Here is a 56,442-nt window from a genome sequence, read left to right on the forward strand (position 1 = left end):
CGCGCCTATGTCTTCGGCGCAGGTCGTCGCGTTGACCCGTACCGAGCGCTCGCCGCGTTCGTCCTGCACCTGCAGACCTTTCAGGTTCATCGCCTCGACATGCGCACGGCCACGGTTCAACAGCCAGGTTTCATGCCCCGCCTCGCTCAACGCCGCGCCAATGGCGCAACCCAGGGCACCGGCACCCAGAATGCAGATTTTCACGTCGCAGACCTCCTGTGATTTGCGACCACCTTATGCATACGGGCTTATTTAGACTATACAATGAGCTCAATACCGCTATTGAGAATCGCAATAATGAGCGCATTGGAGCCACTGCCTGAACCAAAGCTGCTGCAGTTGTTCGACATGCTGTATCACTGCCGCAGCGTTACCCGCGCGGCCGAGCAGCTCGGGCAGAGTCAGCCGACCATCAGCATCTGGCTGGCGCGGCTGCGCGAACAATTGAACGACCCGCTGTTCGTGCGCACGCCGACCGGCATGGCGCCTACCCCCCGTGCCGACCAGTTGATCGGACCCTGCCGTGAAGTGTTGGAATCCCTGCGCCGTCTGACCGCCTGGGAACCCCAATTCATTCCAGCCACAGCGCAGCGGCGCTTTCGCCTGTGCGTCAGTGATGCCAGCCATATCACCTTGCTGCCGAGCATTCTCAACCACCTGCGTTCCCATGCGCCGGGAATCCACCTGGAGGCAGCGCGCATCGATGGCAATACCGAAAGCGCGCTGGAGTCCGGCGAGGCGGACCTTGCGATCGGATTCGTGCCGTGGCTCGGTGGGGGAATGTATCAACAGGTACTGTTCGACCAGGATTGGGTGTGCCTGAGCAATGCTCAGCATCCACGCCTGGCAAATGGGCTGACCGTGGCGCGCTACCGTGCCGAAGGGCATGTACAGGTCAGTGCCGGGACCGGACAGAAGTTACTGGAGGCCGGCTTGGCGCGCGCTGGCATCGAACGCAGGATCATGCTGGAGCTGCCGGCGTTCCTTGGATTAGGGATGATTGTCGGCTCGACGGATCTTGTGGCAACGTTGCCGCGACACATCGGGCAGACGCTTGCCGATATACACGGGTTAAGGGTGCACGACTGCCCGTTTACCGTCGATGGGTTTACGGTCAAACAACATTGGCATGCGCGATATCATCAGGACCGTGGCAATCAGTGGTTAAGAGAGGCGGTACGCATGTTATTTCGGCCCGACACGTAGCTCTGGTGGTACCGGTGATCACCATCCCGGCCAATCAATCCGGTAACGGATACAGGCTTTGCAGCAGCCGGTCCTGGTCGGAAAGCGGGCCTAGATAACGAACGAACAAGGCCTCGCCCTCAACCGCGGAGAGCGCCTTGCTCAAGGCGCTGTCCACTAGCAGCCGGAATTCATCATCACCCCGACGCATCGGCAGCGCTACCCGGCTTATGACGAACAAACGATCCGGCACCACCAGCTGTTCCCGTTCGGCCTGTCGGGCCTGCAGCGCGAGCAGGATGACCCGGTCTGCGAAGAACGCGTCGACCTTGCGTTCGGCCACACGCCGTACGCCCTCCTCATACGTCGATACTTCCTCCAGCGTGGATTGCAAACCCAGCTGGCGGATCCGCCCTTGCGCCCAACGACTGCTCAATGACCCACGCAATACCGCAAAGCTATGCTTGCTCAGGCCCGCGTTGATTGTCGCACGCCAACGTGGACCGTTATCGCCCGACCGGCCACTGAGCGGCCCCAACAAGGTATCCGGCGCATCGCGCCTTACCAGCACAGCCAGGCCAGAGGTAAACACCGGAATGGAAAAGTCCGCAACTCCGCGGCGGCTGACGGTTTCCACCATGGGTGTGCACAGCAGGTCGATGTCGCCCGCCGCCAAGGCTGTAAGGCTCTGTGGCTCTGACAGAGCGCGCCAGCGCACCTGCAGCCCGGTCATCCCTGGCAACTGGCGAAGGTGTTTGGCGACTGCATCGCAAAGCTCCACGGAATACCCTTGCGGGGCCTGCTCGCTGCCTGACGAGAAAGGCGCGAAGCCCTCCATGTAGCCAAGGGTGAGCACCTGGCTGTCACGCAAGCGGTCCAGCCCTTCAGCGGCGACCGCCTCGCCGTCGATTGCCCCGCCCAAGAGCAAACTCGCAAGGCACAAACCGGCAAGTTTCGACAGCTTGATCATGATGCACCTCCGATCATGTCCAGAGCCTTGACGAAACGCTTGGCGATAAAGCCAAACAGCAGATAGCCCAGCGCCATGATCAACGCCGCGCCGAACACCGCTTCCAGGCCCGAGGCATAAAGCGCATAGAAGCAATAGCACACCGCAAGCACCATGATGGCGGCATTACGGCGAAAAATGGCCATTTCAACCTGTGCCTTGTACATGATCACCAGCAACCCGGTCAGCGAGGTGATGTAGGGAATGATATTGGTCACGGCAGCCAGGTTGACCAGTTTGCTGAACTGGGCACTGGCGTTTGGCGAGAGTGTCGACAGCGCAATCAGACTCTGCAGTACGGCGCAAGTCAGCATGCCGGCCAACGGCACGCCACGGGCCGTGGTGCGGGTGAACAGCCTTGGGAACAGCCCCTGCCCGGCTGTGACCTTGGCGGTTTCAGCCAAGGTGAATTGCCAGCCGAGCAACGAGCCCACACAGGCGATCACCGCCAACCCCATGATGACGTTGCCGACACTGTCATTGAACATCCGCGCGTACACCATGGCGAACGGGGCACTGGCATTGGCCAGGTCCGGGTTGGGCACGATGCCTTGAATGACACTGGTCGAAAGAATGTACACCACGGCTGCGCCCAGGGTGCCGAGTAAACAGGCCAGGGGCACATTGCGCTTCGGGTTTTCCACCGCATCGGAGTTCTGCGCGGCTGACTCCATGCCCAGGAACGCCCACAGCGTCAGAGGGATGCTACTGGTAACGGCCTGGGCGACGGGTATGTGCCCCGGGTTCCAGGCCTCTTGAAAGAGGGTGGGGCTGAACCAGTGCCAACCGATCAGGCTCAGACCGGCAACGGGCACAATCACGCCCCATACACTGATGGCGCCCAGCCGGCCGGTGATCTCGGCCCCCCCTAGGTTGGCCAATGTGGTAAACCAGATCAGCGCGACCGCCCCTGCCAGCAGCGGTATGGCACCACTCCCAAGCCAAGGAAAGAACGGCGTGAGGTAGCCCACGGCGGAGATACCGATGGCTACGTTGCCGATCATCAATGAAAGAAAGTAAAGGTACGAGCACAAGAAGAACGCCGACTTGCCATGGGCCTCCTCACTGTAGGCTGACATGCCACCAGGACGCGTGCAGTAGATGCCGCATTGGGCGAAACAGTAGGCGATAGCCATCGAGCCCACTGCCGTGACAACCCAGGACAGCAGCGAGACCGCGCCGATCTGTGCCATGCTCGCCGGCAGCATGATGATACCCGAACCCATCATGTTCACCGTTACCAGGGTCGTGAGCCCGACCAAGCCCATTTTCTTTGCTGGATCACTCATGATGCTCTCCTGCACGCAAGTGTTTCGATGGAATTGGTCGATCGCCTGTCACGCCATTATTATCGGGCGCTGCGCCCCAGTCGGCGCGCCCCCGGCAATGCACTCACGCCGTGCAATACCACGCTGAGCATGACGCAAGCGATGGCGCACGCGATGATCGTGCCACCCTCTTGCAACGGCGCACCCAGTATCAATATCGCGAAAACGATGGAAGCGAGACCACGGGGGCCGAACCAGCCGATGAACAAGCGGCTCTCGGCGCTGAGTGTGCTGCCCGCCAGGCTGAGCCAGACGGGCAGCATCCGCACCAGCGACAGGCTGGCGAGTGCGTAAAACCAGACGGAGGGCGACAGGATCTGCGAAGCCTTGGGCGCCACGTAGGCACCGAACACCACCCAAGTCAGCAACGACAGCGCTTCACCGCACGACTCACCGGTGACGATCAACGGCTGCGTTTCCCGGTTGAACAGGTAGCCTGTCAGCAACCCTGCGCAAAACGCGGCGATGAAGCCGCTCCCCCCCAATGCCTGGGCGCACGCGAAGCTCAGTAATGCCAACGCGGGCATCACCAACTGCTGCCAGGCCTCGATCTGCAGACAATGGCGTTGCGACAGACGGAACAACCCGCCCACCAACAGAGCAAGCGCCGCCCCCGTCAGCACACCTATGCCCAACTCCTCCACGAAGAAATAACCCGCCAAGGCAAACGGCATCGTCGAGTGAGCCTCCATCAACAATGCCAACAGCAAGAGCAGTACCGGCACGCATATGCCGTCATTCAATCCGCTTTCGACATTCAGGCTCTCGCGCACATTGGCCGGCACCTCGGGGTTGCTCACGACTGCCTTGCCAAGGGCCGCATCGGTCGGCGCCAGTATCGTCGACAACAGCGCCATCTCAAGCCAGGGCATCTGTGGGAACAGCAGCCACGCGGCAAGCCAGCCCGCAATCAATGTCAGCGGCAGACCCAGGGCCAGCAGACGCAGGGGCAGGCTACTGGATTGGCGCAATTGGCCCAGGTCGGCCTTGGCGGCATCGTTGAACAGGACGATTGAGAGGGTAAGCTCGGCCAGCAATCGAAGATCGTTGCGGTCCAACGAGAGGTTCAACAACCCAAGCCCGGACGGCCCCGCCGCCAGGCCCGCCAGCAGAAACACCAGCGGCCCATTGACAGGTTTGGATTCAAGCGCGCCGGCCAGGCTGGCGTACAGCACCAGCAAGGCGGTGAGAACAGCCAGGTTCTGATACATGGGCACGCCTCGGGACGATAAGCGTATGTATGAACGCTATCACTGTGCGCGCAATGCAACGATCTGAAAGGCGGCAGAAGTTATCTTAGGTCAACTATGCGGGAAATAAAGATCCGACGAGGCCGCCAGCAGCCATCCCCCACGCTTCAAGAACAAAATATTTCGGACAGTTCCACGCGCAGTACCTTGCGACTACCTACGCCATGGCCGGACCCACGATTGCGCCTGAATCAACTGCCGGCTGCGGGCCTGATCGTCAGGATGCTGCACGGCGCCCGACTGACAAGCCGTTCGGTGGTATCGCCGATCAGCTTGGCCCACCGTCGGGCCTGCACGGCGCCGACCACCACCACATCGATCCCCTGCGTCGCGATATGGGACTTGATGACGCGCAACGGCGCACCTTCCCTGAAGAACCGATGACTGTGGGCGATGCCATGGGCGTCGGCCAACGCATCGAACGGGAATTGCAGTGATTCACGCATTTCGTCCGCCCAAGGGCCGGCGAGGTGCGGGTTGGCCAGCATGGCGATGGGCAGGTCGTAAGCCGAAAGCAGCTGCAACTGGCTGTGGCATTGCATCGCCAGTTGCTGACCAGCCGCGACCAGCGCGTCATTGAGCGGCGAGGGATGGGAGACATCCACCGCGACAAGCACGTTACCTGGCAGGGGTGGGGCATTCTCCGGCACGAACATCAACGGCACCTCGCTTGCATGCAGTAGCACTTGGTCAAGCGAGGTGCGGGCCAGCTGATCGATCAGCGAACAGCCCGTGCAGCCCTTGATCACCAGGTCGGGCGCGTAGCGGGCGATGCAGGCCGGCACGAGGTCGCGGGGATCGGAGGTTTCCACGGCCTCGAAACTTGGGCGTACCCCCCTTGCCGGCTGTTCGTCGAGCAGTGCCTTGAGCGCTGTGCTGAAGTGCACGAACGAAACGGACGGCAGCGGGGCTGCCTGCAACTCGTGGCGCAAACGTAGTTCGCCGGGCTCATGAATACCGAGCACGTGCAGGGCAGCGCCAGACGCCAAAGCCAAGGCCATGGCACGGGACAGCGCGGCATTGGGCTGGGCCTCGGTCATGATCAGCAGAATCCGGCGATACGGGTTCATCGGGCACCTCCCGGCGCGGCAGTTGGTTGGCGTACGCTTGTCATTATCGAAGCAGTTGCCGGTGCGTTCTTGATAAAAATCAAGGCCCCCAGGCGCCATCGCGCCACCCTAGGTCTGAGCCCGTGTGCCGTCATTGCGGCGGCCCCTCGCTGCGGAGGCCATCATGAACGCTTTAACGCGACTGCTACTGATATGCCACCCGGACCTGCACGCCTCGCCAGCCCTGGCGCGCGCACAAGCGCTGGCCAAGGCCACAGGCGCCACGTTGCACCTGGTGGTGCTGAGCCAACTTCCGTCACGCCTGACCACCCTTGACCAGCTGCTGCGCAGCAGTGCCCGCAAGCAAGACGCCGAGCACCGCAAGGCATGGCTACACGAGCAGGCGAAAGCGCTTGGCGAGCAGGGCATTACCGCCTATGCCGAAACACTGGATGATGATGATCCACTCAAGGACCTGATCCGCCTGGCGCAACTGCACCGCGTGGAAATGCTGATCAAGGACATCCGCCACGAAACCGTCGTCAGCCGTGCCCTGCTCACGCCACTGGACTGGCAGTTGCTGCGCCACTGCCCGATTCCGTTGCACCTGGTAGCTCAGGCTGACGCAGCACTGCCTGTGCGGGTGCTGGCGGCCGTGGATCTGGTCGAAGATGACCCTGCGGTGCACAAGTGCAACGACCGAATCCTGCAGGCTGCACAGGTACTGGCGCAGCGCTGCAGGGCACAACTGCATGTGCTCCAGGCCTACGAACCCAGCCCCAGCTTCGTCGCCTACGCCGCCGCCCCCGTGGCATGGACCAACGAAGTGATCGAAGACTTGGCGGGTAGAGCGCGGGAGCGCCTGACCCGGTTCGCGGGCCACTACGGCATCAAGCCGGACCACTTGCACCTGATACGCGGGGCTGCCCGCAGTGCCATCAGCGAGTACGCCAACCAGCATGGCTTCGATGTGGTTGTCATGGGCACGCTTTACCATGAAGGGTTGGCCAAGGTCATCGGCAGTACCACCGAGCAAACCCTGTACAAGGTGCATTCGAGCATCCTGGCAATCCACGGCTGATTGGCAACGCCGGCCGGCTGGCACCGAGCAAGTAGACCGGGACCGGGCAGCGGCGCAACAGTTGCCAGTCAATGTTGGTCAAGATAACGGTACAAGGCCTCTTCCTGGTCGAAATGCAGGTTCACCAGGGTATCCAGGCGTATGAGCTGGTGCTGGATTTCATCGGCGCTCGGGGTGGCGCCGGCCTGGGCGAAATCCTCGTTCATGCGTGTCAGCAAATGGATCAGCCTGAACATTTCCCGGTGGGTATGGCTGAGCGCCGAGAGCGGGTCCTCGCCCCCCAGGTACCGGCTCAACAGCGGGTACAGCCGCTGCTCGTCGTCCCGCTCATGGCGTTCCAGCAAGCCATGCAGGGCGGCGACCAGGTGCCTGAGGTCGGCCCGCGCCTGCTCTGCAGGGCGGCTGGCAAAGTCCCGCGCCATCTGGCTCAGTTCGGTCAACAACCCGTCCAGTTGCCGATGCTCGTCCTGCATGCGCAGCAGGTTCGCGGCCGGCAACCCGTTGCGGCCATCGCCGTTAACCGGGCCGAGGGCGCGCAGGGCATTGAGGATGATCAACAAGTCGATGCCTTCCTGCAGTACCGCCCCCATCACCGCAGGCAGGTAGCCGGCCGCAGCGCACAGCATGGCCAGCAGCGAGAGGCTCATGCCCACCCACACGCCTTGCCGGGCGATGTGCACGACGTGCCGGGCGATATCGAGCGCTTCGACCAGACGGTCCAGCCTGTCGACCAGCAAGACCACGCCGGCTGACTGCGCCGAGGCAGTCACGCCGGACGCGCCCATGGCAACCCCGACATCGGCGGCAGCCAGTGCCGGCGCATCATTGATGCCGTCCCCGACCATCAGCGTGCGGCCTCCTCGGCAACCTTCCTGCACCAGACGGACCTTGTCCTGCGGTGAAAGGCCAGCGTGAAGCGCATCGATACCCGCCGTCAATGCGATCATTTGCGCCGTCTGGGGGCAGTCGCCAGTCAGCATGACAATCTTGTCGATCCCGCGCGCTCGAAGCCGACGCAGGGTCTGGGGTGTTTCCCGGCGCACATCGTCGGCCAGCCGCAGCATCGCTTTCAATTCACCGTCCACGGCCACGAAACTGCCACTGCTGGCCAGATAGTCGAGCTGCTGCAAGCACGCCTGTGCCCAAGGGCCCGCCGCCCTGCCCTGCTGCACGTAAGCCAGCTGCCCCAAGCGCACGGCTTTGTCTTGTACCTGGCCGGCCACCCCTTGGCCTGGAGCCTCCTGCACCAGTTGCGGCGCCGCCAGGCTCAGGCCCCGCGCAAGGGCCGCGTCGACAATAGCCCGCGCGATCGGATGGGTGGATGCCTGGGCCAACGACGCGACCCACTGCAAGATCTGCAGCGGCGCGCCCTCCCCGTTAAGCTCGATCGATTGCAATCGGGCATGGCCGCTGGTCAAGGTACCGGTCTTGTCGAGAAAGACCTGACGGACCCCGGCGAGCGCCTCCAGTACCGCCCCATCGCGCACCAGAATGCCACGCCGCGCCGCTCGCGAGATGCCCGACAGCACGGCTATCGGCACCGCCAATATCAAGGGGCAAGGCGTGGCGACCACCAGCACCGCCAGCACGCGTTGCGGGTCGCCACTGACCCACCAGGCGAGCGCGGCGACCAGCAACGTGAGCGGGATGAAGGCCAGCGCGTAGCGGTCAGCCAGGCGCACGAAAGGCGCCCGTGACTGACGTGCCGTCTCGGCCAGACGCACGATGCCAGCGTAGGTGCTCTGCGCCGCGGTCTGCGTGGCCACTAGCACCAACGGCGCGCCGACGTTGCACACCCCGCTGGCCACCGACTCGCCGCACTGGCGAGTGACGGGTAACGACTCCCCGGTCAGTGCCGCCTCGTCCAGGGTGGCCTGTGGACTCTGCAGGCGCCCGTCCACTGGCACGATCTCACCCAGGCGCACCAGCACGGCTTGACCTGGCCTGACCTGGTCCACCGCAACCTCGCGCAGCCCGTCTTGTTCCTGGATCCAGGCACGTTGCGGCGCCCGGTCGATCAGCGCGCGCAGTTCGCGCTCGGCATGACGCACGCTGAACGCTTCAAGGGCTCGGCCGGTGGCCAGCATCAGCGCCACCACCGCAGCCACTAGCATGTTCTCCAGCGCCAGCGCGGCGGTGATCGACAACAAGGCAATCAGGTCGATACCGGCCTCCCCCCGGGCCAGGCGCCTGAGCATTTCCACCGCCAGGACTCCGGCCATGACCAGGCCGCCAGTTGCCCAGACCAGCGCGGCCCAGGCAGGTCGCTGCGCAGCATAGGCCACGCCGCCAGTCAGCAAGGCCAGCAGGCAGACCATCAACAGTGTGGGGTCGAGCCATCGACGTAGCATGGCGGGCTACTTGCGTCTGGCTTGCTGGCGCAGCTGCTGCACCTCGTCCTGAGCCTGGATCGCCCGTCGCAGTGCCTCGTTGGCGGTCTGCTCGACCAGATCGATGCGGTAGCACACTTGATCGGCGCGCAACCGTGCGGTGGCGGCATTGTTCTCCGCCGATTCCAGGCGCGCATCGTACTCCTCGGCGCGCCACGCCGTGCAGCCGGACGCGGTCATCAGCAGCAGGCTTGCCCACCCGCAAAGCACATAGCGTCGCATTACCATACCCTCGTGCATGTCCAAGACACGCTGAGTATCGGTTGCGGCATGCGCCGCAGCCTGACATTTGTCAACCGCGAGCGCCCTGTTCACCGGGTTTGACCTTTATCAATCGCGCTGGCCGGCACAAGGGTAAAAACAAGGGCTCAGGGCACTTCAGCCCCTCCCCCAGCCGCTACCGGAGCCGATCATGAACGACCTTGACTTGCGAGACCTTGTGCTCGAAGAGCTGGAAGTCACACCCGATATCAACGCCGCCAGCATCGGTGTGACGGTGCAGGACGGCGTAGTCAAGCTGGAAGGCAAGGTGCACTTGCTGCGCGAGCGAGAAGTGGTCGAGCGTGCGGCCTGGTCGGTGCCGGGCGTCAGCAAGGTCGAAGATTATCTGTTGATCGCCTAGCGTCGCGCGCCGAGGAGAGTTGGTCATGAACAAGGATCAGCCCTGGAAGCTCTACTTCCTGGCAGCCGGCCTGGCGGTGCTCGCTGCCCTGCAGTTCGGCCTGTTCAACCAGCCAGCCGTGCTGGCCATCCCTTACAGCCAGTTCCTGCAATTGCTCGATCAGCAGAAGGTCAGCGACCTCCATATCGAGCACGACCGTATCCTCGGCAGGCTGCAGGAGCCGATCGATGGCCGCTCGGTATTCTCCACCGTGCGCGTCGACCCGGCACTGAGCGCGCAGCTGGGGCGTTCTGGAGTGGCATTCTCTGGCGTCGTCGAGGACAGCAGGGTAGCGACCGTGGTGGCCGCGTTGATGCCGCTGGTGATGATGCTGGTGCTGTGGTACTTCCTGTTTCATGGCCTGGGGCAGAAACAGGGGCTGGGCGGGTTGATGGGGGTGGGCAAGTCGCGCGCGCGGGTCTATGTCGAGCATGACACCCAGGTGACCTTCGCCGACGTGGCCGGTATCGACGACGTCAAGGGCGAGCTGACCGAGATCGTGTCCTTCCTGAAAAACAAGGCGTGGTATGCGCGCCTTGGCGCCCATGTGCCCAAGGGCACGCTGCTGGTAGGCCCACCCGGCACCGGCAAGACCCTGGTCGCCAAGGCCATCGCCGGGGAAGCGGCGGTTCCATTCTTCTCGATCTCCGGCTCGGAGTTCGTGGAGATGTTCGTGGGCGTCGGTGCCGCGCGGGTGCGTGACCTCTTCGACCAGGCCCGCCATGCCGCACCTTGCATCATTTTCATCGATGAGCTGGATGCGCTGGGCAAGATGCGCGGCGTCGGCAGCTTTGGCGGCAATGACGAGAAAGAGCAAACCCTCAATCAGTTGCTCGCCGAGCTCGACGGCTTCGACCCGCGTGAAGGCGTGGTGCTGCTGGCAGCGACCAATCGCCCGGAAGTGCTGGACCCGGCGCTGCTGCGTGCCGGGCGCTTCGACCGGCAGATTCTCATCGACCGACCCGACCGCAAGGGCCGCCTGGCGATCCTCAAAGTCCACCTGCATAAGATCATCTACAAGAACGACCTGGACTGCGAGCGGATTGCCGAGATCACCCCGGGCCTGACCGGCGCCGACCTGGCCAACCTGGTCAACGAGGCGGCCATCGTTGCCACCCGGCGCTCCAGCCAGTGGGTCGAGTTGCAGGATTTCACCGCGGCGGTCGAGCGCCTGGTGGCAGGCGTCGAACGCAAAGGCAGCGTGTTGCGCAGCGACGAGCGCCAGGTGGTGGCATACCATGAAATGGGCCATGCCCTGGCCGCCAGCAGCCTGCCGGCGATGGACCCGGTTCACAAGGTGTCGATCATTCCCCGCGCCGCGGGTTCACTGGGCTACACCCTGCAGCGGCCGACCGATGACCGCTTCCTGATCAGCGCGCAGATGCTGCGCGACCGCCTTGTCGTGCTGATGGCCGGGCGTGCCGCCGAGCACCTTGCGTTCGGCCAGGTCTCCACGGGCGCCGCCGACGACCTGGGGCGCGCCACCGACATAGCCCGCCAGCTGGTCACCCGTTTCGGCATGAACCCGGTGTTGGGCCAGGCGGTACTGGAGCGGCAACAAGCCGGCTTTCTGGGAGACTCGATACTGCACCAGGCGCACAAGGACTACTCCGAGCAGACTGCGCGCGAGATCGACCTGGCCATCCGCGGCTTGCTCGAAGAAGCCTATGGCCGTGCCCGGTCTTTGCTGGAGCAGCGCCGCAACGACCTGGATGCAGGCGCGCGGCTGTTGCTGGCCAAAGAGAGCATCACCCCCGAGGAGTTCCCCGCGTTGCTACCGCAGGCCAATGAGCCCGCCACCTATGTGTTGGTCGAGTCCACTAAATGAACCGCCGATCCTGCCCGGAATACCCACGATGGTGTTGATCACCTGGCCCGCATTTTTCCTGGACCTCGGAATGCAGAAGTACTGGAAGGCCAAGTCAGGATGCGTCAGGCACCTGGTGGTGAAGCCCAACGCCATTGCGCAACTTCAGGCAAGTCTTCGCCATGTTCGATGAGGTAGAGCTTGTGCCTTTGCATCATTGCCCAGTAACGGACGCGGGCCTGTTCGAGCTGGGGCTGCAAGCGTGGCACGCGCTCGAACACATCGAGCAGCAGCTGGTAGCGGTCGAGGTTGTTGATGACTGCCATGTCGAACGGCGTGGTGGTTGCGCCCTCTTCGCGAAAACCGCGCACATGAAAGCGTTGCGGGTTGGCACGTTTGTAGATCAGGCGGTGGACCAACGCCGGATAACCGTGGAAGGCGAAGATGACCGGTCGATCTTCGGTGAACAGCCCATTGAAGTCGCTGTCGGACAGCCCGTGAGGATGCTGTTGCGACAGTTGCAGCGCCATGAGGTCAACGACATTCACCACCCTCACGCGCACATCAGGAGCCTGCTCCCGCAGCAGTGTAACCGCCGCCAGCACCTCCAGTGTCGGCACATCGCCCGCGCAGGCAAGCACCACCTCGGGCATCTCGTCATCGTGGGAGGCCCAGCCCCAGCGTCCAATACCTGACTGGCAATGCACGGCGGCCGCTTCGCTATCGAGCCATTGCCACTCCATCTGCTTGCCGGCGACGATCACATTGATGTACCCACGGCTGCGCAGACAATGCTCAGCCACCGACAACAGGCAATTGGCGTCAGGTGGCAGATAGATCCGCGCAAGATTGGCCTTCTTGTTTGCCAGCAGGTCGAGCAAGCCCGGGTCCTGGTGCGAGAAACCATTATGGTCCTGCCGCCAGACATGCGAAGTCAGGAGGATGTTCAATGAGGCGATCGGCTTGCGCCAGGGCACCTCGGCAGCTGTCTTGAGCCATTTGGCATGTTGGTTGATCATCGAATCGACAATATGGATGAAGGCTTCGTAGCAGGAAAACAGGCCATGGCGGCCCGTCAGCAGATAGCCCTCCAGCCAGCCTTCGCAGATGTGCTCACTGAGGATCTCCATGACCCGCCCCTGTGGCGAAAGGTTTCTATCATCGCTGGCCCGAGCATCCAGCCACACCTTGTCGGTCGCCTCAAATACCGCATCCAGACGGTTGGACGCCGTTTCGTCGGGGCCGAACAGGCGGAAATTCTGCGACGCGATGCTGTTCTTCATGACATCGCGCACATAACCGCCCAGCACTCTGGTTGCCTCGGCCCGCACCTGACCGGGGCCCGGTATCGGCACGCAGTAATCGGCGTAGTGCGGCAAATCCAGTGCCCGCAATAAGAGACCACCGTTGGCATGGGGGTTCGCGCTCATGCGCCGCCGGCCAGTCGGGGTCAGCGCGGCCAGCTCAGGCAGCAACGTGCCCTGTGTGTCAAAAAGCTCATGGGGACGGTAACTTTCGAGCCATTGTTGCAGCTGCATCAGGTGCGGCGCTTTGTCAAGGTCCGCCAAAGGCAACTGATGGGACCGCCAGGTGCCCTCTACGCGTTGCCCATCCACGTACCTGGGCCCCGTCCACCCTTTGGGGGTACGAAGAATCAGCACCGGCCACAATGGCCTATCGACCGCATGCGGGTCTTCGGCATGTCGCGCCAGGCGCTGTATCTGGCTGATCTTCTCGTAGATGACATCCAGCGTCCTGGCCAACGCGCGATGGACCTCCATAGGCTCGTCACCCTCGACAAAATAGGGATCATGACCATAGCCATACATGAGGCTGGTCAGTTCCTCCTCGCTGATCGTCGACAGCACGCTGGGGTTGGCGATCTTGTAGCCGTTCAGATGCAGGATGGGCAGCACCGCACCGTCGCGGGCGGGGTTGAGGAACTTGTTGCAATGCCAGCTGGCAGCCAGTGGCCCGGTTTCGGCCTCACCATCACCAATGACGCACGCCACGATCAGTTGCGGATTGTCCAGGGCGGCACCATAGGCATGGGCCAGCGAATAGCCCAGTTCGCCCCCTTCGTGAATGGACCCAGGCACATGGGGACCGACATGGCTGCCAATGCCATAAGGCCAGGAAAACTGCCGAAAGAGCCGGGCCATTCCAAGTGCGTTGCGCTCGACCGATGGATTGAGCTCGGTGTAGGTACCGTCGAGGTATGCCTGAGCGACCAGGGCAGGACCGCCGTGGCCAGGGCCAGTTACGAACAGCACATTGAGGCTGTACTGGCGAATCAACCGGTTCAGATGGGTATAGACGAGGTTGAGCCCCGGCGAAGTCCCCCAGTGGCCCAGCAGCCGAGGTTTGACATCGGTCAAGGTCAAAGGCCTGGTCAACAAGGCATTGTCCTGCAGATAGATCTGGCCAACGGTGAGGTAGTTTGCCGCCCGCCAATAGGCGTCCAGGCTTTCGAGCTCTTCAGTACCGGGGAAATCACTCATGCCAGCCTCCTATCGTCATCACGCACGGGGGCGCTCAAAGGTCTTCGCCGCGAAGATCTTCCTCACGCCGGCTCTGTTGACGGATCAGCAGTGACAATTCGTGCAGGTGGTCCGACAGCAGGCCCACCAGGTCGTCCGCCGTAGCGATTCCGACCAGCAAGCCGAAATCATCGACTACCGGAATACGTCGAATATTGGCGCGGCGCATATTGAGGATCACATCGAACAGGTCCTCGTTCTGGTTGGCGGTGATCAGAGGCCGGGGCAGCACATCGACCGCATGCAGGTCTTCCTCATCTGGTGGGTTGCGCGCAATGATCCGCAACGCCAGGTCGCGATCGGTGATCAGGCCGATGGGCCGACAACGCTCGCGGTCGACATCTTCGGCCAGCACAAGATCCCCGACATGGTACTGATTCATCATCCGCGCCGCGGCATGGATGGAGATACCGGGTGGTGCGGTGACCACGTCCCGGTTGCAGTATTTGCCAATGGACATCATGTTCTACCTCCACAGGCGGAGCCTCCCTGCTCCTCGATGCAGCGTGGATGGGTGCTCATTTACCGCTCTTGATCGGAATCACCTTTTCCGGATGGATGGCTTCGGCGCGTTTGGGCAGGTGCACCAGCAGCACGCCCTTGTTGAACTGGGCGTTGATCTTCTCAGCGTCGACTTCACGTGGCAGCTGGAACATCCGTTCGAACCTGCCGTAATGGCGCTCGGACAGGTGATATTCCTTGCGTTTTTCGTCCACTTCTTCCTGTTTTTCGCCGCGGATCAACAGGTTGCCATTGACGAGTTTGATCTCTATATCCTTGTCCTCCACGCCAGGCAACTCGGCGCTGATGCGGTACTCCTCGGCCAGCTCGCTGATGTCCATGGCCGGCATCCCGTGGGTGAACAGGTCACGCCGCCAGAAAGGTTCGACATCGAACGGTGTGTGGCTGAACGGCATGCGCATCGGCCGCCGGCCGAAATCTTCGAACAGGCTGTCGATCTGACGGCGCAATTGCTGGAAGGGCCGCCACAGCTCCGAAGGTTCGACGCTGGGCGGCGAAGCTTTGGTTGGCTGGGTGGCGGCGGGGGTAACAGGCACTTTCTTGGCAACTTCTGACATGGCGTCCTCCTCGAATGAGTAATGCCTCCCAGGGAGACGCCTTGATCATGCGCCGTGGCGCAGCAGCCCATTTGACCTTTATCAACAACGTGAAGTCCCTGCCGCCCGCTGGTTTGATCCTGGTCAAAGTGCCAGATTGGCCACCGTCTAGGCTAATTACAGCGAGTCATCATTACAGTGCGAGGCAGTCATGGACCGGGAGGGTGCCAGCGTCCGCTTGCTACAGACATTGCCCGGCCTGGGCATTCAGCAATTCGTGCGCCTGGCCCTTTCTAGCCAGCCATGCAGCGAGGCAATGGCTGGCCAGTACTGCGTGCTCAGTGGTCGTACCGCGTGCTGGCCATGCAGTTACGTGACCCTACCTGGCGTGGCCGGGCAATTTATCGTCAGCACCCAGAGTGCGCAGCCCCTGGGCCGGACGGGGGAGCTGTTCGACTATTCCGGGCCGCTTGGCAGCGCTTGGCCGCTGCCCCTGCAAAGTACAAAGTTGCTGGCCATCAGTCGCGCCGACGGCTTGCTGCCCTTGTTGGGTGCGCTGGATGAGATTCGCTGCTGGCTGCCCTGGGTACAATTGCAACTGTCACATGACGGCATTGCGGCCGAATTGCTGCCAGACGATTGTCGAACCTGGCTGTCGGCGCTGTCGCCATTGCCGCATGACTACAGCAGTGGCTGGTGGCAAACCAGACACTTGCTGACAACTTGCCGCCCGGACACGGTGTACTGTTGCGCACCGCCACAGGTGGCGCGCCAGATAGCCCAACTGTGCTGGCAAACAGGCGTAGCACCGCAGCGCATCTGGATACGCACGGATCATGTGCCACGCCCGATCGGGGTGGGGCACGCCCCCGAGAGCGGGCCTGTACAACGCTATGACCGGGTGCTTGCCGCGCTCAAGTGGGCGCCTCCAGGCGGGTCAGGTTGACCAGGCCTTGCATGTCGATGAGCCTCACCTCACGCCCGGCGCACAGCATGAAACCTGCATGGACGAAGCGGCTGAACAGTCGGCTGACCGTTTCCTGCGTGAGGTCCAGATAGTTGGCGATATCACCACGGGACATGGGCAGGCTGAACACATCAGCCTGCAACCCTCGCGCCTGATAACGCGCGGACATGCCCAGCAGGAAGATCGCCAACCGCTGCTCGGCACGCCCATGGCAGCAGCGCAGGTGCTCGTCCTTCCCCTGGATCCCCAGGCTGAGCATGTGCAGCAGCTGATAGCGCAGCCCCGAAATCTGGCCGGACAGGTCCACCAGCTGGTCCAGCCTGATGGCGCAGACCAGTGAAATTTCCAGGGCAACGGCAAAGCTTCGGTAATGACTGGCACCAATAGCGTCCAGCCCAAGCATTTCCCCCGGTAGGAGAAAGCCGGTCACTCGCTCGGTGCCCTCGGCATTCAGCAGAAAATTCTTGATCGCCCCGGAGCGCAAGGCAAACACGTACTCCATGGGGTCATTGGCCTTGAAGAGGTACTCGCCCCGCTTCAACGGTCGGTTACGGCGGACAATTCGCTCCAGCCTGGCCACTTCGTCGGCACTGAGGCTGGCTGCCAGGCAAAGCCGGCTCAACGAGCACGCAAGGCACTTCACATGGGGCCTTGCCCCCAATTCCGCAGGGCCTGACATGACGATGCCTCTGCTTTTTTGCAAGGCGGGTATCTATTAACGTTAGCGGGTCCACTAAACGTTAGCGGTCTGTCCGACCAAGGGTCGGACGCTACCCCCCGGCTATACCCGTTTTTTTCTATCGGTTTGACAGGTCATGTGGGAAGCAATTGACAACTGTCAAGTCAGCGCTTGATCCGCTGCCGAAACTGAATTTCCTTGTTCATTCGACCCAGAGGACATTGCCATGGCGCCCGCCGAGACTTCCCGTGTGCACACAACGCCTTCGTTCCCCAAACCTTCGGGTGAATACTGGATCGAAGCCCTTGAAAACGGCGTTCACGTGTTGATCAGGCCCTTGCAAGCCAAGGACCGAGAACGCGAAAAAGCCTTCATCGAACGGCTGTCGCCCGAATCGCGGCATTTCCGCTTCCTGTGCCAGCTCAGGGAGCCCGGTGAAGCCATGCTCGACCAGCTGATGAAGGTCGATCAGGATCGGCAGGCGGCCTACGTCGCCTTGGCCCACGTGGATGGCGAATTGCAGGAAGTGGGCATTTCCCGCTACGCCACCGCCAGCGACAAGGACGAGTGCGAATGCGCCGTTACCGTCATGGATAGCTGGCAGCACCATGGCTTGGGTCGCCTGTTGCTCAAGCACCTGATCGACCATGCCCGGGCCAAGGGCTTGCGGCAGATGTATTCGGTCGACGCAGCAGCCAACCATGCGATGCGCGATCTGGCCAAGGCGGCGGGGTTCACCACCGCTGCTGACCCAGATGACCCCAGCCAGGTCATCCACCGACTCTCCCTGATCTGACCCTGGGCCGCCGCACCCTGACGGGTCAAGGCGCGGCGGCTGACTACGGGAGTCTCCCCATGAACAGCCCTTCGAAGAAATTGATGGAAAAACTCTACGGCAAGCAGTTTCAGGTCGACACTGCCGATATTGCCCCTGTTCTCCATCAGTACGCCGAACCTTTGCCGGACCTGGATACGCCGGCATTCGCAGCGCTGTTCGACCGCTACGCTGACGCGCGCGTCATCCTGCTGGGCGAGGCAAGCCACGGCAGCAGCGAGTTCTATCGCGCCCGAGCGGCGATCACCCGGCGCCTGATCGAACAGCACGGCTTCAACATCGTCGCCGTCGAGGCCGACTGGCCGGATGCCGGGCATGTCGATCAGTACGTTCGCGGCTTGACGCATTCGGCGTGGAAACGCCATATTTTCAGCCGTTTTCCGACCTGGATGTGGCGCAATAGCGAAGTCAAAGCCTTCGCCCATTGGCTGCACGGCCACAACCGCCTGCTGCCCACCGACCATCGCGTGGAATTCCGCGGCCTGGATGTCTACAGCCTGCGCAATTCCATCCATGAAGTCCTGGCCTACCTGGACCGGGTCGATCCGCATCTGGCCCATGAAGCCCGCCGCCGTTACGGCTGCCTGACGCCTTGGCAGGACGACCCCGCGCTGTATGGGCACTTCGTCGAGCGTGGTGGCGTCATGCCTTGCGAGCAACCCGTGGTCCAGCAGTTGAATGTCATGCTCGCCGAGCAACTGTCAGGGCTTGTCCGCAATGATGAAGCCTTCTTCAACGCAACGCAGAACGCCCGCGTAATCATCGCTGCGGAACAGTACTACCGGGCCATTTACCGAGGTTCAACGGCTTCCTGGAACCTGCGCGACCGGCACATGTTCGACACCTTGCGCGCGCTGCTGGAACACCGAGGTCCCCACGCCAAGGCAGTGGTTTGGGCACACAACTCGCATATCGGCAATGCCGGCGCCACGGAAATGGGCTGGAAAGGCCAGTTCAACATCGGCCAGCTTTGCCGCAGCGCTTTCGGGCATGACGCGGTGCTGATCGGCATGGCCACCGACCGCGGCCAGGTGGCCGCCGCCGATGACTGGGACGGCGACATGCAGATCAAGGAAATCCGTCCTTCGCGCAGCGACAGCTGGGAGCACCAGTTCCGCCTCGCAGGCGTGCCAGCCAGCCTCAGCGACTGGCGCGACCCACAGCGCAAGGCGTTGCGCCATGTGTTGTCCACGGTGCTACTCGAACGCGCCATCGGCGTTATCTATCGCCCCGAGAGCGAACGGCTGAGCCACTACTTCGAGGCGGTGCTGGCCGAGCAGTTCGATGCGCTGCTCTGGTTCGAGCAGACCCAGCCGGTGACTGCCCTGCCCTTGCCGAAACAACAGCATCTTGAGCCTGAGGACGAAACCTATCCATTTGGTGTATGAGCCTCGGCGAAGCCCCATCAGGGCGGTGCGCAACTTGCGCAGCTTCATCGTCTGCGTGCGCACTTCACCCCTGTACTCAGTCATGGGGTGCACTCCGGGAAAGCGCTTGGTGATCGGCTTGCCCCATGAGCGTCATGACTTCTTCGTCTGATGTTTGCGGAAAATCCTGATACCAATAGCCTACCGACACCAACCGCTCAGGCACCAGCGGGCACACCAGTTCATCGACTTCACCGCACAGGGCTTCGAGCGTTTCTGGCGGTGCGACCGGGACGGCGACCACGATCCGCGCCGGTGACTGAGCACGCGCAGCCTGGATCGCCGCCCTCATCGTGGCGCCGGTCGCCAGCCCATCATCGATGAGAATCACCACCTGATCCTTGAGCTGCAGGGCGGGCCGCCCTCCCCGGTAGGCCTGCTCGCGCCGCGCCAGCTCCTCGGTTTCCCTGTCAACCACGGCGTCGAACACCGCGGGGTCTACCGGATAGATCCGCAGCATGTCGTCATTGAGGAAAGTGATTCCGCCGCTGGCTATCGCACCCATGGCGAACTCGGGGTGAAATGGCATGCCGAGCTTGCGCACTACCAGCAGGTCCAGCCGGACGTTGAGGGCGGCTGCGACTTCGTAGGCCACCGGAACGCCACCCCGCGGCAGTGCAAGCACGATCACGTCGGACCTGCCAGCGTAGCGAGCCAGTGGCTCGACCAGGCATCGTCCAGCCTGGGTACGGTCGGCAAACAAGGTTGGCAAGGCAAGATCATTGGACATGAACACCTCCCGCGCCGCAATGGCGCTTGTCATTTCAGCATTGGAGGGTGATGCAGGCGATGTTCCGCGCATAGCCTCGCGGGTGCTTGATGCAGATCAGAAAACCGTCATCGACCCTGAACTTGACCATTGTCAGAACCGAACCGGATGGCCGCGTTATAACGGCTGCACGAGGCACACTTCAGACCAGCGGGGGCCGCATGAACGAGCAGCAGATCGAACAGCCGCAAGCCTGTGAACATTGGGTCGAAAAGCTTGACGACGGTTCAGCCGTGTTGATCCGCCCGCTGCGCGAGGACGACCACGAACGGGACAGGCGCTTTCTGAGCACGATCGCCTACGAGGCCAGGCGCTTTCGTTTCATCGCCGGGCTCAGTGGCGCAATGCCCAGCCTCGACCCGCGGTGGATGCCGGTCGATCAGCATCAGCGCATGGCCTATGTCGCACTTGCCCATGTGGACGGCAAGTTGCAACAGGTCGGCGTCAGCCGCTATGCCGGCATAGCGGGCAGCTTGAACTGCGAATGCGCGGTGGCGGTCAGCGAGGACTGGCAGCGCAAAGGCTTGGGCAACCGCCTGTTGCAGCACCTGATCGAGGCCGCACGGCGCAATGGCTACCAGTGCATGGTCTCCCGGGACCTGGCGAACAACTATGCCATGCACCGGCTGACCAAGGCGCTGGGTTTCACCTCACGCTACCTGGGCGGCGACGTCAGCGAAATTGTCCATGAGCTGGACCTCAGCGCCTGAGTATCGCGCAAGCGGCGCGAAGGAGGCCTGACGATGTCTGGGCAACTGAAGGTCACGCTGTTCGATCAACCCGCTGCGTTGCACGCGGGCAATCCGATTCACCTGAAACTGCAGGCGACCCCGTGCAAGGATTCCCGCGTCAGCGGCCTGCGCCAGCCCACCGGCAGGCTGATACTCGACACGCCTGCGCTAATGGCGCTGGAACAGGGCGGCGATAATGGCGCACACAAGGACGACCCGGGGGCACCATGCTCGACACCGTGAATGTAGGCCATGGTGCGGTGGCCCTGGGCATCGGCATGCTGGTCGGGCTTGAGCGTGAACGCAAGAAAGGCGAAAACGAAGACCACGCAGCCGCTGGGCTCAGAACCTTCGCCATCACCGCCCTGCTCGGCTATGTCAGCATGCTGCTCGCGGGCGCGATGCTGGTCGGGGTGGCGAGCCTAGGCCTGGTGCTGATGCTTTGCATGCACTACCGTAAACATGCCGACAAGGACCCGGAAGTCACCAGCGAGGTCGCCCTGCTGCTGGTGCTGATCCTGGGCGCGCTGAGCTTCAACCAACCCGAACTCGCCACGGCAGCAGGCGTTGTACTGACCTTGCTGTTGGCCCTGCGCCGTCAGCTGCATCACTTCGTACTGCAGCAACTGAGCGAGCAGGAATTGCGCGATGGCCTGATGTTGCTGACGGTGGCACTGGTGGTGCTGCCGTTGACACCGGATCGTTTCCTCGGGCCCTATCAGATACTCAACCCACGCACGATCTGCACCCTGGTGGTCTTGCTGATGACCGTCGGGGCCTTGGGCCATATCGCCGTACGGTTGATGGGCCCCCGTTATGGCCTGCCCTTGAGCGCCATCGCATCGGGCTTTGCCTCCGGCTCGGCAACCATTGCGCTGCTGGCTCATCAGGCCCGGCAGCAAGGGACAACGTCCCGGCCTTATGCGGCGGCGGCCGTATTGTGCAACCTCGCCAGCATCAGCCAGTTCGCCCTGGTACTGGCAGTCGTAGACAAGCGCTTGCTGACGCCTTTCATTGCATCGATCGGGCTTGGGGGGCTAGTTACCGTGACCTATGGACTATTGCTGCTCGCCCCTTGGCGCACAACCTCAGGCACCACGGCAGCGCATCAAAGCGAGGGCGCCTTCAGCCTTTGGACGGCCCTGATCATCACACTTGCCCTGACCGGTATCGCACTATTTTCGGCCTTCCTGCTTCAGCATCTAGGCCACAATGGTGTGAGCATCGCAGCATTCGTCAGCGGGCTGGGCGATGCCCACGCGGCGATGGCTTCGGTGGCCGCACTGGTCGTCGCTGGCCGGCTTGAAGTGGCCGATCTGGTCATCCCGGGCATGATGGCGTTGACGGCAAACACGCTGACCAAATGCGTGCTGGCGTTCAGCAATGGCGGCTACGATTTCGCGCGATACCTCATTCCGGCGCAGCTCGTGATTCTCAGTGCGATGTGGTTAGGATTGCTCGCATAAGTCCGCAGGATTGCTGAGGGCGACGTGTGCCCCGCGTCGGTATGAAGTCCAAGTCAAGAAAACCAGCGAACCTGCGCTAAACAGACGAACCATTTACATGGCCGACACGTCCACCGCAAAAGAACAACGAGTTGAGTTCACAATGGCAAGTGATCCGGTCCTGGCCGTGCTTGGCAACCTTAAAGACCACCATCTGCTACTTACCAGAAGTGCCATGTCCCTTACCCAAGGTCATCCCAGTAAGGCGGCGACCCGATCGCATCCAACAAGAACGCTGATACCGCGCTTACCTTCTTGGAACGAAGGCGGTTTTCAGGCGAAATCAGGTGAATCTGGCTTGTCACCGGTTCTATGGATCCCGTCCATTCCGGCAGCAACTGGATAAACTGACCGTTGACGAAATGCTCCTTGCCTAGCAACCAGGAGGGGAATAGAACGATCCCCATGCCCCCCAGCGCTGCCTCGACAAGCGCCTCGGCATTGTTGCTGCGAAATGGGCCCTGGACATTGATCACTTCCAGCTCGTCCTTCGGGTGTAGCCGGAAGTGCCAGCGCTGCATGCCGCCTTGCCCTTTGTAAACCAGGCAATTGTGGGCTTTCAGATCTTCCGGGCACTGCGGGGCCCCGTGGAGGGCTACATACTCAGCGCTCGCGCATAGCACGTAACGCTGGTCGCAGATCTTGCGGCCAATGAGTGCCGAGCTCTCCAGGTGCCCTACCCTGATTGTAATGTCTGCGCCCTCCTGGACAGGGTCGATGTACAGGTCCGAAAGCGTCAGTTCGACAACAAGTTCCGGGTACTCTGCATAGAGCCTTTCGACCAGGCGGACGATGTGCAGTCGGCCCAACGCGACAGGCGCATTGATTTTCACCAATCCGCGTATCTCACTGCCCTTTCCTCCTAGATCCTCGTTGGCTGCGTCCAATAGCTCCAATACTTCGCGGATTTGCTGGAAATAGCGCTCGCCAGCGTCGGTGAGCCTCACTGCGCGAGTGTTGCGGTACAGCAACTGCTGCCCGAGTTCTTTTTCGAGGGCTGCGATGAAACGGGAAACAGAGGATGCCGGCACCTGAAAGTGTCGGGCCGTTGCTGCAAAGCTACCCGTGACAGCAACCATCACGAAGTAACGATGCGCCTTGAGGTGCATCACTTCACTCATCGCCAATCGCTCCTTGTTCAGGGCCAGGGATCACGTCCCTGGCCGCTCCAGGTATTGCTAAAATCGCAATTAAGTCTTGCCAATCTGATGGATTGTGGCAATTGGAGCACGAAAATATCATTCCCGCTTCTTTGAGACGAGGCGTTGCCTACGATGCGGTTGTGGATCATTCCCTTGGTTGTCCTGGCGGGCATGGGGCTTTCGGTAGAAGCTGGCCTGCTCGGCCCCTTGGGTGCGCAAGTGGGCCATATCTGGGCCACGCTGGGCATTTTTGCCATCGGCACCCTACTGCTGACCTTCGGCTTGATCTTCGGTCGTCCACGCTTGGGCAAGCTGTTCTCACAGCCACGCTGGATGCTCAGCGGTGGTGTCCTGGGGCCGGTGTACGTAGGCGCATTGACGATAGCGACCCCTCACATTGGGGTAGGCCTGACCATGGTTGGGATCCTCTTTGGCCAACTCGGCACAAGCCTGGTCATCGATCATTGGGGCTTGCTTGGTAGCGCCAAGCGCCAGGTCGACCGATATCGAGTCGGTGCTTTGGTCGCCATCCTCGCTGCGCTTTGGCTCATCCACTAAGGAGTACCGCGATGGTTGTTCTGATGCTGTTGATTGTGATGCTCGGTGGTGCGGTACTCTGTGCCCAATCCGCCATCAATGGTCGCCTCGGCGCCGACGTGGGCGTATTGGAGAGTGCGTGGTTGACCTTCGCCATGGGCACCATGGTCAGCTTCCTGCTCGCCTTCTTCCTGGAACCACCCCATGCATTGAACCTGTTCACCGTTCCACGCTGGCAGGTGACCGGTGCGTTTTTGGGCGTTATCTACATGCTGGCCATTGTCTTTGCCATTCCGCGTATCGGGACTGCAGCCGCAACCGTATCTGTGATCAGTGGCCAGCTTTTGATGAGCTTGCTGATCGATCATTTCGGTTGGTTTGGCAATCCGGTGATTCCGCTCGAACTGCATCGACTTGCTGCGCTTGTATTGCTAACCATTGCTCTGGTTCTTATCTACCGCAGCAATGCCGCGCGCGCGACTGATCCCGAAGGTGCAGCGTCTGTCGCACAGTAAGCACCGACACGCCTGGTGATATTTCCCAATTCGTTGCCTGGTTTTCCTACGGAGTACATCCGTACTCCTTTGATTTTCAGTCGCTGCCTGCCCGTCCTCATAGGGCTGCGACAAGCAGGAGGTTGGCTCGGCCCTGCCTGGCAGAAGCGATGAGCACTTCGGCAAGCCGGCTGAACGTTTATTCAGCCGGCCCGGTCGCACAACAGAGACGCAGCCAACTGCGCGAACCCTGACCGTGAGGACCTTTCATGAGCGCGATCTCTCCCCATGGGGCTGAAGAGCACCCTATCTCTCTGACCCTCAATGGTCAGCCCCGAACGTTGCGGGTGCATCCCTGGATTACTTTGCTCGACCTGCTGCGTGAGCAATTGGACCTGGTCGGCACCAAGAAGGGTTGCGACCATGGCCAGTGCGGCGCCTGCACGGTGCTGCGCGACGGCAAACGCGTCAATGCCTGTTTGACCTTGGCCATAATGTGCGACGGTGCCGAGTTGGTGACCATCGAAGGGCTGGCCAGCGGCGACGTCCTGCACCCTATGCAGCGGGCCTTCATCACCCACGATGCGTTCCAGTGCGGATACTGCACGCCGGGGCAGATCTGTTCTGCAGTCGGGCTTGCTCACGAAGGGCGTGCCGACACCCGCGAGGCCATTCGCGAGCAGATGAGCGGCAACCTTTGTCGCTGCGGTGCCTACGGGAACATCGTCGCCGCGGTGGAAGACGCCTTATCGTCGATGACGGACGGGGCCCCGCAAGAACGAGGGCCGAAGCCATGACGCCCTTCAGCTACCACAAGCCTGCATCAGTCAGCGAAGCCGTGAACCTGGCTGACACCTGCTCGCACTTCATCGCCGGGGGCACCAACCTCGTCGACCTGATGAAAGAGAACGTGGTCCGTCCCCAGCGCCTGATCGACATCTCCGGCCTTGGGTTGAACGACATTCATGCCACCGCGAGTGGTGGCGTACTCATCGGAGCACTGGTGAGCAATGCCGAGCTCGCCTGGCACCCGATGATCGAGCAGCACTACCCACTGCTGTCAGACGCTATCCTGGCCGGAGCATCACCGCAGTTAAGAAACATGGCCAGTACCGGTGGCAACTTGCTGCAACGTACCCGGTGCTACTACTTCTACGACACCGGCACCCCCTGCAACAAACGTGAACCCGGCAGCGGATGCCCCGCGCGTAATGGCCTGAACCGCATCCATGCCATTCTCGGCGCCAGTGATGCCTGCGTCGCGACGCATCCGTCGGACATGTGCGTGGCGTTGGCAGCGCTCGAAGCGGTGGTGCATATAGAAGGGCCGAACGGTGCACGCCAGATACCCTTTGCGGATTTCCATCGCCTGCCCCACGACACGCCCGAGCGCGACAACCAACTGGCAGTCGCTGAACTGGTAACAAGCATCGAGCTGCCGCCCCCGATGTTCGAACGTCATTACCAATATCTGAAAATACGCGACCGCGCCTCCTACGCGTTCGCGCTGGTGTCGGTCGCTGCGGCGATGAACTTCGATGGTGAGGTGATCCAGCAGGCTCGCCTGGCGTTGGGCGGTGTTGCCCACAAGCCGTGGCGGGACCCGGCTGTGGAGCGCCTGCTGGTCGGCCAGGTGCCTTGCGAAGCACGCTTCACCCGCGCCGCGCAAACGCTGCTGCGAGGTGCACAACCCTTGAGCCACAACGGTTTCAAGGTGACGCTCGCCCAGCGTGCAATCGTGCGGGCATTGAATGGAGCGGCGCGCGGCGTCGCCCACAGGGGGGCACGACCATGACCAACAGCACACCGGTAGTCGGCACGCCCCTGGACCGCGTGGACGGGGTGGCGAAAGTCACCGGGCAGGCGCGCTATGCGGGCGAATACCCCGAGGCTGGGCTGCTCCACGGCAGCGTCGTGTCCAGCACAATCGCCCGCGGTCGGGTACTTGCCATTGATAGCACCCAGGCGATGCGCGTGCCCGGCGTAATCGCCGTGCTCGACCATGGCCATCGTCCGCATATCTCCAGCTATGACGACGACTACAGCGATGCCGACTCCGCGGAAGGGTCGCCGTTTCGGCCATTGTTCAATGATCGGGTGTTCTACAGTGGGCAACCGTTGGCGCTGGTGGTCGCCCAAACCCTGGAACTGGCCCGGTATGCAGGCTCGCTGATCAGGATCGATTATGCCGAGGAGGCTCACCAGACTGACCTGAGCGCATGTGAACAGTCGCATGCGGCTCCCGCAGAAATACCGGCGCCACGTGGCGACTTCGCCGGGCAGTTTGCCGGGGCGCCGGTGCAAGTGGATGCCACCTACCGGACGGCCAACGAGCACCACAACCCGATGGAGCCCCATGCGTCCACCGTGCACTACAAGGCCGACGGCACCTTGGAAATCCACGACAAGACCCAAGGCACGCAGAACTGCCAGGACTACCTGCACACAGTGTTCGGCCTGCCCAAGGCCAACATCCGCGTGCACGCGGCGTTCGTTGGTGGCGCCTTCGGCTCGGGCTTGCGCCCACAGTACCAGTTGCCGCTGGCAGTGATGGCGGCGTTGCACCTGCGGCGCTCGGTGCGCGTGACGCTGACGCGCCAGCAAATGTTCACCTTTGGTTACCGCCCCCGCACCGAGCAGCGCTTGCGCCTGGGTGCAGACGCAAACGGGCGCTTGCTGGCGATCGCTCACGATGCGCTTGGTCAGACATCCCGCTTCGAGGACTTCACCGAGCACCTGGTGGAGTGGAGCGGCATGCTTTACCACTGCGACAACGTCGTGCTGAGCTATCGCTTGGCCCCGCTCGATGTGTACACCCCGCTGGACATGCGGGCACCTGGCGCCGCATCCGGGATGATTGCGCTGGAATGCGCCATGGATGAGCTCGCCTGTGCCGCCCACATTGACCCGGTAGACCTGCGCCGGCGCAATTTCGCCGCTCATAATGCCAATGAGGGCAAGCCCTACTCCAGCAAGGAGCTGCTTGCGTGCTACCAGCAAGGTGCCGAACGTTTTGGTTGGCATACCCGCAATCCTCAACCGCGTAGTATGCGCAATGGCAACCAACTGGTCGGCTGGGGAATGGCGGGCGGCGTCTGGGAAGCCATGCAGATGAAGGCCAGTGCCAAGGCGCGCATCGATGCCCAGGGCCACCTGACCGTCAGTAGCGCCACCACCGATATCGGGACCGGCACCTATACCGTCATGACTCAGATCGCAGCTGACGCGGCCGGTACCAGGGTGCAGGATGTCACGTTCTTACTAGGCGACTCCTCACTCCCCACCGCACCGCTTCAGGGCGGATCGTTCACGGTGTCGTCGGTAGGCTCGGCCGTGCGCCAGGCTTGCCAGGTACTGCGCACCAAGGTGCTGGAACATGCGCGCAAAATGTACCCCCAGGTGGCCAGCACAGCCCGGCAGCAGATCGTTTTCGCGGATGGTTACTTGCACGCGGGCAGCCATCGCCTGGCCTTGGCGGACATCGTCGCCAGCGCCCCCAACGGTGAGTTCGAGGTGCAGATCGATGCCGAGCCCGGTGCCAGGCGCCAACCGTTCTCCACTGCGACGCATTCGGCGGTGTTCGTGGAAGTCCACGTCGACGAGGACCTCGGCATGGTCAAAGTCACCCGGGTGGTCAGCGCTGTGGCGGCTGGCCGGGTGGTCAACCCGAAAACCGCACGCAGCCAGATCCTGGGCGGCGTGGTATGGGGGGTAGGCATGGCGCTGCACGAAGCAGCGTTGACCGACCATCGGCTGGGCCGCATCGTCAATCACAACCTCGCGGAATACCACATCCCGGTGAATGCAGACATCGGGGACATCGAAGTGATCTTCGTTGAAGAGCACGACGACATCGTCAACGACCTGGGGTCCAAAGGCGTTGGCGAAATCGGCGTCGTGGGGGTAGCTGCCGCGGTGGCCAACGCCATCTACCATGCCACGGGCACGCGTGTGAGGGAGTTTCCGATCACGCTCGACAAACTGCTGTGATCGGTCGGGGGCCAAGCCCCCGCCCTACGGTCTGGTCTGCCGTCTTGACCGTCTGGCGTCGTCACTCCCCTTTCCTGCGGTGAGTTGGCTGGGGCTATTACGACGCAACAAATTGACCTGAAGAATCTTTCGCGCCCCTTGTCAGCTAATCCAAAAGTATTGGGAGCAAGTCCAGGCAGTGCTGCATCCGAATTAAACACAGTCTGTTCTGTGTCGATGAATGAGGTGCTAGATCATGGCTAACGATCAAGGGCAAAGCGGGCAACAAGGCGGCACCGCTCAAGACAACCCTGGCGATTTTGCGAACGAACCCGACAAGGCTTCGGAAGCTGGCCAGAAAGGCGGTCAAATGTCGGAGGGCGGATCCGGGGATCAGCGAACTGGGCACGGGAGTGGTGATAACCTTCCGGAGAACGATCAGCGTGCCGGGGGTACAACCCAACGAGGTGGTCAGGGCGGACACTCCACTGGCATCAAATCTGACCGGGAGGCAGGTACAGAAGAAGCGACGCAAGCAATCCAGGATGAAGACAGCGGAATGACGGAAGACAATCGCTGAGCGATAGCCAGGGACACGGATAGCCCTGGCTTCCTTGACCAGGAAGACAGACACGGCGTTTTCTCTACACTTTGCAGGCGCGCTCTTTCCAGGCCTCATAACGTGCGAGCAATGGTTGAACAGTCAGCCCATGCAGAAGAATGCTCAACGCCACTACCGAGAGCACCAGGTTGGTAGTCTGCGCTGCGTTCGCCGGAAGCAACCCATGGTTAAGGGCGTAAAACAAGTAGTAAAAGCTGCCGATTCCCCGGATGCCGAACCAGCCCAGCAAACCCCGCTGCCTTACATCCAGCGCCCCACGAAATGGCATGAGCATGATGCTCAGTGGCCGAATGACAAAGAACAGCGCCCCAGCAATGATCAGCGCCTGCCAGTCCCAATGCGCGAGCAGAACAACGCCGAGCAATGTCACCAGAAACACTTCCAGTGCCCGTTCGACCAGGCTGCCAAACGCGAGCATATCCCCCAGCATGATCCCAGCCGCAACCTGGGAATCATCAAGTCCCTGGACATCGCCTTTCATGGCCAATTCTGGTGCCACGTGTTGGTGCCCCACCACCGGCTGCACCAAGTGTTCCGCTGCCGGATCATTCGGGCTGGTCGAAGTCTGCACTTCGGCCTGGCGCAGGCCCAGCCCTGCGGCGAACACCGCCAGGAACCCATAAGCCTGGATCGCTTCGGCTGACACATACGCCAATGCAATCAACGCAAGGGCCAGATAATCGTTGGGCGACACGGTGCTGTCGTCATTGCGTATGCGCAAAAAGAGCGTGAACTTGCCTAAACCACGCCCCATCCAGTAGCCACCTGCCAGTCCAGCAGTCACTGCCCATAGCATATCCTTCAACAGCCACTCGCTCAGCCAGGCCTGTCCAGTGTTCTGCTGCAGGAAAAGCCCCAGCACAACGAAAGGAAAAGCCACCCCATCATTCAAGCCCGCCTCGCCGGACAAGCCGAAACGAACAGGATCATCGTCCTGGGCATCGACCACTTGCACGAGTGTTGCGAGGACGGGATCGGTAGGCGCGATGATCGCCCCGATCATTACCGATACGCCCCACCCCAGGTTCAACCCATAGTGCAACACCAAGGCTGTTCCAATGATGCACATCACCATGACCGGCCCAGCCAGGCAAAAGGCGCTCCACCACCTAGGGTTACGCATGGGCAGACGCAGCTTCAATCCGCTGAAAAACAGCGAAAACAATACTGCGACTTCAGTGAGGTGCTCCATCCACCCGCTCGACTGGGCCACATCAAGCTGCAAGAAACCCAGGCCAGAAGTCCCCAAGACTACGCCAAGACCAAGGCATACCACTGAGGACGTAACGGGTATCCACCGCAAATACGAGGAAGACAGTGCGAGCAACAACAACACTGCGCCCAACATGGCGAACCAGACGATAAAGGTCATAAATGCGCCGCCTGAAAAGTGGGCTGGGCTGAGTTTCGACGCTCCGTCGTTTCACATCATTTCGCCAGGGCGAAGTGCCAGCGTTGTGACCTACTGGACCGATTCGCCATCTTCCCCAATGTCTTCCTCAGACTCCTCGGCATCCGTGGCGTCAGCGTCGTTCAATGGCGGCGATGCGGGTTTTTCCGGGTCGTTGATGAAAGGCACGCCGCTGGGGCCATGTTCTTCGAGACCTTCCGTTTTCGGCTGCATGATTAACCTCCAGGTGATGATCAGTTGGAGGCCAGGCTCATCGCGATGTTCATTTTTGTACACGGGGCGCCAAGGTCACCACTGAATCGGTTGGCCTGAACTTTGGCACAGCCTGTGGCTTCCTCTGCATATCCCCATGGTTCATTGCGGCAGCAGGACAACTGCCGGAAGGTGGTTCCGGGGGCCGCATCAGGGGCGCTGGGCCCTGATCACGTAGAACACTCACGGGAGCTTGCACCATGATTGATCAAGCGACAGGTATGAAGCCGGGTGAACGGTATTGCGTCGAAAACCTTGAACGCGCCCATCAATTCCCGGGCTTTTTTCAGGACGGCAAATATTACCTTGGCCCAGAGCTTTTGACGGCTGTGGGATGGCTGGAAGGTGACCGGTTCATCTACGACAGTCTCGATGCTGAAGGAGCACCCGTGTTCCCTGATCGGGTGGCCGGCACCATCAACGACTTGACCTTGAATCTTGTCGACGGCACCGCCCTCCAGCTTTCACCGATGGCAGTCAGTGAGACCTTCACGGCGCCGATAGACGACCCCATTTCACCCATCAATGACCCAACTCCGCTGACTCACTCGCCCATCCGCGGGCCGCTGCGCGGCAGTGTCGAAGGCGCGTGGCGAACCGCTAAAGGTAAAACGCCTCTTCTGCTGAGCGCAGCAGTTATCGGGTTCGTTGCTGGGTTTGTCATTACCCATTCACAACGCCGGCGCCGATAACCGAACGCCTGAATAGCAGCGCTGCGTGCAAGGGCTAGTTCGGTGACGGCTCATAAAGGTTCACCGAGCTGGCATCCACCGCCTTCGGCAGCAGCCCCTCGCGGTAGAAGGCATCGGCGATGCGCTGTTGCTCAGCCAGGTTCTCCAGCTTCACCGGCTGCACGTCATAACTGCGCCGGGCGTTGGCCTGTTGCACCGTGGCGCTGTCCAGGTTGCCCCACAACGGGCCAAGAATACGCGCCGCCTGCGCCGGGTTGGCCTTGGTCCAGGCTCCCGCCTCGCGCAGGGCCAGGTACACCTGCTGCAGCACTTCGGGGTGGGCCTTGGCATAGTCGCTGCCGGCCAGGTAGTAACGCTGGTAGCTGGCCAGTTCGCTGCCATCGGCCAGAACACGCGCGTTCTGCTGGCGCTGAGCACTGGCCACGTAGGGGTCCCAGGTCACCCACGCATCGACCTTGTGGTTTTCGAACGCCGCTCGGCCGTCGGCGGGGATGAGGTAGGCCGGGCTGATGTCCTTGAAGGTCAGCCCGGCCTTGGCCAGTGCCTGGATCAACAGGTAGTGGCTGCCGGCGGCTTTGGTCACCGCCACGCGCTTGCCCTTGAGGTCGGCCAGGGTCTTGAGGGGCGAGTCCGACGGTACCAGGATCGCCTGCGCCGTGGGCGACGGGGTTTCCCGGGCAAAGTAGGTGAGTTTGGCGCCAGCGGCCTGGGTAAATACCGGCACGGTATCGGCGACGTCCGCCGACAGGTCGACATTACCCAGATTCAGGGCCTCCAGCAGCGGCAGGCCACTGGGAAACTCGTGCCAGCTGACGCGGATCCCCTCGGCCTGCAGGCGCTGTTCAAGGCTGCCACGGGCCTTGAGCAGGGTCAGTAGGGTCGAGGACTTCTGGTAGCCGATGCGCAGGGTCTGCTCGGCATTCGCCAGGTTTGGCAGCAGGGCACTGGCCAGCAGCGCCAGGCCAAGCCGACGCAGGGGTTTAATGGGCATGTGGACATCTCCTCAGTCAGGGTTGCAAGGCCAGTTTGGCGGCACCGGGAAGGGTGAAACCGCTGGCGAAGGTCGGTGCCACGTCGAGGCGGTGGGCTATCAGGCCATGGGCATGGTAGAAATCGGCGGTGTCCTGCTGTTCGGCCACCGTCTGGGGGTCGATCAGTTGCCAGCGCAGTTGGCGACGCTTGAACTGCAGGCGGGCGGCGTCTTCGGGGAAGCCGATGATCGCCGCCAAGGTTTTCGAGTAGCTGTCCACATGCTGGTTGGCCCATACCTGCGCGCCGGCCAGGCGGTTAAGGTAGTCCTGCAGGGCTGCGCGCGTGGCGGGTTGGTCCAGGGCCTTGTCGGTAGCCGCCAGGAAGCTGTTGCCGCTGGACAGGCCGCGACCGTTTACCAGCACCCGACCCTGCCCGCTCAGCTCGGCCAAGGCGGTGTAGGGCTCCCAGGTGGACCAGGCGTCGACTGCGCCATTGGCCAGGGCGATCTTAGCGTCCACAGGCCCGAGAAACCGAAATTCCACATCCTTCTCGCTCAGCCCGACCTGTTCCAGCGCCTTGAGCGCCAGATGATGGCCGATCGACCCGCGCCCGGTGGCGATGCGCTTGCCCTTGAGGTCCGCCGCGCTGTGCAGCGGTGTATCGGGGCGCACCAGCAGCGCCGTGCCATAGGGATCGGACTTGTCCACTGCGATTGCCTTGACCGGAGCCCCCGATGCCAGCACGAACAACAGCGGCGCATCGCCGATGATGCCCGCATCGATCGCTCCGGCATTGAGCGCCTCGGCGAGCGGTGCGGCGGCGGGAAACTCGGCCCAATGGATGTCGTAGGGCAAGTCGCGCAAGGCACCTGCGGCCTCCAGCTGAGCGCGCATATTGCCCTTCTGATCGCCGATGCGCAGGGTCAAGCGCTCAGTGGCGCTGGCCTGGCCAAGCAGCAACAGTGCCGCGACCAGGGTGAACAGCTTCGTGCGGACGGACATGGCGTTCCTCGATGTCTGGGCGGGCCGCGTCATGCGGCCGGGTCTGCGACTGTAGCGAGAACCGTCAAATAAATTAAATTGATTTTAGGAATAACCTAATATGCGTTTTAATATCGTCGACGCATGCAGATGGCATTACTCGCCATTGGGATTATGCTAATGCCTTATTTTCCACGTTCGACCCTGTGAGCGCCGATTATGAAAATCGATGATATGGACGCCTTCGTCGCGGTCATCCGTTGCCAGTCCACCAACCTCGCCGCCGAAGCCCTGCAGTTGACCCAGCCGGCCATCACCCGCCGGGTGCAAAATTTTGAGGAAGACCTCGGCGCTACCCTGCTTGACCGCAATACCAAGCCCCTCAAGCCCACGCCCATGGGCTTGCGGGTGTACGAACAGTGCAAGGCGATCCTGCGCGAAATCGACGCGCTGCGTGAAATGGTGGCCAACGATGGCGCTCCGTCGGGCACGCTGCGCCTGGGCGTGCCGCAAACCCTGGGCGACGTGGTGCTGCTCGATGCCCTGGCGCAGATTCGCGAGGCCTATCCGCAATTGCGCACCCAGGTCAGCAGCGGCTGGGGCAGCAGCCTGATCGCGCGCATGGAAAACGGCGAACTCGACGCCGCCGCCGCACTGTTCCCACCGGGCAAGATCTTCCCCGAAGGCATCACCAGCCAATCGATCGCGCGCATGCCGCTGAAGGTGGTGGCGGCCAAGGGCAGCGCCGCCAAGCGCAGCTACAAGCTCAAGGACTGCTATACCCGTGGCTGGGTGCTCAACCCCGATGGCTGCGGTTTCCGCGCCGGGCTGCAGCGGGCCCTGAGCGAACAAGGCCTGAGCCTGTCGATCAACTTGGAAACCTTCGGCACAGAGTTGCAACTTGGGTTGGTCGCCAATGGCCAGGGGCTGGGCCTGGTACCCGAGCCACTGCTGCAGGCAAGCCGGCATCGCGAGGCGCTGGATGTACTCAATGTCAGCGACTTCAAGCCGCAGGTGGACCTGTGGTTGTTCCATCCGCGCTTCCTGGGCAACCTCCAGGAGCCTGTGGAACTGTTTGGCGAAGTCGCCGGGCATCGGTTGCTGGGCTAGCCATGACGGGGCACCGTGCGCCCACCCATTAAATGCGTAACTCGCATAACGAGAGCATTGGTAGATTCTTAAAACAAATAATTAGCTTAGAACTAAAAAGACTTTTACAGCCTTCATCCATACGAATACGGTCTTAGCCAACACACCGTCATTCAGGGATGAAACCCCATGAGTCACCCCTCCGACAGCGCCCTCGCCGAGCTGACACTGGCCCTTGCGGCCAATGCCGAGCGCTATGACCGCAACGCCTGCTTCCCGCAGGACAACTTCGACCTGCTGCAACGCCACGGCCTGCTGGCCTTCACCGTGCCCCGCGCCCTCGGCGGCGCTGGCGCCGACCTTGCCAGTGCGCGCCGGGTAATCGGCGCGGTCGGCAAAGGCGACCCGGCCACCGCGTTGATCCTGGTCATGCAGTACCTGCAGCACTTTCGCCTGCAGGACGAACCCCGTTGGCCCGAACACCTGCGCCAACGCGTGGCTCGCGATGCCGTGAACCACGGCGCGCTGATCAACGCCCTGCGCGTCGAGCCGGAACTCGGCACCCCTGCCCGCGGCGGCCTGCCAGCCACCGTGGCGCGGCGTACAGCCGAGGGCTGGCGCCTGAGCGGGCGCAAAATCTATTCCACCGGCAGCCATGGCTTGACCTGGTACCTGGTGTGGGGCCGCAGCGACGACGCCGACCCCTTGGTCGGCGGCTTCCTGGTGCACCGCGACAGCCCTGGCATCACCATCGTGGACGACTGGGACCACCTGGGTATGCGCGCCACCTGCAGCCATGAAGTGCGTTTCGATGAGGTGCTGATCCCTCTCGATCACGCGGTCAGCGTCAGCCCTGCCAGCGCGCCAAAGGCCGAACTCGACGGCGAAAGCCTGCTATGGATGGCAGTCCTGCTGCCGGCCGTTTACGACGGCGTGGCCCGCGCGGCGCGCGACTGGCTGGCGGGCTTTCTCAAGCACCGTGCACCCTCCAACCTGGGCTCGCCGCTGGCCAGCCTGCCACGCTTCCAGGAGGTGCTGGGGCGTATCGACACCCTGCTATTCGCCAACCAGAGCCTACTCGATGCCGCCGCCAACGGACAGGTTGCGTCGCAGCATGCCGGGCAGCTCAAGCACTTGGTCAGCGCCAACGCCATCCAGGCCGTGGAACTGGCCGTCGAGGCAGCCGGCAACCCGGGGCTTTCGCGGTGCAACCCGCTGGAGCGGCATTACCGTGACGTGCTCTGCAGCCGTGTCCACACGCCGCAGGACGACGTGGTGTTTGCCCAGGTCGGCCGCGCCGCGCTGCTGGAGGCACGGGGATGAGCCACTCGATCATTGCCAGCCAACTCGACGCCCAGGCAAACCAGCACCTGCGTGATCACCTGCCAGACCATCAAGTCATCGACGTTGCCCCCGGCCCGCTGGCCCTGCAGGCCCCTGCCGATGTGTTGATCCTGCGCCCGATCAATGTGCGTGGGCAGCGCGTCGACAGCCCCCCGCCGGGCTGGCCCTGGGGCCTGAAATGGGTACAGCTGGTGTCCTCGGGCATCGACTTCTACCCCCACTGGGTATTCCAAGGCGCACAGGTCACGAGCGGCAAGGGCGCCAACGCCGAACACGTGGCCGAGTTCGCCCTGGCTTTGGTGTTCACTGCTGCAAAGCAACTGCCCGGGCTGTGGGTCAAGGATGCCGACTGGCGCCTTACCCCGCTGGCACCGCTGCGCGGCCGCACCCTGGGCATTCTCGGCTTCGGCAGTATCGGCCAGAGCCTGGCGCGCAAGGCCGTGGCCCTGGGCATGCGTGTCCTCGCCCTGAGCCGGCCCGGCCAGGCTATTGCCGACGTGCCCGGGGTGGTGTGCGCCGCCGACCTGCAGCAGCTATTCGCCGGCAGCGATCACCTGGTACTGGCCGCACCACTCACCGCTGCCACCCGCGGCCTGGTCGATCGCGAGGTGCTGGCCCATGCCCGACCTGGCCTGCACCTGATCAATATTGCCCGCGGCGGGCTGCTCGACCAGCAGGCGTTGCTGGAGGCGCTGGACAGCGGCCTGATCGGCCGCGCCAGCCTGGATGTCACCGACCCGGAGCCGTTGCCCGCCGGCCACCCGCTGTATCACCACCCGCGCGTATTTCTGTCACCGCACACCTCGGCCATTTCCGAGGACGGCTACCCGGCCTTCCTCGAAGCCTTCATCGCCAACTTCCACCGCTACCGCGAGCAGGCGCCCCTGGCCAACCTGGTCGACACCGCACGCGGCTATTGATTACCGGAGAACACACCATGAGTTCACTGTCTGCCGTCACCACCAGCGCCCATAGCGTGCGCGACCGTGTCAGCGTCGAAGAGTGGGAGGTGCGGGTAAAGCTTGCCGCAGCCTACCGCCTGGCCGCCCTGTTTCGCTGGACCGACCACATCTACACACACTTCTCGGCCCGCGTACCGGGGCCCGAGGAGCACTTCCTGATCAACGCCTTTGGCCTGCTGTTCGACGAGATCACTGCCTCCAACCTGGTCAAGGTGGATGTCGACGGCACGATCATCGACGACCCGCTGGGGCTGGGTATCAACCAGGCCGGCTACGTGATCCACAGCGCCATCCACCGCGCCCGCCCTGACCTCAAGGCCGTGCTGCATACCCACACCCGCGACGGTGCTGCGGTATCGGCCCAGCGCGGTGGACTGCTGCCGATCTCCCAGCACGCCCTGGCCTACTACAGCCGCGTGGTTTACCACGACTACGAGGGCGTGGCCCTGGACCTGGACGAGCAGCAGCGGCTGGTAACCAACCTGGCCGACAGCAACATACTCATCCTGCGCAACCACGGGCTGCTCACCGGGGGCATCAGCGTAGAGCATGCGTTCCGCGAACTGCATGGGCTGGAGCGTGCGTGCAACATCCAGGTGGCAGCCCAGGCCGGTGGCAATGACCAACTGCTGCATGCACCGCAGGCGGCCATCGCCAAGGTGCATGAGCAGTCGAAGCGGTTCTCCGATGGCAAGGGGGAAGGCATCCAGCGGCACTGGGACGCGTTGATCCGGCAGTTGGATCGTGAGGGCCGCGACTACCAGAACTGATGCACAGGCAGCTGTCGCCTGTGCTTGCCAGCGAAAAGGCCAGTACCGGCCAAACCCTTCCGACCAAGGACCACTCCATGCCCCCATTGCACCGCCTGTTTGCCATCGGCACCCTCGCCCTGGCCCTAAACGCCTGTTCACCCGGCGATGGCAGCACCACCGGCAAAACCCTCAGCGTCGCGTTCTGGGGCGATAACACCACCCTGGTCAGCGTCGACCCCTTTCAGGTCTACTGGCTGGAGCACCGGGTACTGCTACGCAACGTTGCCGAGTCGCTCACCGACCAGGACCCGGACAACGGTCGCATCATCCCGTGGCTGGCAAAAAGCTGGGAGATCAGTGCCGACGCCTTGAGCTACACCTTCCACCTGCGCCAGGACGTCACCTTCAGCAATGGCGAGCGCTTTGACGCCCACGCCGTTAAAGGCGCCTTCGACAGCAACAAAGCCTTCGCGACCCAGTTGCCCGCAACGTTTGGCGCCACCTACCTCGCCGGCTACGATCACGCTGAGGTGATCGACGACTTTACGGTGCGACTGGTGCTGTCGCGGCCCAATGCAGGCTTTCTGCAGGCCACTTCCACCACCAACCTGGCAATCCTCGCGCCCGCCTCATACCAACTGAGCGCGCAGGAACGCTCACAGGGCAAGATCATCGGTACCGGCCCGTTCATCCTCGACCACTACACCCCCGAGGTCGGCGCCCGCCTGGTCAAGCGTGCCGACTATGCCTGGCCGTCGGCCAACATGCGCAACCAGGGCCCGGCCCATGTGGATACCGTGGACATCAGCTACATCCCCGAGGAGAGCGTGCGCAACGGCCTGTTCCTGCAGGGCAAGGCCGACATCCTGTGGCCGCGCAACCCGTTCTCGGAGGTTGACCTGAAGCTGTTCCAGTCCAAGGGCGCGACCATCCAGAGCCGCTCGCTGCCAGGCCCGGCGCTGAACCTCTACCCCAATACCCGCAACGAGCGCCTGCTGGGTGACCGCCAGGTGCGCCTGGCGCTGCAGAAGGCCATCGACCGCAGCAGCTACGCGCACACGGTTTACAACGCCGAGTTCCCGGTGGTCAGCGGCGTGTACGACGTGACCACCCCGTACTTCAAGCCACAGGCCGCCAAGCTGGCCTATGACCCCAAGGGCGCCGGGCAGTTGCTCGACGCCGCCGGCTGGCACATGGGCGAGGATGGCTACCGACACAAGAACGGCCAGCGCCTGACCCTGCGCTACAACCTCACCCCCGCCGAAAGCGCCGGTGACGTGCTGGTGCAGGACCAGTTGCGCAAGGTTGGCATCGACCTCAAGCTGAATGTGCTGACCCGCGCCGAATGGGTGGCAGGCAACGCGGCAGGCAGCTACGACCTGACCTCTACCTACATGACTCGCGCCGACCCGATCATCCTGCAGACCATCCTCGATCCACGCGCGGCCAACAGCGCCACAGTCGCTACCAACACCTACGAGCCGCACACCCTGGCCAGGGCCCAGGTGCTGTTCGACAGCGGCATCACCGCCACTGCCGACCCGCAACGTACCCAAGCTTACGGCCAGTTGCAGGACCTGCTGATCGACGAAGCCTCGGCATTCCCACTGTATGAACGCGTCTGGCAGGCCGCCACCGCGCCCCGGGTCAAGGGCTTCCGCTGGACCGCCGAAGGCTTCGCCCTGTTCAGTGACATCCAGGTCGGCCAGCCATGAAGCGCTACCTGACCGGCCGCATCGGCCAAGCGTTGTTGGTGCTGTGGGGTGCCTACACCGTCACCTATTTCATTTTGTATATGCTGCCGGGCGATACCCTGGCGATCATGCTCAGCGCCTCCGGCATGGAGGCCGACGGCCTGTCTGCCGAGGACCTGGCCAAGGCCCGCATCTACTATGGGCTGGACAAAGGGCTGTTCGAGCAGTATTTCGACCTGCTGTGGCGCGCCCTGCACGGTGACCTGGGGCAGTCGCTGTCCCAGGGGCGGCCAGTCACCGCGCTGTTGGCCGAGCGGCTGCCGCAGACCCTGGCGCTGGCAGGTTCTGCCATTGTGCTGTCGTTGCTGGCGGGGGTCGGCCTGGCCTACCTGACCGCCTTCGTGCAATGGCGCCCCCTGAAGACCGCACTGGCGCGCCTGCCGTCGTTGGGCTTTTCAGTCCCGGTGTTCTGGATGGGCTTGCTGCTGATCCAGGTATTCGCCTTCGCCCTTGGCTGGCTCCCGGCCACCGGCAGCCAGGGCGTGGCCAGCCTGGTGCTGCCGGCGATCACCCTGGCGATCCCCAGTGCTGCGGTATATGCCCAAGTGCTGCAGCGGGGCTTTCAAGGCGTGTGGCAGGAGCCCTACATCACCACCGCCTTCGCCAAAGGCCTGAGCCGGGCCCAGGTGCAGGCACGCCATGGTTTGCGCAACGCGGCCTTGCCGCTGCTGACCCTGGTCGGCCTGCAGGTCGGCAACACGGTGTCCGGCGCCGTGCTGGTCGAGACCATCTTCTCGCGTAACGGCGTCGGCCGCCTGGCCCAGGAAGCTGTGCTGCGCCAGGACATCCCGGTGGTGCTGGCGATCGTTGCGGTATCAGCCACCGCCTTCGTGGTGGTCAACCTGATCGTCGACCTGCTCTACCCCTACCTCGATCCGCGCATCGCCCACACGGCCAAGGTGAGCTGAGATGACCATCGACATACCCCTGAACACGATCGACACCCCGCACACCCGCGATGGGGCACAAACAGCCACCCCCTGGAAACGTCGCACGCGCCTGCAGCGCGCTCACCAGGCCTTGATCCCGCTGCTACGCCGCCCCGGCTTCAGCGTGGCCCTGTTGATTGTACTGTTCGCCCTGTTCGCGGCACTGGCCCCACAGTTGCTCACCAGCTTCGACCCTTACGCCACCTCGCCCGCCGACAAGCTCAGCAGCCCCGGCGTGGTGCACTGGTTTGGCACCGACGAACTGGGGCGTGACCTGTATACCCGGGTGGTCTATGGCGCGCGCCTCTCGGTGCTGGCGGCACTGTTGGCGGTAACCATCGCCCTGGTTGGCGGTCTTGGGCTGGGCGTCCTGGCCGGTTTTGCCGGCGGGCGAGTCGACGCCGTGCTGATGCGCCTGATCGACGTGTTGCTGGCGCTGCCCGGCCTGCTGCTGGCCCTCGCCATCGTCACCGCCATCGGCTTTGGCACAGTCCCGGTGGCTGTCGCCGTGGGCGTCGGCATCATTCCGGGCTTTGCCCGCACCACTCGCGCCGAAGTGCTGCGAATCAAGACCCTGCCCTATGTCGAGGCCGCCCGCCTGGGCGGCGCCAGCTGGGCACGCACGCTGCTGTGCCATGTGCTGCCCAACGCCTGGGGCCCGGTGGCGGTGCTCGCCACCCTGGACTTCGGTGCGGCCATTCTGGCCACCGCCGGCCTCAGTTTTCTCGGTTTCGGCGCAGCACCGCCAGCCGCGGAATGGGGCACGTTGATCGCCAACGGCCGTCACTTCCTGATCACCGCCCCTTGGGTTTCTCTGCTACCAGGGCTGTTCGTGGTGGCGGTGGTGTTCAGCCTGAACCACCTGGCGCGCAGCGCCGAGGAGCATGCCCGATGAGCCAGCCACACTTGATCCAGGTCCGTGACCTGAGCGTCAGTTACGCCTTCGCCGGGCAACGCACCCAGGCCGTGCGCCAGTTGTCGTTCTGCCTGGCCCAGGGCGAGACCCTGGCCGTTGTCGGCGAGTCCGGCTCGGGGAAATCGACGCTGGCAAACGCCCTGCTCGGTCTGCTGCCGACCAATGCATCCATCGACCATGGCCAGCTATGGGTCGATGGCGTCGATGTGGCGCAGGCCAGTGAGGGCGACAGGCGCAAGCTGCGCGGCCGCACCATCGGCCTGGTGCCGCAGGACCCGATGGTCAGCCTCAACCCCACCCAGCGTATTGGCCGGCAGATCGCCGAGGCGCTGGAGCTGGCCCATGACGGGCGGCGTTACCCGGGCCTGGATGCCGAAGTGCTGGCGCTGCTGGCGCAGGTCGGCATCGACGCGCCTGAACTGCGCGCCCATCAATACCCTCACGAGCTGTCCGGCGGCATGCGCCAACGGGTACTGATCGCCATCGCCCTGGCCGGCGAACCTCGGCTGATCATCGCCGACGAACCCACCAGCGCACTGGACGTGACCGTGCAGCGGCGCATTCTCGACCACCTGCAACAGCTGGTGGCCGAGCGGGGTATCGCCTTGCTGATCATCACCCATGACCTGGGCATGGCCTGCGACCGTGCCGACCGCCTGCTGGTGATGAAACAGGGCGAGCTCATTGAGCATGCCTCGCCCAGACAAATCCTCTGGGGCGCACAGCAGCCCTATACGCGAGACCTGCTCAACGCAGCGCCGGCCTTCGTGCCGCGCAAACGCCTGGGAGGCCCGACGGCTGCAACGCCGCTGTTACGCCTGAGCAATGTCGGCAAGCGCTTCGCCCTGCCCGGGCAGGACGCGCACTTCACCGCACTGCACGACCTCAGCCTTGAGCTGCACGCCGGGCAGACCCTGGCCATCGTCGGCGAATCGGGCTCGGGCAAGAGCACCGCGCTGCGCATTGCCCTTGGGCTGGAAAAGCCCAGCCGGGGACGTGTGGAGTTCGCCGGTATCGACGTCAGTGCCTGCACCTGGCGACAGTTCCGGCCCCTGCGCAGGCGTATCCAACTGGTGCAGCAGAACCCCTTTGCGGCACTCGACCCGCGCTTCACCGTGTTCGACAGCATCGTCGAACCGCTGGTGTCGTTCGGCCTGCTCAAGGGCGATGCGCTGGAACGCAAGGCCTGCGAACTGATCGCCAGGGTGCACCTGCCGGTGCACTTCCTCGACCGGCTGCCGCGGGAACTGTCGGGCGGTCAGCGCCAGCGGGTGGCGATCGCCCGGGCATTGGCCCTGGAGCCGGAGGTGCTGCTGCTCGACGAGCCGGTCAGCGCGCTGGACGTGTCGGTGCAGGCACAGATTCTCGCCCTGCTGACCGACCTGCAGCGCGAACTGGGCATCGCCTACGTACTGGTCTCCCACGACCTGGCGGTGGTCGCGAGCATGGCCGACCACGTGCTGGTCCTGCAACGCGGCCAGGTGGTCGAGCAAGGGCCCGCGATCCAGGTGTTCGGCAGCCCGGCCAGCGCCTACACCCAGGCGCTGATCGAGGCGATACCCGGCCACTCCCGCAGCGTACTGCCTGTGGCGGTTTGACGGTTGTACCGTGCGGTACGTCGTGCCGCGCGGACCAGACATTGAACATTTTCTGGCAAGAGGTATTGAACGTGAGCAAACGACAGATCCATCTCGGCGCAATGATCCACGGTGTCGGTCACGGCTGGGGCGAATGGCGCCACCCCGAAGCGCTGGCCGACGCCAGCGTCAACTTCGGTTTCTACAAGCACCAGGCGCAACTGGCTGAGGCCGCGAAGTTCGACTTCGCCTTCATCGCCGACAGCCTGCACATCCACGCCCGCTCCAGCCCCCATTACCTCAACCGCTTCGAGCCGCTGACCATTCTCTCTGCGCTGGCGGCGGTCACCTCCCACATCGGCCTGGTCGCCACGGTCACGGTCAGCTACACCGAACCGTTCCAGGTTGCACGCCAGTTCGCCTCGCTGGACCTGATCAGCGGCGGCCGGGCCGGCTGGAACGTGGTCACCTCGTGGCTGTCGGGCACCGCCGACAACTTCGGCAAGGCAGAGCACCCGCCCCACGCCGTGCGCTACCGCATCGCCCGTGAGCATGTCGAGGTGGTCCAGGGGCTGTGGGATTCGTGGGAAGACGACGCCTTCACCCGCGACAAGCGCACTGGCGAGTTCTTTGACCCCGCCAAGCTGCACACCCTTGGTCACCAGGGCGAGTTTTTCAAGGTAAAGGGCCCGCTGAACATCCAGCGCTCGCCCCAAGGCCAACCGCTGATTTTCCAGGCGGGCGTGTCGGAAGATGGGCGCAACTTCGCCGCGCAGAACGCCGATGCGATCTTCGTCAACCCCGAGTCGTTCAGCGATGCCCGGGCTTATTACCAAGACCTGAAACAGCGCGCTGCGCGCCATGGCCGCGATCCGGAGCAGCTGTTCATCCTGCCGGGCATCCGCCCCATCGTCGGCCGCGACGAAGCCGAGGTCGAACGCCGCTACCAGCAGGCCGTCGAGCTGGTAAGCATCGAGGACGCCCTGGTCGCCCTTGGCCGTCCGTTCAACGACTACGACTTCAGCCAGCACGACCTGGATGCACCATTCCCGGACCTGGGCACCCTCGGTGACAACAGCCACAAGGGTACCGCCGACCTGCTCAAGCAACTGGCCCGCGAAGAGGGCCTGACCCTGCGCCAACTGGCGCTGCGCTTTTCGCGCCCTAGGCGTGACTTCACCGGCACCCCGGAGCAGGTGGCCAATGCCCTGCAGGACTGGTTCGAGGACCGCGCCGCCGACGGTTTCATCATCAATTCGCTGCTGCCCGATGGCCTGCAGTACTTCACCGAGCTGGTGGTGCCCCTGTTGCAAGCGCGCGGCCTGGTGCGCAGCGAGTACACCGGCAGCACCTTGCGCGCCAGCTTCGGCCTGAGCGTACCGACCAACCGCAACACACTGCGCCGCGAGCCGACCGCGGTCGCTTGAACCGCCCTGGACGAAAAGGAGTTCCACTGCATGAGCCTCGAATTCATTGGCCTCATCGGCCCTCAGGAAAGCAGCGAATCACAGGCCCCACGTGGGCCATTGGTTGACCTGGACTTTATCAAGGCCTTCGCCCAGGCCCAGGAATACGCAGGGTTCGACAAGGCCCTGCTGGCGGTCAACACCAGCGCGCCAGACGCGATGATCTTGGCCAGTTACGTCGCCGCACTCACCGAACGCATCGGCCTGCTGGTCGCGCACCGCCCCGGTTTTCAGGCGCCGACCTTCGCCGCCCGCCAGTTCGCCACCCTCGATCAGCTCAGCCGCGGCCGCGCCTCGATCAACGTGATCACCGGCGGCGACAGCGGCGACCTGCAGCGTGACGGCGACTTCCTCGACAAGGATGCCCGCTACGCACGCACTGACGAATACCTGGAGGTGCTGCGCAACACCTGGACGCAGACCACGCCGTTCGACCATCACGGCGAGCATTACCGGGTAGAGGACAACCTGACCCTGGTCAAACCGGTGGACAAGCTGCCGATCTACTTCTCCGGGGCTTCGGATGCGGCGGTGGAGGTCGCAGCCAAACACGCCGATGTCTACATGATGTGGGGCGAGCCCCTTGAGCAGGTGCGCGAACGCATTGCGCAGGTACGCAAGGCCGCTGCTCGCCACGGGCGGGAAAACCACATCCGCTTCAGCCTGTCGCTTCGGCCGATCCTGGGGGCCACCGAAGACGAGGCCTGGGCACGAGCCGAGCGCATCCTCGCCGACGCCAGGCACCGCATCGGCATCCGCCAGGGCAACCGTCGCGAGAAGAACTTCGGCAAGAGCAACGTCGGTTCCGAACGCTTGGTGCAACTGGCAAGCCAGCGCAAGGTACACGACACCCGGCTGTGGACCGAGATCGCCGCGCTCGGCGGTGGCGCTGGTAACTCCACCTCGCTGGTGGGCACACCCGAACAGGTTGCCGAAGCCGCGCTGGCGTATTACGAGCTAGGTGTGAGTACCTTCCTGTTTCGTGGTTTTGACCAGTTGCGCGATGCCGTGGACTACGGCCAGGAGCTGATCCCACGGATCCGCGCACGGGTTGCGCAGCAGCAAGCAGGCCGTGACGCGCGCAGCGCCTGACCTGAACCGGCCCTTTCACGGTTAGCGCCGCGAAAGGCCCGACGCAGACGGTCCCTCGAGCGAATTCAGAGCACCAGCCCGTATCGGCCTGGTGCTTCTGCTCGTGCGCATTGGTCGTGGAGATGACGCCCACGCATTAGCCGGCCAAACACCTCTCAACATCATTTAAACGCATTTATACGAACATTTATTATCAGCTATAAACATAATTAACTTAGAACAAAAAAGCCTTTCACAGCGCCGTGAAAGTCCATTAGGTTCTTTAAACCGACCCCCAACGTGGCGGAGGCAAATGGATTTGTGCCAGCCGCTGTCGGTCCGTCCTTCGATCCGCCTGCCCGTTGCGCACATCCGAACCCAACCTTTTCGGAGCATGCGACATGGGATTGTCCCGTAGAGATCTGATCACCCGCCTCGCCGCCATTGGCGGCTATTCGGCAGCCCTCGGCGCGCTTGGCCAGAATGCCCTGGCCGCCACCTTCCAGCCCCTGCAACTGGCCGCCAACGGCGGCAACGGCAAGCGCGTGGTGATTGTCGGCGCCGGTATATCCGGGCTGGTATCCGCCTACGAGCTGCGCAAGGCCGGCTTCTCGGTCACCGTGCTGGAAGCTCGCGAGCGCGTCGGTGGCCGAGTCTGGACCCTGCGCCACGGCGACCGCATCGAGCATAACGACGGCAGTTCGCAAAACGTCGAGTTCGACCCGGGCCACTTCTTCAACGCTGGCGCTGCACGCCTGCCCAGCCATCACCTGACCATTCTCGGTTACTGCCGCGAACTGGGCGTGGAGCTGCAAGTGCTGGTCAACAGCAGTCGCAATGCCCTGGCCCAGCCTGACCTGGCCCGCCCACCACTGCTGCTGCGCCAGGCGGTCAACGACACCCGCGGGCACTTCAGCGAGCTGCTGGCGCGCAGTGTCAACCGCAACAGCCTCGACGCCGAGCTGAGCAGCGGCCAGCGCAAGGCCCTGCTGGACTTTCTCAAGGTCTACGGCGACCTGGATAGCCAGCAGCAATACCGCGGTTCGGTGCGCGCTGGTTATACCCGCTTCGCCGGCGCCGGGGACCAGACCCCGGTCCAGCGCCAGCCGGTGCCCCTGGATCAACTGCTCGACAGCAACCTGCTACTGCCGCTGGTGTTCGACGAGATTCCCGAGTTCTCCTCGACCATGTTCCAGCCGGTCGGCGGCATGGACCAGATTCCCAAAGCATTCTTCCGCCAGGTCAAGGACAGCGTGCGCCTGGGCGCCGAGGTGCTGGGGGTGGAAACGGCTGACAACGGCGCCAAGGTGGTATGGCGTGATCGCAAGACTGGGCAGCAGCACATCGAGCAGGCGGACTACGCCATCGTCACCCTGCCCCTGCCGCTGCTGGCCAAACTGCCGAACAATTTCAGTACGGCATTCAAGCAGGCCATCGCCACCGCCGAAGGCGACAAGGCCAACAAGGTCGCCTGGCAATCGCCGCGCTTCTGGGAAACGGATTTCCAGATCTACGGCGGCCTCAGCTACATCAACCACGAAGCACGCACCCTCTGGTACCCCAGCGACCACCTCAACAGCGCCCAGGGGGTGTTGGTCGCCACCTACAACACCGGCGAGGTGGCGCAGCAGTTTGCCAGCAAGTCGCTGCAGGCCCAGGTCGCTTCGTCGCGCCAGGCGGTGGAATCGCTGCACCCCGGCCACAGCCACAAGCTACGCCGGCCGGTGGTAGTCAACTGGTCGAAGATCCCCTTCAGCGAAGCACCGTGGATCGTCCACGACGAAGTCGCCCAGCCCGGCTACGACCTGCTCAACCAGGCCCAGGGCCGAACCTGGCTGGCCAGCGATGCCCTGGCCCATGGCGGCGTGGGCATCTGGCAGAACAGCGCGGCGGAATCCGCCCGCCGGGTAGTCGGCCTGATCGCCCGCCATGCCAACCAGACCACCCGCGGCGCAGCCGCCTGATCGTCAAGGAAACCACAGCATGCCTCGTCTTCTTCTGCTTGCCGGAGTGCTCATGTCGCTGACCCTCAATGCCCATGCCGATGCCATCAAGCGGGTCGCCCCGCCTGGCTCCAACTTCCCCATCTCGCAACTGGTCACAGTGCCGGCCGGCAGCCAGCTGACGTTCGTCAGCGGCACCTTGCCGGATGTGGCCGACGCCAAGGCGCCCAAAGGCAGTATCGCGGCGTTCGGCAACACCGAAACCCAGACCCGTTCAGTGCTGAACAAGCTGCGCACGGCGCTGCAAAGCCAGGGCCTGGATGTAGGCGACATCGTTCAGTTACGGGTGTTCCTGGTAGGCGACCCGGCCAACGGCGGCGCTCTTGACTTCAGCGGGTTGCAAGCGGCCTACAGCCAGTTCTTCGCCACCGCCGAGCAACCCCGCACACCGACCCGCACGGCCATCCAGGTGGTGGCGCTGCCGCTGCCGGGCGCGCTGGTGGAAATCGACGCAATCGCGGCCAAGGCGCCCTGAGCGCGCCCGCCAAGCCAGACAAGGAACTGCGTGCATGAAGCAAGCCTTTACCACTGCCCCGCTCTTCACCATGGCCTTCGCCGCCGGCCTGCATACCGCGCCGGCACTGGCCGACGAACCTGCCGCCCAAGCCCTGGGCACGGTGATCGTCACCGGCAACCGTGGCAGTGAAAAACGTACTGTCACCAGCAGCCCGGTGCCCATCGACGTGATCAGCGCCAAGCAGCTGCAGGAAACCGGCAAGCCAGGCCTGATGGAAGCCCTCAGCGTCAGCGTACCGTCGCTGACCCTGCCGGAAAAAACCGGCTGGGACGCCAGCGGCATGGCCCGCGCGCCAAACCTGCGTGGGCTCAACGCCGCCCAGGTGCTGGTGCTGGTCAACGGCAAGCGCCGCCACACCAGCGCCACCCTGAACATCAGCGGGATCAACGCCGGCGCCGCCCCCAGTGACCTGGACCTGATCCCCATCAGCGCCATCGACCATGTCGAGGTGCTGCGTGATGGCGCAGCGGCCCAGTACGGCTCTGACGCCATCGCTGGGGTGATCAACGTGATCCTCAAGGCTGATACCAGCGGCACTGCCGTGACCACTGCGGGCCAGGGCTACGACGGCAAGAAACAAACCGTGCAGCAAAGCCTGAACAAAGGCTTCGAGATTGGCCGCGAGGGTGTCCTCCAGCTGGCGCTCGACGCCCGCAGCCAGAACGACGACAACAAGGCCAGCGCCAACGGCTACAGCCAGGCCGAGGCGTTGGAGCGCGCCGGCAAGGTCACCTACGGCGGCTACGGCACGCCGAAAATCAACCTGCTGACCCTGGGCTACAACGCCGAGCTGCCGCTGCAAAACGACGTGACCCTTTACTCGTTCAGCACCTGGTCGTACCGCAAGGCCGAGCAGGGCCAGAACTTCCGCCTGCCGACCATCGTCAACACCATCACCACCGGGCCCAACGGGCGACCGGCCGGCTACACGCCCACCTGGTACATCGAGGAGTACGACTACCAGGCGGCATTCGGAGCCAAGGGCCTGGCTGGCGAGTGGGACTGGGATCTGTCCAGCACCTACGGGCGCAACGAGGCCGAACAGGGCACCTGGAACAACCAGAACCCATCGCTGGGCGAGGCCACGCCCAACCATTTCGAGTCCGGCACCTGGGTCAGCTCGCAGCTGACCAGCAACCTCGACCTGCGCCGCAGCTTTGACGTAGGCCTGGCAAAGCCCCTGGACTTTTCCTGGGGCCTCGAGCAACGCCGCGATACGTACCAGGTGCAGGCCGGCGACTGGGCCAGCTGGGCAGACGGCGGCTACTGCGCGGCACCCGGCAACTGTGCTGCCTCAGGCGCCCAGGTCACCAACGGCATCTCCCCGGCCGAGGCCACCAGCGCCAGCCGTAACAGCTACGCCGGCTACCTGGACGTGGGCTTCAACCCGCTCCCGCAGTGGTACTGGGGCGCTGCCTTGCGCTATGAACACTACGACCGCGGCGTGGGTGCGACCCGCAGTGGCAAGCTAACCACCCGCTACGAGCTGACCCCCGAGCTGGCCGTACGAGCCACGGTGAGCAACGGCTTCCGCGCCCCTTCATTGGCCAACAGCCTGTTCAGCGCCCGCTCCACCACCTACGGCGTGGTCGACGGCGTGTACCAGTCGATCAACTATGGCGTGTTGCCGGTAGATTCGGCCGCCGCCAAGGCACTCGGTGCCGAACCGCTCAAACCTGAAAAATCAACCAACTACAGCCTTGGGCTGGCCTGGCAGCCCAGCGAGCGCCTGGCCTTCACCGCCGACGCCTACCTGATCAACGTTCGCGACCGCATCACCCTTACCGGCACCCTGCTCGGCCCTGAGGTCACCCAGGCCCTGTTGGCCAACGGCATCGACTCAACTTCGGGCGGCCAGTACTTCACCAATGGCGCCAACACCCGCACCAAGGGCCTGGACCTGGTGGGCAGCTATGATCAAGACTTGGGTGGCGCCGGGGCCGTGAAGTGGACGGCGGCCTTCAACTGGAACGACACCGAGATTCTCAGCTACAAGCAGAGCGTGAACATCCTCGGCACCCCCTACGAGCTGATGAACCGCCAGGCCCGCAACCTGCTGACCGAGGTACAGCCGCACACCAAGCTGATCCTGGGTGGCAACTGGCGCCTTGGACGCTACCGGGTCAACCTGGGGCTGACCCGTTACGGCTCCTGGCGTGAGGTGAATGCCGCCAACGATCGTTCGCTGGACCGCGAATACAAGGCGCGCTGGATCACCGACCTGGATCTGGGCTACCAGCTGACCAAGGACCTGGAACTGGCGATCGGTGCGCGCAATCTGTTCGATGTGTACCCCGAGCGCCAGGCGCCAGCCAGCAAGACCATGGTCAAGGGGTACGGGGTGTACTCGCCGTATGGCTTTACCGGCGGGTATTATTTTGGCCGACTGACCTACACCTTCTGAAACCGCCAGGGGCCGCACAGCGGCCCCGGCGATCTAGCGGGTAAAGCGTGGTATTGGCAAGCCGAGGCTCTCGCGCAGGGTGGTACCTTCATAAGCGGTGCGATACACCCCTCGCTCCTGCAGCAATGGCACGACCTCCTCGGTAAACCGGCGGAACTGCCCCGGGTGGCCAATGTAGATGTTGAAGCCGTCCAGCGCCCGCGCCTCGAACCAATCGGCCATCTTCGCCGCCACGGTTTGTGCTGAGCCCACGAAGGCACCTGGCCGCAACTGGCGGCCGAACGCCACGGCCTGGCGCAGGCTGAAGCCCTTGTCACGGGCCTGGTCGGCAATGCGCTTGGCGTTGGTGAAGAAGCTGCTGCGGGCGTATTCCAGGCTTTCCTGCGGGAACGGCGCATCCAGGTCGTAGCGGCTGAAATCATGCCAGCCGAAATTACGCCCGAACTCTTTCAACGCCAGTTCAAAGCTGTGGTCAGCTTGATGGTAGTGACGCTCGATCTCTCGTGCATGCTCGTCCGTATCGCCAACGTAGATCTCCGCCCCCGGCAACACCAGCAATTGGTCCGGGTCACGCCCCAGGCGCAAAGCACGGCCCTTGATGTCACGGTAGAAGGCCTGCCCCTGCTCGATGCTGGCGGCATGGGTGAACACCACGTCGGCAGTGGCGGCACCCAGGTCACGACCCTGCTCGGAATCGCCCGCCTGGAAGATCACCGGCTGGCCCTGGGGCGAGCGCTGGATGTTCAGTGGGCCGACCACCGAAAAGTGCTCGCCCTGGTGATTCAGTGCATGCAGTTTAGAGGGCTCGAGAAAGCGGCCGCTGGCACGATCCCGGGGAAAGGCGTCGTCCTCGTAGGAGTGCCACAGCCCCTGTACCACGTGCACATGCTCTTGGGCCCGGGCGTAGCGGGTGTCATAGTCGTAGTGCTCGTCCAGCCCGTAGTTGCCGGCGGTGCCGGCATCCCCGCTGGTGACCACGTTCCAGCCCGCGCGGCCCTTGCTGATCAGGTCCAGCGAGGCAAGCCGGCGGGCGACGTTGAACGGCGCGTTGTAGGAGGTGGTGAGGGTGCCGACCAGCCCGATATGACGGGTACTGACCGCCAAGGCCGAGAGCAGGGTCAACGGCTCCAGACGGTTGAGGTAGTGCGAGGGCGAGCCTGGCGTGATGAACTGGCTGTCAACGATGAACATGAGGTCGAACAACGCCGCCTCGGCCTTGCGGGCGATGTCGATGTACCAGTCGATGTTGACGCTGGCGTCGGCAGGCAGTTCCGGGTCGAGCCACAGGTTGTGCCGGCCAGGGCCACCGCAGCCCATGGTCAGGGCGCCGAGTTTGATCTGTCGTTTGCTCATGGGAATCCCTTCATTGGTTGCTGAGAGCGGGCGCCTGGAAGGCCGCACCGAACGAGGTGTCGAACAGGTTCGCCGCTGGGTAGGGCTTGATAAGGCCAAGCCCGGCGAAGAAGTCCACGGTCTTCTGCGCATCGACGATCACCTGCGGGTTCAGCGGTGCCAGGTCGGTGCGCGCACGGGCGAACCAGGAGCGGGCAATGTCGCGATCGGCACGGGTTCGCTGGGCCCAGGCATCGGCGTAGGCCTCGGTGTTGGCCGGGTCGTTGAGGGTCCAGTCACGGGCCTTTTTCAGGCGCTGCAGAAAGTCGGTGATCTGCGCGCGCTTTTGCTCCACCGCCTTGCTGTTGGCCACCACGAAGCTCTGCGCCGGGATCACCCCCTCGGCTGTGGCAAGCACTCGAGCACCCTGGCGCTCTTGCTGGGTGACGTAAGGCTCCCAAGTGGCGATCACATCCACCGATCCGCCATCCAGGGCGTGGGAGGCATCCAACGCACTGAGGTAGCGCAACTCCAGGGCATCGCGGGGGACACCCGCTTGGTCAAGGGCGCTGAACAGCAACTGCTGACTCCACGAACCCTTCCAGATCGCCGCGCGCTTGCCACGCAGGTCTTGCAGGCTGTGGATCGAGGAATCCTTGCGCGCCAGGATGGCCACGCCTTCAAGGTTCTGCCGGCTGACTGCGATCACCTTGATGGGTGCGCCCAGGGCACCCAGAAACAGCGGCGGAGCATCGCCCAGCAGGCCGATGTCGAGGCTGCCGACGTTGAGCGCCTCGGCCACCGGCGAGCCGGCGGTGAACTGCTTCCATTCCAGGGTGTAGGGCAAGTCGTCGAGCACCCCGGCCGCTTCCATGACTGCGCGGGCGTTGAAGCTCTGATCACCGACCACCAGCGTCTGGGCTGCGGCGGCAAGGCTGAAGGTAGTGGCCAGCAGTGTGGCAGCCAAGTGTTTTATATAGCGCACGTTCGTCTCCAGATGCCCCTCCTGGGGCAGATGAGCCGATCCGCACGTGCGGTCTCGTCCAGGGTTTATCTATAGCCATAAGGCATTAATCGAATGGTTTTTATAATTTAAAGCGTATTCTGAGGCCTGTGAAATGCACATTAGGCATAACCTCATGCCTTTGATGAGGGCGATTTGAAAACAGAACAGCGAATCTGTAAATGCGTTTTTTGCATATTAGCTTATTATTATTTTGCATTTTGAGAATAGAAAGGGGATTTGCTAGGGTTAACCGGAACCCGAAAAACCGAGCCTGAACCATGACCCAGAACCTGCGCACGGAGCGCTTACGCCATTTCATCGACCGCCTCGCCCTGGTGCTCGACCAGCGGCCTGACGAAGCCGCCCTGCTCGATCGCGGCCAGCAACTGCTGGCCGAGCTGGTCGCCCATGACGACTGGTTACCGGACGATCTCGCCCAGCCCGACCCGCAGCGCTATCAGCAGTATTTGGTCCATTGCGACTCGCGCCAGCGCTTCTCGGTGGTGAGCTTCGTCTGGGGCCCAGGCCAGCAGACGCCGGTGCACGACCACCGGGTCTGGGGCCTGATCGGCATGCTGCGCGGCGCAGAAGTCGCCCAAGGCTTCGAGCGCGACGCCCAAGGCAAGCTGGTGCCTCTCGGCGCGGCAGTGCGTCTGGAGCCGGGCCAGGTCGAAGCGGTGTCGCCGCGCATTGGCGACATCCACCAGGTCAGCAATGCCTTCAACGACCAGGTGTCGATCAGTATCCACGTCTATGGCGGCAACATCGGCGCGGTCAAGCGCGCAGTCTATGCCGAGGACGGCAGCGAAAAACCGTTTATCTCCGGCTACTCCAATACCCGCCTGCCCAATATCTGGGACCTGTCCAAAGAGAACCTTGCCCCATGAGCTCCGTCACCACCCGCCGTTACCACGATATCCGCCGCGCCCTGCTGGCCCAGGAGGAACTGGCCTTGATCGACGTGCGCGAAGAAGACCCGTTCGCCCAGGCCCATCCCTTGTTCGCTGCCAACATCGCGCTCTCGAAGCTTGAGCTGGAGGTTTTTGCCCGCGTGCCACGGCGTGATACCGCCATTACCGTCTACGACGACGGCGAGGGTCTTGCCGCCGTGGCGGCACAGCGTCTGCTGGCGCTGGGCTACCGCGACGTGGCTGTGCTTGAAGGCGGCCTGGCTGGTTGGCGAGCCGCTGGGGGCGAAGTGTTCCGAGACGTCAACGTACCGAGCAAGGCCTTCGGCGAACTGGTGGAAAGCGTGCGCCACACGCCATCGCTTGCCGCTGAGCAGGTCCAGGCGCTGCTGGACGAAAAGGCCAATGTGGTCGTGCTCGATGCGCGCCGCTTCGACGAGTACCAGACCATGAGCATTCCTGGCGGTATCAGCGTGCCCGGTGCCGAGCTGGTGTTGCGCGTAGCCGAGTTGGCACCGGACCCGGACACTCAGGTAATCGTCAACTGCGCAGGGCGCACCCGCAGCATCATCGGCACTCAGTCATTGGTCAACGCGGGCATTCCCAACCCGGTCGCTGCCTTGCGCAATGGCACCATTGGTTGGACCCTGGCCGGACAACAGCTGGCCCATGGCCAGGACCGACGCTTTCCTGAGGTCAGCGCCGCTAATGGCGCCAACGCTGCGCGCCAGGCGCGTGCGGTTGCTGACCGCACCGGCGTGCTGCGCTTGGAGCGTGGGGGGCTGCTCGACTGGCAGGCCGACCCCACACGCACCACGTACCTGTTCGACGTGCGCACACCCGAGGAATACAACGCCGGCCACCTGCCTGGCAGCCGCTCAGTGCCGGGCGGTCAGCTGGTGCAGGAAACCGACCACGTGGCCAGCGTTCGCGGGGCGCGAATCGTGCTAGTGGATGACGACGGTGTACGGGCTAACATGAGCGCCTCCTGGTTGGCCCAGATGGGCTGGCAGGTCGCCGTGCTCGACGACTTGTCGGAGGCAGACTTCAACGCCATCGGCGAATGGCAGCCTCCCCTGCCCGAACTGCCCGCCGCCAACGACATCGGTGTCGAGCGACTGGCCAGTTGGCTGCAGGAAGACGGCACGGTGCTGCTGGACTTCACCACCAGCGCCAACTACGTCAAGCGCCATATTCCGGGTGCCCACTGGTCGATCCGGGCCCAGCTGGCCGAAACCCTGGAGCATTTGCCACCGGCCAGTCGCTATGTGCTGACTTGCGGCAGCAGCCTGCTGGCGCGCTTCGCCGCACACGACCTGCAGGCTCTCACCCGTACCCCCGTTTACGTGCTCGAAGGCGGCACCACCCGCTGGATCGCTGCCGGCCAACCGCTGGAAACCGGCGAAACGCAGCTTGCCGTACCCCGCAGCGATCGCTACCGGCGGCCTTACGAGGGTACGGACAACCCCCGCGAGGCGATGCAGGGGTATCTGGACTGGGAGTTTGGCCTGGTTGCGCAACTCGAGCGCGACGGCACCCATGGGTTCAAGGTGCTCTGAACCTGAGTGTTCGGCATTACATTTTTGGCGCTTGCCAGATCGAGCGCCGCCCGCGCGGCGCTCGATCTGACAAACGCTGGGAATATCGAGGCTGACACCTCTATGCCCAACGCTTACCGTCCGCCAGTGCTGATTACGGTCGCTCAAGAGATCGCCTGAGCCTGTTCTCGAGATATTTCATACAGACCCTAGAACTCAACCTTACCCCGCCCCGCCTTGACAGTGCTGCGCCTGGCTTTTCCTTCGAGGCGGCGGGTCTTCGAGCCGAGGGTCGGCTTTGTCGGGCGGCGTTTCTTCTCGGTCTTGCCGGCACTGGTGATCAACTCGGCAAGGCGCGCCAGAGCGTCAGCACGGTTCTGCTCCTGGGTGCGGTACTGCTGGCCCTTGATGATCAACACGCCGTCGCTGGTGATACGACTGTCACGCAGGGCCAACAGCCGCTCCTTGTAAAAGTCAGGCAGCGATGAGGCCGGGATATCGAAGCGCAGATGCACGGCGCTGGACACCTTGTTGACGTTCTGCCCACCCGAGCCTTGCGCGCGGATGTACGTCAGTTCGATTTCGGCATCCGGCAGATGCACGTTATTGGAGATGATCAGCATGACAGGGCCCTTTCAATTGCCACCATTATCACAGGCTCTGCCACTCGCCCCTAGAACAACATGCTCAGCGGCGCTGATCGACGACACGCACCGGCCTCGCCTGCCGCGCAGCCTGGGCTGCTTCGATCAACTGATAGTTGCGATTGCGCAACGCAAGGTTGCTACCCACCCGCAGGTTGGAGCGCGCCGCCAGCACTTCGGCCTGGTCATACTGGCCCTGCTCCAGGCGCAGGACGCCCAGGTAATGCAAGGTGGCCGGGTTGCCGGGCTGAATCTGCAACGCGCGTTCCAGGGTTGCGGCTGCCTGGTCCAGCTCGCCGTGCTCGTACTGCTGCGAAGCAGCCTCGATCAGTTGCGTGGTGGCCTTATTGCTGTGCGCCGGCGCCGAGCGTTGACCGGCAAGGGCACATTGGCCGGCGAAGGTGCTGAACAAAAGAAACAGTGCTGGCAGCAAGCGCTGGCTGGGCATGGAGGATGGCACTCGGGCAGTCGGGTAATTCCGGAGAGGAGCTATCGACTGGCTTCACTGGGCGAAGTTCCCGGGCTGCCTCGCGGCATGCTCAGCCATCAGGCATCGGCAACCTGCTGAAGCCCACCTCCAAGCGGCAGCTCATACGATTTTTTTACTGTCCGTACCACGAGCGTGGAGGAGTAAGTGCGAATCGGAATATCCCGGTAGGTGTCGAGAAACCGGTAGATATAGTCGGTGTATTCGGCAGCATCGCGAAATTTGGCAACCATCACGAAATCGAACTCGCCTGTCATCAAATAGCAGTCCTGTATCTCGGGGTGGCTGGCAAGGATGTGCTGCATTCTGCGGTCGATGTCGTTGCTGTCGCGGTCCAGCTTGACCAGAAAAAAGGCGGTTACCTGAATGCCCAGCTTGCGCTCGTCCAGTATCGCGACCTT

The 56,442-nt window shown here is 63.2% G+C and carries 52 protein-coding genes and 3 pseudogenes (2 of these 55 running past the window's edge); 32 read left to right on the top strand and 23 right to left on the bottom strand.

The window, feature by feature from the left end; genetic code table 11:
• A protein-coding gene (locus E8E68_RS10665; RefSeq protein WP_266029181.1) for a ketopantoate reductase family protein crosses the window boundary here: on the bottom strand, nt 1–204 show its 5' portion. 744 nt of this gene lie to the left of the window's left edge; 204 of the gene's 948 nt are visible here — the first part of the coding sequence; the start codon lies at nt 202–204; the stop codon falls past the left edge of the window.
• Between the two features lie 93 nt (nt 205–297).
• On the opposite strand from E8E68_RS10665, the gene E8E68_RS10670 reads away from it, so the two are divergent.
• Nucleotides 298–1,206, top strand: a complete 909-nt coding sequence (locus tag E8E68_RS10670; protein ID WP_266029180.1) for a LysR family transcriptional regulator — start codon at nt 298–300, stop codon at nt 1,204–1,206.
• 34 nt (nt 1,207–1,240) lie between these two features.
• Here the strand turns inward: E8E68_RS10670 and E8E68_RS10675 are convergent, their stop codons facing one another.
• The 4 genes from E8E68_RS10675 to E8E68_RS10690 all read right to left on the bottom strand — a co-directional run bounded on the left by E8E68_RS10675 (nt 1,241) and on the right by E8E68_RS10690 (nt 5,842).
• Entirely contained in the window at nt 1,241–2,155 is a 915-nt protein-coding gene (locus tag E8E68_RS10675) for a transporter substrate-binding domain-containing protein (RefSeq protein WP_266029179.1), read from the bottom strand.
• Nucleotides 2,152–3,483 (bottom strand): putrescine-ornithine antiporter, encoded by a 1,332-nt coding sequence (gene potE / locus E8E68_RS10680; protein ID WP_266029178.1) that lies wholly within the window; start codon nt 3,481–3,483, stop codon nt 2,152–2,154. The genes E8E68_RS10675 and potE overlap by 4 nt, the downstream gene beginning before the upstream one ends.
• A gap of 59 nt (nt 3,484–3,542) precedes the next feature.
• Nucleotides 3,543–4,733, bottom strand: a complete 1,191-nt coding sequence (locus tag E8E68_RS10685) for a cation:proton antiporter (protein ID WP_280341196.1) — start codon at nt 4,731–4,733, stop codon at nt 3,543–3,545.
• Between the two features lie 230 nt (nt 4,734–4,963).
• Nucleotides 4,964–5,842 carry a universal stress protein gene (locus E8E68_RS10690; protein ID WP_280341199.1) on the bottom strand — a complete coding sequence of 293 codons (879 nt, stop codon included), beginning with the start codon at nt 5,840–5,842 and terminating at the stop codon, nt 4,964–4,966.
• Between the two features lie 163 nt (nt 5,843–6,005).
• On the opposite strand from E8E68_RS10690, the gene E8E68_RS10695 reads away from it, so the two are divergent.
• Nucleotides 6,006–6,902: a universal stress protein gene (locus tag E8E68_RS10695; RefSeq protein WP_266029175.1), complete on the top strand. Its 897-nt coding sequence runs from the start codon at nt 6,006–6,008 to the stop codon at nt 6,900–6,902.
• Here E8E68_RS10695 and E8E68_RS26875 read toward each other — a convergent pair.
• From E8E68_RS26875 to E8E68_RS10705, 3 genes and pseudogenes are all read right to left on the bottom strand, one after another.
• Nucleotides 6,891–6,981, bottom strand: a pseudogene (locus tag E8E68_RS26875) (universal stress protein); the annotation flags it as partial. The gene E8E68_RS10695 and the pseudogene E8E68_RS26875 overlap by 12 nt on opposite strands.
• Complete coding sequence (locus E8E68_RS10700) at nt 6,971–9,253, bottom strand: heavy metal translocating P-type ATPase (protein WP_280341203.1); 2,283 nt, start codon at nt 9,251–9,253, stop codon at nt 6,971–6,973. The pseudogene E8E68_RS26875 and the gene E8E68_RS10700, both read right to left, overlap by 11 nt.
• A gap of 6 nt (nt 9,254–9,259) precedes the next feature.
• A complete protein-coding gene (locus E8E68_RS10705; RefSeq protein WP_266029173.1) occupies nt 9,260–9,514 on the bottom strand; it encodes an outer membrane lipoprotein OprI in 255 nt (84 codons plus the stop codon).
• A gap of 190 nt (nt 9,515–9,704) precedes the next feature.
• On the opposite strand from E8E68_RS10705, the gene E8E68_RS10710 reads away from it, so the two are divergent.
• Together E8E68_RS10710 and ftsH are read left to right on the top strand one after the other, a co-directional pair.
• Nucleotides 9,705–9,914: a BON domain-containing protein gene (locus E8E68_RS10710; RefSeq protein WP_280341206.1), complete on the top strand. Its 210-nt coding sequence runs from the start codon at nt 9,705–9,707 to the stop codon at nt 9,912–9,914.
• Nucleotides 9,915–9,939: 25 nt separating this feature from the next.
• Nucleotides 9,940–11,781, top strand: a complete 1,842-nt coding sequence (ftsH, locus tag E8E68_RS10715; RefSeq protein ID WP_280341208.1) for an ATP-dependent zinc metalloprotease FtsH — start codon at nt 9,940–9,942, stop codon at nt 11,779–11,781.
• 104 nt (nt 11,782–11,885) lie between these two features.
• Here ftsH and E8E68_RS10720 read toward each other — a convergent pair whose 3' ends face one another.
• The 3 genes from E8E68_RS10720 to E8E68_RS10730 are packed head-to-tail and all read right to left on the bottom strand — an operon-like array spanning nt 11,886 to nt 15,379.
• Entirely contained in the window at nt 11,886–14,261 is a 2,376-nt protein-coding gene (locus E8E68_RS10720; RefSeq protein WP_266029170.1) for a phosphoketolase family protein, read from the bottom strand.
• A gap of 34 nt (nt 14,262–14,295) precedes the next feature.
• The gene (locus E8E68_RS10725) at nt 14,296–14,760 is read right to left on the bottom strand and encodes a CBS domain-containing protein (RefSeq protein ID WP_266029169.1); all 465 of its coding nucleotides are present in this window, start codon (nt 14,758–14,760) and stop codon (nt 14,296–14,298) included.
• Between the two features lie 58 nt (nt 14,761–14,818).
• Nucleotides 14,819–15,379 (bottom strand): Hsp20/alpha crystallin family protein, encoded by a 561-nt coding sequence (locus tag E8E68_RS10730; protein ID WP_280341211.1) that lies wholly within the window; start codon nt 15,377–15,379, stop codon nt 14,819–14,821.
• A gap of 190 nt (nt 15,380–15,569) precedes the next feature.
• Between E8E68_RS10730 and E8E68_RS10735 the strand changes: the two genes are divergently transcribed.
• Nucleotides 15,570–16,304, top strand: coding sequence for a hypothetical protein (locus tag E8E68_RS10735; RefSeq protein WP_266029167.1), 735 nt, complete (start codon nt 15,570–15,572; stop codon nt 16,302–16,304).
• Here the strand turns inward: E8E68_RS10735 and E8E68_RS10740 are convergent.
• Complete coding sequence (locus E8E68_RS10740; RefSeq protein ID WP_266029166.1) at nt 16,273–17,004, bottom strand: helix-turn-helix domain-containing protein; 732 nt, start codon at nt 17,002–17,004, stop codon at nt 16,273–16,275. The two genes, E8E68_RS10735 and E8E68_RS10740, sit on opposite strands and share 32 nt — an antisense overlap.
• A gap of 226 nt (nt 17,005–17,230) precedes the next feature.
• On the opposite strand from E8E68_RS10740, the gene E8E68_RS10745 reads away from it, so the two are divergent.
• The gene (locus E8E68_RS10745) at nt 17,231–17,800 is read left to right on the top strand and encodes a GNAT family N-acetyltransferase (protein ID WP_266029165.1); all 570 of its coding nucleotides are present in this window, start codon (nt 17,231–17,233) and stop codon (nt 17,798–17,800) included.
• Between the two features lie 59 nt (nt 17,801–17,859).
• Nucleotides 17,860–19,227, top strand: coding sequence for an erythromycin esterase family protein (locus E8E68_RS10750; protein ID WP_266029164.1), 1,368 nt, complete (start codon nt 17,860–17,862; stop codon nt 19,225–19,227).
• Nucleotides 19,228–19,303: 76 nt separating this feature from the next.
• On the opposite strand, the gene E8E68_RS10755 is transcribed toward E8E68_RS10750, so the two are convergent.
• Nucleotides 19,304–19,996, bottom strand: coding sequence for a phosphoribosyltransferase (locus E8E68_RS10755; RefSeq protein WP_266029163.1), 693 nt, complete (start codon nt 19,994–19,996; stop codon nt 19,304–19,306).
• A gap of 200 nt (nt 19,997–20,196) precedes the next feature.
• Between E8E68_RS10755 and E8E68_RS10760 the strand changes: the two genes are divergently transcribed.
• The 3 genes from E8E68_RS10760 to E8E68_RS10770 are packed head-to-tail and all read left to right on the top strand — an operon-like array spanning nt 20,197 to nt 22,232.
• Nucleotides 20,197–20,745, top strand: coding sequence for a GNAT family N-acetyltransferase (locus E8E68_RS10760; RefSeq protein ID WP_266029162.1), 549 nt, complete (start codon nt 20,197–20,199; stop codon nt 20,743–20,745).
• Nucleotides 20,746–20,778: 33 nt separating this feature from the next.
• The gene (locus E8E68_RS10765) at nt 20,779–21,009 is read left to right on the top strand and encodes a hypothetical protein (protein ID WP_280341217.1); all 231 of its coding nucleotides are present in this window, start codon (nt 20,779–20,781) and stop codon (nt 21,007–21,009) included.
• Nucleotides 20,994–22,232 carry a DUF4010 domain-containing protein gene (locus E8E68_RS10770; RefSeq protein WP_280341219.1) on the top strand — a complete coding sequence of 413 codons (1,239 nt, stop codon included), beginning with the start codon at nt 20,994–20,996 and terminating at the stop codon, nt 22,230–22,232. Before E8E68_RS10765 ends, E8E68_RS10770 begins: the two co-directional genes overlap by 16 nt.
• A gap of 221 nt (nt 22,233–22,453) precedes the next feature.
• Here the strand turns inward: E8E68_RS10770 and E8E68_RS10775 are convergent, their stop codons facing one another.
• Nucleotides 22,454–23,392 (bottom strand): LysR family transcriptional regulator, encoded by a 939-nt coding sequence (locus E8E68_RS10775; RefSeq protein WP_266029160.1) that lies wholly within the window; start codon nt 23,390–23,392, stop codon nt 22,454–22,456.
• A gap of 153 nt (nt 23,393–23,545) precedes the next feature.
• Between E8E68_RS10775 and E8E68_RS10780 the strand changes: the two genes are divergently transcribed.
• The 6 genes from E8E68_RS10780 to E8E68_RS10805 all read left to right on the top strand — a co-directional run bounded on the left by E8E68_RS10780 (nt 23,546) and on the right by E8E68_RS10805 (nt 28,993).
• Nucleotides 23,546–23,971 carry a DMT family transporter gene (locus E8E68_RS10780; RefSeq protein WP_280341221.1) on the top strand — a complete coding sequence of 142 codons (426 nt, stop codon included), beginning with the start codon at nt 23,546–23,548 and terminating at the stop codon, nt 23,969–23,971.
• A gap of 11 nt (nt 23,972–23,982) precedes the next feature.
• A complete protein-coding gene (locus E8E68_RS10785; protein ID WP_280341224.1) occupies nt 23,983–24,465 on the top strand; it encodes a DMT family transporter in 483 nt (160 codons plus the stop codon).
• 248 nt (nt 24,466–24,713) lie between these two features.
• Nucleotides 24,714–25,241 (top strand): (2Fe-2S)-binding protein, encoded by a 528-nt coding sequence (locus E8E68_RS10790; protein WP_266029157.1) that lies wholly within the window; start codon nt 24,714–24,716, stop codon nt 25,239–25,241.
• Nucleotides 25,238–26,239, top strand: a complete 1,002-nt coding sequence (locus E8E68_RS10795; protein ID WP_280341228.1) for a xanthine dehydrogenase family protein subunit M — start codon at nt 25,238–25,240, stop codon at nt 26,237–26,239. Before E8E68_RS10790 ends, E8E68_RS10795 begins: the two co-directional genes overlap by 4 nt.
• The gene (locus tag E8E68_RS10800; RefSeq protein ID WP_280341230.1) at nt 26,236–28,434 is read left to right on the top strand and encodes a xanthine dehydrogenase family protein molybdopterin-binding subunit; all 2,199 of its coding nucleotides are present in this window, start codon (nt 26,236–26,238) and stop codon (nt 28,432–28,434) included. The genes E8E68_RS10795 and E8E68_RS10800 overlap by 4 nt, the downstream gene beginning before the upstream one ends.
• 235 nt (nt 28,435–28,669) lie before the next feature.
• Nucleotides 28,670–28,993 (top strand): KGG domain-containing protein, encoded by a 324-nt coding sequence (locus E8E68_RS10805; RefSeq protein WP_110746639.1) that lies wholly within the window; start codon nt 28,670–28,672, stop codon nt 28,991–28,993.
• Between the two features lie 64 nt (nt 28,994–29,057).
• On the opposite strand, the gene E8E68_RS10810 is transcribed toward E8E68_RS10805, so the two are convergent.
• Together E8E68_RS10810 and E8E68_RS10815 are read right to left on the bottom strand one after the other, a co-directional pair.
• Nucleotides 29,058–30,407 carry a cation:proton antiporter gene (locus E8E68_RS10810; protein ID WP_110746642.1) on the bottom strand — a complete coding sequence of 450 codons (1,350 nt, stop codon included), beginning with the start codon at nt 30,405–30,407 and terminating at the stop codon, nt 29,058–29,060.
• Nucleotides 30,408–30,497: 90 nt separating this feature from the next.
• Complete coding sequence (locus E8E68_RS10815) at nt 30,498–30,659, bottom strand: hypothetical protein (RefSeq protein WP_266029154.1); 162 nt, start codon at nt 30,657–30,659, stop codon at nt 30,498–30,500.
• 239 nt (nt 30,660–30,898) lie between these two features.
• Between E8E68_RS10815 and E8E68_RS10820 the strand changes: the two are divergent.
• A pseudogene (locus tag E8E68_RS10820) lies at nt 30,899–31,165 on the top strand (short-chain dehydrogenase); the annotation flags it as partial.
• Between the two features lie 259 nt (nt 31,166–31,424).
• Here E8E68_RS10820 and E8E68_RS10825 read toward each other — a convergent pair.
• Nucleotides 31,425–32,381, bottom strand: coding sequence for an aliphatic sulfonate ABC transporter substrate-binding protein (locus E8E68_RS10825; protein WP_266029153.1), 957 nt, complete (start codon nt 32,379–32,381; stop codon nt 31,425–31,427).
• A gap of 16 nt (nt 32,382–32,397) precedes the next feature.
• Nucleotides 32,398–33,363: an ABC transporter substrate-binding protein gene (locus tag E8E68_RS10830; protein ID WP_280341238.1), complete on the bottom strand. Its 966-nt coding sequence runs from the start codon at nt 33,361–33,363 to the stop codon at nt 32,398–32,400.
• Nucleotides 33,364–33,561: 198 nt separating this feature from the next.
• Here E8E68_RS10830 and E8E68_RS10835 point away from each other — a divergent pair, with 198 nt between their 5' ends.
• From E8E68_RS10835 to E8E68_RS10895, 13 genes are all read left to right on the top strand, one after another.
• A complete protein-coding gene (locus E8E68_RS10835; RefSeq protein WP_266029151.1) occupies nt 33,562–34,452 on the top strand; it encodes a LysR family transcriptional regulator in 891 nt (296 codons plus the stop codon).
• Between the two features lie 168 nt (nt 34,453–34,620).
• The gene (locus E8E68_RS10840) at nt 34,621–35,754 is read left to right on the top strand and encodes an acyl-CoA dehydrogenase family protein (protein ID WP_266029150.1); all 1,134 of its coding nucleotides are present in this window, start codon (nt 34,621–34,623) and stop codon (nt 35,752–35,754) included.
• Nucleotides 35,751–36,695 carry a D-isomer specific 2-hydroxyacid dehydrogenase family protein gene (locus tag E8E68_RS10845; protein WP_280341241.1) on the top strand — a complete coding sequence of 315 codons (945 nt, stop codon included), beginning with the start codon at nt 35,751–35,753 and terminating at the stop codon, nt 36,693–36,695. Before E8E68_RS10840 ends, E8E68_RS10845 begins: the two co-directional genes overlap by 4 nt.
• Before the next feature lie 17 nt (nt 36,696–36,712).
• Nucleotides 36,713–37,507, top strand: coding sequence for a class II aldolase/adducin family protein (locus E8E68_RS10850; protein ID WP_266029148.1), 795 nt, complete (start codon nt 36,713–36,715; stop codon nt 37,505–37,507).
• Between the two features lie 77 nt (nt 37,508–37,584).
• The gene (locus tag E8E68_RS10855) at nt 37,585–39,204 is read left to right on the top strand and encodes an ABC transporter substrate-binding protein (protein ID WP_280341244.1); all 1,620 of its coding nucleotides are present in this window, start codon (nt 37,585–37,587) and stop codon (nt 39,202–39,204) included.
• Nucleotides 39,201–40,151, top strand: coding sequence for an ABC transporter permease (locus E8E68_RS10860; protein ID WP_266029146.1), 951 nt, complete (start codon nt 39,201–39,203; stop codon nt 40,149–40,151). Before E8E68_RS10855 ends, E8E68_RS10860 begins: the two co-directional genes overlap by 4 nt.
• Before the next feature lies 1 nt (nt 40,152).
• Complete coding sequence (locus E8E68_RS10865) at nt 40,153–41,067, top strand: ABC transporter permease (protein WP_266029145.1); 915 nt, start codon at nt 40,153–40,155, stop codon at nt 41,065–41,067.
• Nucleotides 41,064–42,686, top strand: coding sequence for an ABC transporter ATP-binding protein (locus tag E8E68_RS10870; RefSeq protein WP_280341249.1), 1,623 nt, complete (start codon nt 41,064–41,066; stop codon nt 42,684–42,686). The genes E8E68_RS10865 and E8E68_RS10870 overlap by 4 nt, the downstream gene beginning before the upstream one ends.
• A 71-nt stretch (nt 42,687–42,757) precedes the next feature.
• On the top strand, nt 42,758–44,092 hold the full coding sequence (locus tag E8E68_RS10875; protein ID WP_280341252.1) for an LLM class flavin-dependent oxidoreductase: 1,335 nt from the start codon (nt 42,758–42,760) through the stop codon (nt 44,090–44,092).
• Between the two features lie 30 nt (nt 44,093–44,122).
• Nucleotides 44,123–45,223, top strand: a complete 1,101-nt coding sequence (locus E8E68_RS10880) for an LLM class flavin-dependent oxidoreductase (protein WP_266029142.1) — start codon at nt 44,123–44,125, stop codon at nt 45,221–45,223.
• 380 nt (nt 45,224–45,603) lie between these two features.
• Nucleotides 45,604–47,166, top strand: a complete 1,563-nt coding sequence (locus E8E68_RS10885) for an FAD-dependent oxidoreductase (RefSeq protein WP_266029141.1) — start codon at nt 45,604–45,606, stop codon at nt 47,164–47,166.
• Nucleotides 47,167–47,185: 19 nt separating this feature from the next.
• Nucleotides 47,186–47,680: a RidA family protein gene (locus E8E68_RS10890; protein WP_280341256.1), complete on the top strand. Its 495-nt coding sequence runs from the start codon at nt 47,186–47,188 to the stop codon at nt 47,678–47,680.
• A gap of 34 nt (nt 47,681–47,714) precedes the next feature.
• Nucleotides 47,715–50,126 (top strand): TonB-dependent receptor, encoded by a 2,412-nt coding sequence (locus E8E68_RS10895; RefSeq protein ID WP_280341259.1) that lies wholly within the window; start codon nt 47,715–47,717, stop codon nt 50,124–50,126.
• Between the two features lie 33 nt (nt 50,127–50,159).
• On the opposite strand, the gene E8E68_RS10900 is transcribed toward E8E68_RS10895, so the two are convergent.
• Nucleotides 50,160–51,479 carry an LLM class flavin-dependent oxidoreductase gene (locus E8E68_RS10900; RefSeq protein ID WP_266029138.1) on the bottom strand — a complete coding sequence of 440 codons (1,320 nt, stop codon included), beginning with the start codon at nt 51,477–51,479 and terminating at the stop codon, nt 50,160–50,162.
• Nucleotides 51,480–51,489: 10 nt separating this feature from the next.
• Complete coding sequence (locus tag E8E68_RS10905; protein ID WP_110746672.1) at nt 51,490–52,443, bottom strand: ABC transporter substrate-binding protein; 954 nt, start codon at nt 52,441–52,443, stop codon at nt 51,490–51,492.
• Between the two features lie 299 nt (nt 52,444–52,742).
• Between E8E68_RS10905 and E8E68_RS10910 the strand changes: the two genes are divergently transcribed.
• Nucleotides 52,743–53,351, top strand: coding sequence for a cysteine dioxygenase (locus tag E8E68_RS10910; RefSeq protein WP_280341266.1), 609 nt, complete (start codon nt 52,743–52,745; stop codon nt 53,349–53,351).
• Complete coding sequence (locus E8E68_RS10915; protein ID WP_280341269.1) at nt 53,348–54,931, top strand: rhodanese-related sulfurtransferase; 1,584 nt, start codon at nt 53,348–53,350, stop codon at nt 54,929–54,931. Before E8E68_RS10910 ends, E8E68_RS10915 begins: the two co-directional genes overlap by 4 nt.
• 188 nt (nt 54,932–55,119) lie before the next feature.
• On the opposite strand, the gene arfB is transcribed toward E8E68_RS10915, so the two are convergent.
• The 3 genes and pseudogenes from arfB to E8E68_RS10930 all read right to left on the bottom strand — a co-directional run.
• The gene (gene arfB, locus E8E68_RS10920; protein ID WP_280341273.1) at nt 55,120–55,533 is read right to left on the bottom strand and encodes an alternative ribosome rescue aminoacyl-tRNA hydrolase ArfB; all 414 of its coding nucleotides are present in this window, start codon (nt 55,531–55,533) and stop codon (nt 55,120–55,122) included.
• 103 nt (nt 55,534–55,636) lie between these two features.
• A pseudogene (locus E8E68_RS10925) lies at nt 55,637–56,002 on the bottom strand (tetratricopeptide repeat protein); the annotation flags it as partial.
• Nucleotides 56,003–56,100: 98 nt separating this feature from the next.
• Nucleotides 56,101–56,442, bottom strand: partial view of an Lrp/AsnC family transcriptional regulator gene (locus E8E68_RS10930; RefSeq protein WP_323054374.1) — the 3' portion only. The gene runs 138 nt beyond the window's last position; the window shows 342 of its 480 coding nt (coding positions 139–480); the start codon falls outside the window, past its right edge; its stop codon occupies nt 56,101–56,103.

It is taken from the genome of Pseudomonas sp. BN607 (genome assembly GCF_029871175.1).
In the GTDB taxonomy this organism is placed as follows: domain Bacteria; phylum Pseudomonadota; class Gammaproteobacteria; order Pseudomonadales; family Pseudomonadaceae; genus Aquipseudomonas.

Coding starts and splice junctions, on each gene's coding strand:
- E8E68_RS10765 (WP_280341217.1), top strand. CDS start 20,779: ATGTCTGGGCAACTGAAGGTCACGCTGTTCGATCAACCCGCTGCGTTG.
- E8E68_RS10890 (WP_280341256.1), top strand. CDS start 47,186: ATGCCTCGTCTTCTTCTGCTTGCCGGAGTGCTCATGTCGCTGACCCTC.
- E8E68_RS10830 (WP_280341238.1), bottom strand. CDS start 33,363: ATGTCCGTCCGCACGAAGCTGTTCACCCTGGTCGCGGCACTGTTGCTG.
- E8E68_RS10805 (WP_110746639.1), top strand. CDS start 28,670: ATGGCTAACGATCAAGGGCAAAGCGGGCAACAAGGCGGCACCGCTCAA.
- E8E68_RS10710 (WP_280341206.1), top strand. CDS start 9,705: ATGAACGACCTTGACTTGCGAGACCTTGTGCTCGAAGAGCTGGAAGTC.
- E8E68_RS10690 (WP_280341199.1), bottom strand. CDS start 5,842: ATGAACCCGTATCGCCGGATTCTGCTGATCATGACCGAGGCCCAGCCC.
- E8E68_RS10725 (WP_266029169.1), bottom strand. CDS start 14,760: ATGTCCATTGGCAAATACTGCAACCGGGACGTGGTCACCGCACCACCC.
- E8E68_RS10795 (WP_280341228.1), top strand. CDS start 25,238: ATGACGCCCTTCAGCTACCACAAGCCTGCATCAGTCAGCGAAGCCGTG.
- E8E68_RS10855 (WP_280341244.1), top strand. CDS start 37,585: ATGCCCCCATTGCACCGCCTGTTTGCCATCGGCACCCTCGCCCTGGCC.
- E8E68_RS10745 (WP_266029165.1), top strand. CDS start 17,231: ATGGCGCCCGCCGAGACTTCCCGTGTGCACACAACGCCTTCGTTCCCC.
- E8E68_RS10685 (WP_280341196.1), bottom strand. CDS start 4,733: ATGTATCAGAACCTGGCTGTTCTCACCGCCTTGCTGGTGCTGTACGCC.
- E8E68_RS10720 (WP_266029170.1), bottom strand. CDS start 14,261: ATGAGTGATTTCCCCGGTACTGAAGAGCTCGAAAGCCTGGACGCCTAT.
- E8E68_RS10800 (WP_280341230.1), top strand. CDS start 26,236: ATGACCAACAGCACACCGGTAGTCGGCACGCCCCTGGACCGCGTGGAC.
- E8E68_RS10865 (WP_266029145.1), top strand. CDS start 40,153: ATGACCATCGACATACCCCTGAACACGATCGACACCCCGCACACCCGC.
- potE (WP_266029178.1), bottom strand. CDS start 3,483: ATGAGTGATCCAGCAAAGAAAATGGGCTTGGTCGGGCTCACGACCCTG.
- E8E68_RS10750 (WP_266029164.1), top strand. CDS start 17,860: ATGAACAGCCCTTCGAAGAAATTGATGGAAAAACTCTACGGCAAGCAG.
- E8E68_RS10900 (WP_266029138.1), bottom strand. CDS start 51,479: ATGAGCAAACGACAGATCAAACTCGGCGCCCTGACCATGGGCTGCGGT.
- E8E68_RS10755 (WP_266029163.1), bottom strand. CDS start 19,996: ATGTCCAATGATCTTGCCTTGCCAACCTTGTTTGCCGACCGTACCCAG.
- E8E68_RS10860 (WP_266029146.1), top strand. CDS start 39,201: ATGAAGCGCTACCTGACCGGCCGCATCGGCCAAGCGTTGTTGGTGCTG.
- E8E68_RS10695 (WP_266029175.1), top strand. CDS start 6,006: ATGAACGCTTTAACGCGACTGCTACTGATATGCCACCCGGACCTGCAC.
- E8E68_RS10840 (WP_266029150.1), top strand. CDS start 34,621: ATGAGTCACCCCTCCGACAGCGCCCTCGCCGAGCTGACACTGGCCCTT.
- E8E68_RS10790 (WP_266029157.1), top strand. CDS start 24,714: ATGAGCGCGATCTCTCCCCATGGGGCTGAAGAGCACCCTATCTCTCTG.
- E8E68_RS10825 (WP_266029153.1), bottom strand. CDS start 32,381: ATGCCCATTAAACCCCTGCGTCGGCTTGGCCTGGCGCTGCTGGCCAGT.
- E8E68_RS10810 (WP_110746642.1), bottom strand. CDS start 30,407: ATGACCTTTATCGTCTGGTTCGCCATGTTGGGCGCAGTGTTGTTGTTG.
- E8E68_RS10845 (WP_280341241.1), top strand. CDS start 35,751: ATGAGCCACTCGATCATTGCCAGCCAACTCGACGCCCAGGCAAACCAG.
- E8E68_RS10735 (WP_266029167.1), top strand. CDS start 15,570: ATGGACCGGGAGGGTGCCAGCGTCCGCTTGCTACAGACATTGCCCGGC.
- E8E68_RS10760 (WP_266029162.1), top strand. CDS start 20,197: ATGAACGAGCAGCAGATCGAACAGCCGCAAGCCTGTGAACATTGGGTC.
- E8E68_RS10885 (WP_266029141.1), top strand. CDS start 45,604: ATGGGATTGTCCCGTAGAGATCTGATCACCCGCCTCGCCGCCATTGGC.
- E8E68_RS10870 (WP_280341249.1), top strand. CDS start 41,064: ATGAGCCAGCCACACTTGATCCAGGTCCGTGACCTGAGCGTCAGTTAC.
- E8E68_RS10705 (WP_266029173.1), bottom strand. CDS start 9,514: ATGCGACGCTATGTGCTTTGCGGGTGGGCAAGCCTGCTGCTGATGACC.
- E8E68_RS10895 (WP_280341259.1), top strand. CDS start 47,715: ATGAAGCAAGCCTTTACCACTGCCCCGCTCTTCACCATGGCCTTCGCC.
- E8E68_RS10770 (WP_280341219.1), top strand. CDS start 20,994: ATGCTCGACACCGTGAATGTAGGCCATGGTGCGGTGGCCCTGGGCATC.
- E8E68_RS10785 (WP_280341224.1), top strand. CDS start 23,983: ATGGTTGTTCTGATGCTGTTGATTGTGATGCTCGGTGGTGCGGTACTC.
- E8E68_RS10700 (WP_280341203.1), bottom strand. CDS start 9,253: ATGCTACGTCGATGGCTCGACCCCACACTGTTGATGGTCTGCCTGCTG.
- E8E68_RS10850 (WP_266029148.1), top strand. CDS start 36,713: ATGAGTTCACTGTCTGCCGTCACCACCAGCGCCCATAGCGTGCGCGAC.
- E8E68_RS10835 (WP_266029151.1), top strand. CDS start 33,562: ATGAAAATCGATGATATGGACGCCTTCGTCGCGGTCATCCGTTGCCAG.
- arfB (WP_280341273.1), bottom strand. CDS start 55,533: ATGCTGATCATCTCCAATAACGTGCATCTGCCGGATGCCGAAATCGAA.
- E8E68_RS10775 (WP_266029160.1), bottom strand. CDS start 23,392: ATGAGTGAAGTGATGCACCTCAAGGCGCATCGTTACTTCGTGATGGTT.
- E8E68_RS10880 (WP_266029142.1), top strand. CDS start 44,123: ATGAGCCTCGAATTCATTGGCCTCATCGGCCCTCAGGAAAGCAGCGAA.
- E8E68_RS10670 (WP_266029180.1), top strand. CDS start 298: ATGAGCGCATTGGAGCCACTGCCTGAACCAAAGCTGCTGCAGTTGTTC.
- E8E68_RS10815 (WP_266029154.1), bottom strand. CDS start 30,659: ATGCAGCCGAAAACGGAAGGTCTCGAAGAACATGGCCCCAGCGGCGTG.
- E8E68_RS10730 (WP_280341211.1), bottom strand. CDS start 15,379: ATGTCAGAAGTTGCCAAGAAAGTGCCTGTTACCCCCGCCGCCACCCAG.
- E8E68_RS10910 (WP_280341266.1), top strand. CDS start 52,743: ATGACCCAGAACCTGCGCACGGAGCGCTTACGCCATTTCATCGACCGC.
- E8E68_RS10675 (WP_266029179.1), bottom strand. CDS start 2,155: ATGATCAAGCTGTCGAAACTTGCCGGTTTGTGCCTTGCGAGTTTGCTC.
- ftsH (WP_280341208.1), top strand. CDS start 9,940: ATGAACAAGGATCAGCCCTGGAAGCTCTACTTCCTGGCAGCCGGCCTG.
- E8E68_RS10780 (WP_280341221.1), top strand. CDS start 23,546: ATGCGGTTGTGGATCATTCCCTTGGTTGTCCTGGCGGGCATGGGGCTT.
- E8E68_RS10915 (WP_280341269.1), top strand. CDS start 53,348: ATGAGCTCCGTCACCACCCGCCGTTACCACGATATCCGCCGCGCCCTG.
- E8E68_RS10740 (WP_266029166.1), bottom strand. CDS start 17,004: ATGTCAGGCCCTGCGGAATTGGGGGCAAGGCCCCATGTGAAGTGCCTT.